Genomic DNA, 57473 nt, shown 5'->3' with positions numbered 1-57473 from the left:
CTTTTTGTAAGCGAATAGAGTAGTTAATTAAATTGTATGCTAACTTTTCAATGCGTGGATCTTTCATATGTAAAGCCTCCCTACTAATTATGTATCCTCTCCTATTGTAACCTACTTAGTGGAATTTGTTGAATCATTTATGTTAAAGTTAACGAATAAGTATGAAAATTCTAATGGAAAGATAGGGATTAGAACGAAACGGAAAATGATTGTATAATAGGGGAAAGTATGAAAAAGATAAAGGAAGTGATGAAATGCAAGTTCTTTTATATGTAAGTGCAGCTATTATCGCGGTTGCTTTCGCTGTATTAGTAGTGTATGTATGCAGAACGTTGTTATCGGTTCAGAAGACGTTAGAAAACGTTGCAAGCACGTTAGAAGGTTTAGAAAAGCAAATGCAAGGGATTAGCGTAGAGACGGAGCAATTATTACATAAAACAAATGCGTTAGCTGATGACATTCAACAGAAGTCACAATCATTAAATAAAGTAGTATCGGGTGTAGATGGAATTGGAACGACAATCCATTCTTTAAATACGAAACTTCGTAATGTATCAGAGTCTGTTACGGATGAAATTGAAAATAATGCAGATAAAGTAGCGCAAGTTGTACAGTGGAGTAGCGCAGCAATTGAAGTATACAATCATTATCGTGCGACAAGACAAGAGAAAAAGGTTGAAAAAGAAGAACGTAAATTAGAAAGACTCGAGAAAAAAGCTGAAAAGAAAGAAAAGCGCTCTAGACTTCGTATGAGAGGTGAATCGTAATGAATATGACAAAACTTGAAACAATTGAAGAGCTTGAAGTACTAGTAGAAAAAAACGAGCCTTATGTTCTTTTTAAACATAGTACGACATGCCCGATTAGTCATGGTGCCTATACAGAATTTCAAGCTTATTGTAGTGAAGAAAGAGCGGTACCAGCGTATTACTTATACGTACAAGATGCGAGAGATGTTTCGAATCGTGTTGCAGAACAGTACAGCATTAAACATGAATCTCCGCAAGTGTTATACATAAAAGATGGGATGGTAGTATGGAATACGTCTCATTGGAACATAAAAAAAGATGCTTTAGAAGAGAATATTAAGTAAAAAGAAGCAAGCAAAAGGTGCTTGCTTCTTTTTTTTGTTTTTGTTGAAATATATTTAATGGTAAACTGTTAATAGTTCAAACTAAATAACTAGATTGTTGAAAGTAGGTTTTAAGTAATGAAGAAAATGGCATTATCCTTCGCAGTCGTAAGTTTATTACTAGGAGCTTGTAGTAATGATACGATTAGTAAGAAGGATGAAGTTATACAGAAAGATACGAAAGAAAAAAGCATGATTCCGAGAACTGCTGTTTCTAAAGATTATTATAGAACTGTAATTCCTTTAAAAGAACAAAAGGTTATAAATACAGCTAATGTAAAAACAAATTCTAAATTAGATTTAGCAGAGTATGAAAATGGTTTAATGAATATTGCAAAAGAGCAATTTGATACAGAAAACCATGTGCTTCAATTAAATCAGTATATTCCTGAGAAGTTAGTTGATGAACTAGTCGCAAAAGTAGAAGCACCCGTTTTGACAAATATTATAGAACAAGACTATTTCGGGAAACAGAATTCAAATGAATTAAGTTTATCTGGCGTTGTAATTGGGTTAGCTATGTCTTCAAGTGTATCCAATGAAGAGGCAATGTCTAAGGGGACTGAAGTTGCTAAGCAACTTATTGAAGCTATTCATAAAAATGACAAGTATAATAAATCCCCAATTACGTTTGCTATCTTTAAGCAAGAAAGTACAAGTTCTTTAAAAAATGGCACGTATATTGCTAGTGCTACCGTTCAAAAGAATGATACGAACCTTGGAAATTGGAATGCAATTGAAGAAAAAGCGTATTCATATCCTTCCGATGAATTTACACAAGCACATGGAGAAGATAATGAAAAAATAAATAAATTTGCTGAGGCAATGAAAGGTTTTTCTCCTGGAGACTTTATCCCAGTAAATGCTAAAGTTTCTTATAAGAAAAATCAAATGGATACATTAAATATGGATATTGTTATTAAATATAACGGTAAAACAGAATTAATGGCTCTTACTCAACTCGCCGCTCAAAGTATGTTAGACCAATTACCGAAAGATGCAAAAGTACAATTGCAGATAAAGTCCGAGAATAAAATTGAGGCAATTGTTATAAAAGAGAAAAACAGCGATAAACCGTTTGTTTCCTTCTTATAAAAAAAGACAGTGTTTAAACTGTCTTTTTTTACTGTAAATGAAAGGGGACGATGGGACAAGGTGTCACGTAATACGCTCCATATTTCCGCTGTACTAATCTCAATTTACCCCTTGCATTGTCGATGTAACGCATTCTACAGGGGGATGGGATCTTCTATTGCCAATTGTAGAGTACTTCCAGATCCAGCGCATCAAATGCCTATCATTGTCGATTTTTGTTGGTAAGTCGATATATTCAAAAAATCGCTGATATAAATTTCAATTACTAGCTAGTGGACTGCTTAAAATAAGATTTCTACTTATGAAACATCTATATTTTTACAAAAAATGCCCTTTTTTTCATGAAAAATACGAAAATACGAGAAAAGAAGCGAATTTTTTCGAAACTTTTGCGGGAAAATATTGTATGACCCTGCGTTTTTATCGTATCATTAGTAAAAGGAAGAACTCGGGACGATTGGTGGCATCTGCAAATAGAGTTGATGTCTTTTTTTCATTCAAGTAACCGATACATAAAAATAGATAGCAAAAATAGAAGGAGTGTGCGATGAGATGAACGTAACAATATATGATGTAGCGCGCGAAGCGAACGTTTCAATGGCTACCGTGTCACGCGTTGTGAACGGTAACCCAAATGTAAAGCCTACAACAAGAAAGAAAGTATTAGAAGCAATTGATCGTTTAGGATACCGCCCAAATGCGGTAGCACGTGGATTAGCAAGTAAGAAGACAACTACAGTAGGTGTTATTATTCCTGATATCTCAAATACGTTTTATGCAGAACTTGCTCGTGGAATTGAAGATATCGCAACAATGTACAAATATAACATCATTTTAAGTAACTCTGACCAAAACAAAGAGAAAGAGTTCCATTTATTAAATACGATGCTTGGAAAACAAGTGGACGGAATTGTTTTCATGGGTGAAGATATTACAGACATTCACATTGAAGAATTTAAAAAGTCTCCAGTACCAATCGTATTAGCAGCGTCATTTGATGAGCAAAATGAAACGCCATCAGTAAACATTGATTATACACAAGCAGCTTACGACGCAATGAAGCACTTTATTGAACAAGGACATAAGCGTATCGGTTTCGTCTCTGGTCCTTTCATTGATAAAGCGGGAAGCGCGAAGAAATTACAAGGTTATAAAAAAGCTCTAGAAGAAGCAGGTATTTCATATGATGAAAATCTTGTAATCGATGGAGATTACACATATGACTCAGGTATCGAAGCATTCGAAAAGCTTTGGAGCCTTGATGAAAAGCCAACAGCGATCTTCGTATCTTCTGACGAAATGGCACTAGGTGTAATCCACGCAGCACAAGACACTGGATTAAATGTACCAACTGATGTAGAAGTACTTGGTTTCGATAATACACGCCTTGCATTAATGGTTCGTCCACAACTTTCAACAGTTGTACAACCGATGTATGATATCGGTGCAGTAGCAATGCGTCTATTAACAAAGTATATGAACAAAGAAAAAGTGGAAGATCACACTGTTATCTTACCTCACCGTATCCAATTTAGAGATTCAACGAAGTAAGTATAAAAAAAGCTCACAGCGATTGCTGTGAGCTTTTATTCGTATTCAGGATAGTATGCTTTTACTACAGTATCCACCGTTTCATTTTTCTTAACGTGTAAAAATCTTGCGTATAATTCTTTTCCAGTTTCAAATGGTGTATCGTCTAATTCAAATACATGCAACAGTTTTCGAAACGTCCATGTTATTTGCTCACCGTACATATTATCGTACGTATGCTCAGACTGTATAGCGATTTGTTCACCTAGTGCATGGGCCTCTTCAAAACTGTGTGCCTTAACAAGAATAATACTTTCTTCAAAAAGTGTATCGTGATTTTCTTCATAATGCTCATCCATTTTCGTAGGATCAGGCTCACCAGAATGAACAGATTCAAACAATAATTTTACAGCGTACATATTATGCTGCATGTTTCACTCTATAAATAATACTTGCGACAAGTGAAGCAGGTATTGTAAATACGTTACTTTGGTAATGGTAATGTATTTGGGATTCTTCATAAGACATGTTGTCATATAGTTCGTTTTGTGACATATTCATTTTCTTCTGTTTTTCTTTGAGTATTTTAATGTAGTTATACTGTATTGGGACGAGAATGATGAAATAGGCTAATACGATTAGTGAAATCCAAATCATTATGAACACTCCCTTATAAAGAATATTTATATATGGTAATTATATCAAATTATACGAATAATATCCATTTGTTTCTAGTGGTCAATTTCCTTTCCAAAATGCAAAAAGTTCTTCAGGACTTCGTAAATTATGTGCAAGACATGTTTGTGCAGTGTGTTTAAAGCTTTGTATGAATTGTTCTAACCTAGAAGGATCATATTGTTTCACATTGCCAGCAATAATAGTTTCATCTTTATCTAAGTTAAGTGATATTTTTAGCGAAGTTATATTTGTTTTTAGTTGTACAACTTCCATGTAAAAAAACTTTTTGTCTAAGTCAATTATAATATAATCATATCGCTCTACTTGTTTAAAGTATCCTACAATATCATCTTCCAATTGAAACCCTCCCAAGTACTATAGCTTATCTGGAAGACTTCTATATAGATTGTATGATTCCTTGTTATATGTCACATAAGTGTAAAAATAACTATTATAGGGCAATGTCATGTATAATAGAAAGAAAAGGCTTGTGAGGGGGGAGAAGAGATGATCGTTCTTTGGATAATTACGCTTTGTATGACTGCTATTTTTGCATATATGACGTTAAAACAAAATGGTTTAAAGCGATTTGTTCCAGGAAGTATTCTTGCAGGAATTGCCCTTATCACGTATGTAATTTCTATTTTTATTGAAAGTGTATCGGTGGATATGAGCACAAGTTTAATGTTTATGGGAATTACACTATTTGCAAGTAGTATTATGGTACTTATGGTTGCTGGTATTATTTTATTTATTCATATGAATTCGGAAACGTTATAGCATATAAAAAAGGCATGTCCCTCTCGGGACATGCCTTTTTATCCGTTCAATTATGCTCTATCTTTAGAAGAGTTTTGCTGTTTTAGCAAGTCGCGAATTTCGCCAAGAAGAACTTCTTCTTTTGTTGGTTCTGGAATTTCTTCCTCTTTTTCTTCTTCTTCTTCTTTTCTAGATGTTAGTTTGTTGAACACTTTAACGAACATAAAGATAGCCGCTGCAATAATTAAGAAATCAAAAATTGTTTGGATGAAGTTACCGTACATAATAGATGACTTACCGAATGTAAGTTTTAAATCTGTAAAGTCAACGCCACCTAATACCATACCAAGTAATGGTGTAATAACATCTTTTACTAAAGAACTAACGATTTTACCGAATGCAGCACCGATTACAACCCCGACAGCTAAATCAACGACATTCCCTTTGAACGCGAATTTCTTAAACTCGTTCCACATGTGTTAATCCCATCCTTTCCACGATTCATTATGAAATTTATAATTCCTATCAACATATTCTATAGAAATTTTCGAGAGAAATAAAGAGGGAATGGGAATGAAAGTAAATTCTGAAAAATGTATCCGTTTTAATTTTTGTTTACATTATTCAGCAGAGATTGCAAAAGCTGCTGCGTTTTTAATCCTTCTAATCCATCTACAACAGGCTTTGTATCTCCTTGCACACATTCAATGAAATGATGAACAGCATCTTCAAAACCACGTTGTTTTAACGTCGTATCCCATGATGGGGAACCAATTTGAGAAACTGCATTTTCTTGCTCAACTTCAAATGTGTTCATGTTTTTTACGCGAATGATTTTTCCTGTTGTGACAAGTTCAATTTGTTCTAAATTTGTACCGGCATGGCGATGCATTGCGGTAGAAAGTAACAGTCCACTTGGCGTTGTATATGTATGATGTCCGTAAAGAAGTTCATTCTTTTCATTGATTTGCATCATATTATGAACGACGTTAAGCTCATCGTTAGCTAACCAGCGAGCAGTATCTACAATATGTAAGTAATCATCTAACATCGTAAAGTCGTACGTATAGGGCCCGACTTTATTTGTACGATGCTTTTCAATTCGAATCCATGAAATATGATGAGCTTGCTCTTTTGCCGCAACATACATAGGAACGAAGCGGCGATTAAATCCGACCATTAACTTTCGGTTATATTTTTCGCTCAACTCGACTAGTTTTTCAGCCTGTTCCACTGTAGCAGCTAGCGGCTTATCTACGTAAACATCGATTCCTTTTTTCAGAAGTTCAGAAACGATTTCATAATGAGTAGCAGTTGAACTATGAACGAAGATTGCATCACATTCTGAAGCTAACGTTTCAATAGAATGGAAGTCTTGAATGCGGTATTGCTGACAAATTTGTTTTCTTTTCTCCGCGTTAGGTGTAAACGCCCCTACAAAATTCCAATCTGTTTCTTTTGTAAGTGTTGGAAGATAAGCTTTTTGTGCAATACTTCCAAGTCCAATCATTCCAATTTTAGGTTTTTTCATTTGTATTCCCACCCTATTAATAGTAATGTAACGGGTTAAATGTAGCATAGGGTGGGGGAGGAAGGCAAAATTTAAATAGTAGTCATTTCGCTATCAGTTAATAATTGATGTAATATTTTTTCTTGATTCCTTTTTGCTATTTTATTCCCTGTTTTTTCATATAAGGAAATTAAATGTTCATACGTACTTTCTTCGAAGGGATTGATAGATTGTAAATGTATACAAATATCAATTGCGTCATTATAACTTTCGTTTTTTATATAAAAATGAAACAGAGACAAGGCATGCTGAAAATATAAGTTTTGTAATCTTGTCCTTTCTCCTTCACTCCACCAATAATCTGTACCACTAAAATAATCTCCATTATATAAAGAGAGAAATGTAATGTATTCACCTAGCGTATCATTGCATATTTCTTTTGGTAAGACTGTAGCTGCTTGATCAAATATATCAACATCAATAAGAATGTTTTTTAATTCAAGTTTATAACCATCATTTACTCGTGTAATATTCATGTCCATTTCATAAGAATGGATGGTTCGGCGAATTTGGTATATAGCTGAATGCAAGTTTACTCTTGCTTGTTCTAAATCAATATTGGGCCATAGTAACTCAATTAAAGTATCTCTATTAATAGTTTTATTTCGATTATGAACCAAATATAGAAATAATTCTTTCGCTTTTTTTGTACGCCATTTTTCTACGGGAACTTTTTTATTTGTTTTGTGATTTACATAATGTAATTCACCAAGGCAATTGAGTATCGAAGTGTTTATTTTAGGAAGAGTTGATTTTGTATTTGTAGTATTTTGCATAAGGCGCTCAATTGTATTATGTAATCTTTCCCTCGTAATCGGCTTCATGATGTAATCTAATGCGTAAATTTCAAATGCCTCAACTGCATAACGTTCGTATCCAGTAATGAAGACTATTTTGATATTCTCATGCTTTAATTGAAGTTCTCTTGCTAACATAACCCCATTTTTTTCCGGCATTTCGATGTCAAGAAAAGCGACGTCAATTGTATGAACTTCACTATAAACATTAAGAGATTCATAGTCATGAAAGCAAACAATATCATGAAAAATTTGAAGTTCTCGCAACATCTTTTCGAGTCTTTGGAGTATTAATGGTTCATCATCAATAATAATTGCTCTCATTATTCGTTACCTCCTTCTTACACTTAACTCTCATATGCTAATTCAGAACGTGTTATGAATTAATTTTTATATAAAGTGAAACTTTAATCAGTGGGGGTTTTGTTCATCCTCCACTGATTATTAGCCTTCACCAATTGGGCTTTTACGGGCAGTTGATCCCCACCTAACTTCTTTACTTCCGCTGAATTTTGAGGTGGGGGTCTTACTACCTGTTAATGCGGGATAAAATCAATTTTTATTTTGTTAAATATTTTTAAATTAAAAATATTTACAGTAATTATGTATCAATTCTAGTATAAGTGACTTTTAATAATTTGTAATATATAGGGATTTGTAGAAATATATGTGGGTTTCGTTTTTTGTTCAGTTTTTGTTCAGAGCGGAGGTTTATACTGTGGGCGTCAAGGAATTAAATTCAACGAAAAAGGAGGAAATAGGGCGATATAATTTTATGTTAAATGGAAGGATGGAAGAATGAAGAAGAATGTTATACCTTTGCTAATACTTCTACTATTATTTCAAATCGTAAGCCCATGGATGGTTGCATTTGCTAATAATACAGTAGAAGCGATAGAACATAAGGTAACTACTAAGTCGACAGGGAATATGTGCTTAAGGGAACATGAGGGAGAGTTATCATTTCAATGGCCACGTAATAAAAAGAAAGTGGACCTTGTTATTGTGCAAGATGCAAGTGGAAGTTTTAAAGATACAATCGGAAGTGTTAAAAGTGCATTAAATAAAATTATTGATCAGTTAGATCCTCAAACTGATCGTGTAATGGTCACGAGTTATCAAGACTATCGAGGATTTAAAGATAGTAAAGGGAATACACTTTGGGGAGCAAATGGACCAGGAATTAAAACGATTTTGCAAGCACAATTAAGTAATAGTTTTTCAGCTGCGAAAAATGGTGTTAATAGAATTGAACCGAACAGTGGTACACCAACTGCAAGTGGCCTTCAGTTTGCTTTAAATGAATATGAAAAAGCAAAAGGGCAACCAGATTCAAATAGAGAAGTGATTTTTTTACTTATCACAGATGGTGTTGCTAACGTTAGGAAAGATGGTTATATTTACAAGCTAACCAATCAAATCACAGATAGAGTTGATCGATATTATACATCAAGTGAATACGGTCAGGATTATATGGGGGCTTTAAAAGAAGTAACTGGTGAAGCTCAAAAAGTGAAAAATGCAGGCTATAAACTGGTTACAGCCTTTTGGGAAGATAAAGATTCACTTGCAGCTCCTACACAATATTATGATAAATATGAAAGAGAAGTAGGACCATATGCGAGACAAGAATTAAAGAAAATGGCGACGAATCCGGAATGGTTTGTGTTAGCAAATAATATTGAAGAGTTTACGAAAAACTTAATTGAAACGGTCACAAAGGTTACAAAAAAAGAAAAAGACAAAATGATATTAAATGTTAATAATGATTTGAAAGTGGAAGATGTGAAAGTATTTGGACCAAAAGGCTCGAATGCAAAACCTGTTCTACAAGAGAATCAATTGGTTTTAGACTTAGAGGGCCAGCCAGAAGGAGCATATAAAGTCATTTATAAGGTGAAGGAGACGAAACCACAGTCAAAAGAGTTTAACGTAGCAAATGGTTATTTTATTTCATCAGATCAAAAAATTGATATTCCAGTAGCGAAGGCTTCTCCAAGTGAAAACGCTGAAAAGTGTATAACTGCTGTAACGAAAAAAGTTTCAGATTCAGATCAAAAAATGGTAGATGAAGCATTACTAAATTCATTACATGAAGAATTTGTATACGATGTAAATTACAATTTTGGATTCGATGTAGAGGCAAAACAAGAAATTACTATACAAGATGACTTAGAGGATATTCTAGAAATCTTAGATACGAATGTAGTGAATGAAAAAGGTGAAGTGGTCAATGTAACGCCAGTTATAGACAAAGAGAAAGCAATTGTAACGTATAAGTTGCCGAAACAAAATGATTCGTACGCATATTTAGCTGGTGGAAAATATCATTTGAAGGTTAAAGCGAGGATAAAGACTGGTACAAATATTGACGTAATCAAAAGCTACTTAGACAAAGGTGGAGTTCCAAATAGCGCAAAGCTTATTTTAGATAACAATCCATTAATTTCTAATAAGGTTGTTGTGAAGCCACCGATTGAAGAGCCAAAACTACACAAAACTGTATCGGATGATGATGAAAAGAACGTAGAGAAGGCTACTTTATCTAATGTAAAAGAAAAATTTAGTTGGAATGTGCGATATGAATTTGGAAGTGCACCAAGTGGATACGACTCTATCGTGTTGCAAGATGATTTAGAAGATATTTTAGCAATTGTAGATGTAAAAGTTGTAAATAAAAAAGGTGAAGTGGTCAATGTAAAACCTAAAATTGATGCTATTAAGAAACAAGTAGTGATTGAAGTACCGAAAAAAGAAGGAAGTTATGAGTATTTAACAGATGAAGTATATACGATGCACATTACATCTAAAATCGCTGATGGTGTAAAGCAATCGGAATTGGCACGATATATAGTAAATGGTGGAATTCCCAATACAGCAGAATTAGTTATAAATAATAAGTCAGTAAAATCTAATGAAGTGTATGTTATTCCTCCGAAAGAAAAACCGAAAGTAATAAAAACCGTCTCTACTCAAAATGAGAAAGAAGTGGAAAAGGCCGTATTGCAAGCGCAAAATGAAGAGTTTACGTGGAACGTGGAGTATCAATTTGGTAATGATACAACAAAATTGGAGAAAGTTACTCTTCAAGATGATTTAGAGGATATTTTAGAAGTTTTAGATGTGAAACTTATGAATGAAAAAGGTGAGGAAGTTAAAATAACACCTAAAATTGATGAACAAACAAAAAAAGTAACGATTGATTTAGAAAAGAAAGATGGTTCATATTCATATTTAGCCGGGTTAAAGTACACGATGCATATTAAGAGCAAAATAGTAGAAGGTACATCGGCAGAAGTGCTAGCTAAGTATATTGCAAAAGGCGGTATACCAAATATAGCAGAACTTGTTTTTGATAATAAGCCAACAAGTTCAAATGAAGTAGTTATTATTCCACCATCAATCGGGAAAATTGAAATTGAGAAAGTGGATGCGGAAGATGAAAATGTAAAGCTACAACATGCTGAGTTTCTCGTTTTCAATCAAGAAGGAAAAGAAATAGGTAAGCTAACGACAGATGAAAGTGGTAAGGCGACTTTAGGGGAATTAGCGTTTGGTAAATATACGATTAAAGAAGTAAAAGCACCGGATGGTTATATGTTGTTACGTGATCCAATTGAGGTAGAGGTAACGGCATCAACACCAACGCAAAAGATAAAAGTCGAAAATCGAAAAAGTGAATGGGAAATTCCGAATACCGGCGGAGTAGGGACAAATATATTTTATTTAATTGGTGCATTTTTAATGCTTGTAATACTGCTTGTATTTTTCCACAAACAAAATAGCAATAACTAGAATAGTAAAATAATAGAATCGAAAGAGGAGAATTGAAAAATGAAAAAGTTTTTAAGTATATTTTTAATTGCTATACTTATGTTTTCTTCATTACCAAGTATGTTAACAAAAGCAGAATCGAAAAATAAAGGCACATTAACAATTCATAAGTTTGAGCAAGACCCTTTTAATGGTCCACTTGTACAAGGAAATGGCACTACTAATGTGCAAATTCCTAAAAATGCGAAGCCTTTAGCAGGAGTTACTTTTGAGATTAAACAAGTTGCATCATTTGAAAAAATTTCAAATGACGGAAAAATTGCAAAAGAAGATGTAAAGCCAGTAGAAGGTGCACAACCAATTCGAGTTACAACGAAGGAAGAAGGAATTGCGTTTTTTGATAATTTACCAATAGGTCGTTATGAAGTAAAAGAAATTTCTGGACCACCTCATGTAAATATCAATCCAAAAACATACACAGTTGATATTCCAATGACGAGTGAAGATGGGAAAGTATTAACATATGATGTTCATATTTATCCGAAAAATGAAACAAAACGTGGCGCAGTAGAGTTAACAAAATTAGGTGTGAAAGACAAGGTACTTAAAGGCGCGGAATTCTCTTTATTTAAAGCAGATGGTACAGAATTAGAAAAAGGACTTGTAACAGATGCACATGGTAAAATTCGTATTGGTAATTTACCATATGGACATTATTACTTTAAAGAAACGAAAGCACCAGATGGATATGTGTTAGATCCGAAAAAGTATGAATTCTTCATTAAAGAATCTGGTGTAATTAGTGAAGATGGTACACTTACTTCTGGTGAAATTGTTAAAGTTGTAGTGAAGAATTATGAAGAACCAATAATTGATAAGAAGATTAATGGAGATTTAGAGAGTTTACCAATTAATACGAAAACAGATTACAACTATGACATTAAAACATTAATTCCGGAAGATATTAAGGATTATAAATCTTATATCGTAACAGATGTATTAGATAGCCGATTAGAAATTCAAGGGAAACCAGTTGTGAAAATTGATGGTGTAGTAGTAGATGAAAGTGTTGTAGAAGTAGCTGTAGAAGGGCAAAAGGTAACAGCTGCTGTAAAAGACTTCTCTAAATTAAACGGTAAAAAAGAACTCCACTTGCAAATTAAAGCGCAGATTAGAGATGGGGTAGAAACAGGTACAGAAATTCCAAATACAGCAAAAATTGAGTTTAAAAATAAAGATGATGTAACAAAAGAAAAAGAAACAAAACCTGTTATCGTTACACCGACAACAGGTAGCATTACATTAACGAAAGTCGATGGGAAAGATGGGAAGAAATTAGAAGGTGCGGAATTCGAACTGCGAGATAAAAAAGGGAATCCAGTCGAAATTGATGGTAAGAAAGTAGTAGGCACATCTGATAAAAATGGTGTAATTAAATGGAATAAAATACCGTATGGTGAGTATCAAATTGTGGAGACAAAAGCTCCAACTTATGAAAAAGAAGATGGGACAACAGGATCCTATCAACTATTAAGAGAGCCGATTCATATAACAATTGATGCGAATCATAAAGCAATTACACTTACTGTAGAGAATAATAAGAGTGGATGGATTTTACCTGCAACGGGTGGCATCGGAACAATGATCTTTACTGTAATTGGTCTTGTATTAATGCTAGCAGCGGCATTTGTGTTCTTTAGAAAAAAAGCAGGAAATAATTAAAAGATAGTGGATAGTAAGTAAATATAAAAAGAGGAGAGGAGGATTCCTCTCCTCTTTTTTCGCCATTAGTATTTTTTAGAGGAGGATATGATGAAACGAAATATTATATTTGGCATCATTTTTTTATTGGGACTTTGTGTTTTCTTGTATCCGACAGTAAGTAATTGGCTAGCGACGAGGGCACATTATTCGGCAGTTAGTTCGTATGATAAAAAAGTGAAAGAACTTCAGCAAAAAGAAATTGAACGAAGAGAGAAAGAAGCGAATGAACATAATAAAAATGTCCAGACGACTTCACAATCATTTTCCGATCCGTTTAATAAAAAAGGAAGCGAAGAAAGTGAACATTCGTACGCAGATATTTTAAATGTAGGCGAAAGCATGGGGTATATTGAAATTCCTAATATTGGTGTTAAGCTTCCCATTTATGCTGGTACATCTGAAAGTGTTTTAAGCCGTGGAGTGGGTCATATTAATGCTTCATCTTTACCGGTAGGGGGCCAAAGTACGCACGCTATTTTAACGGGACATCGTGGTTTACCTTCTGCTTTATTATTTACAGATTTAGATCAAGTGAAGCAAGGGGATACTTTTTATATCCATTCGTTAAATAAGGTGCTTGCTTATAAGGTTGATCAAATAAAGGTTGTACTGCCGAATGAGATTAATGATCTATTGGTTGTAAAAGATAAAGATTACGTTACGTTAGTTACATGTACACCGTATGGAGTGAATACACATAGATTGCTAGTTAGAGGAGAAAGAGTACCTTTCGAATTAAAAGATAAAAAAATTATAAATAAGTCTACATCACCTTTAATAGGAAAACAAATGATAGGCATATTAATCATTGTAGTTATTATATTAATCTTTATTTATAGAAGATGGAGAAAAAGTAGTAAGGAGGTTTTATGAGAAAATAATTGAATAAATGTAGGAGATAAGTAGTGAATTTGCACGGTAGAAACAGTTTACAATAATAAATCAATACTTATTTACTATAAAAGAGGTTTCCAATATGTCTAAAAGAAAAATGTTATACATTGTATTTTTATTTATTGTTTTTATCACTAGTTTTCGCCTTATATGGTTTAAAAATTCTTTTTATATTCATCAACCATTTGTTCAAAGTGGGAATTTAAATTTAGTAAATTTTAAATTTGATGAAAAGAATATTGTTATATTAAATGGGGAATGGAGTTTTTATCCAGATGTTTTGTTAAATCCAGACCGAATGAAAAATAAATCTATTGAAAAAAAAGGATGGATTGAGGTTCCTAGTAAATGGTCTGGAAAAGTTTCGAAAATTGATGGTTATAAAGAACGTGGTACGTATGCATTATCAATCCATGTGAGTAATCCTAAAGGAAAATATGCTTTGAAGGTTCGAGATATTAATAGTAGTTTTTCTCTTTATGTGAATGGAAAATTAATTGAAGCAAGAGGAAATGTATCTAAAGTAAAAAAAATGGATAGGTCTAGCTTGTTTCCGACGGTTATGATGATAGAACCTGATAAGGAAGGGGTGATTCAACTTCTTATAGCAGTTGAAAACAACTCTTACGAAGCTACTAACGGTGGGATTGTGAAAGGGATACGCTTTGGAACGCAAGAAGCTATTTTAGCTGATCATTTAAATATAATTTATTTGCAAATTGTGGTTGCTGTAGTTATGTTCTTACATAGTATTTATGCATGTATACTCTTTTTAATAAGACCAAAGAAATTGGAAAGTATATATTTTGCGATTGCTAGCTTTTTAGCTGGAATTTCAGTTTTAATTAGCGATGATAGGATTATTTTCAATTGGGTAGATATAAGTTTTGAAACATATATAAAAGTTGCTTATATTTCTTATGCAGGATTAGCGATGTTTTTTTTGCTGTTTATACGATCTCTTTTCGGTGTAAAATACAATATTAGAATAGCTTATATTGTAATAGCTTTCTGTGGAATATATTTAATTTTTATTTTCCTAGCTCCATACATAATTATTCGTAAGTGGTCTATTTTATTGTTTTTCGCATTAATTACTCCTTTTTTAACTATAGCTGGTATTATTTTTCAAACGATAAAAAGTGGGAAACAAAGTTCTTTGTTTCTATTTTTTGCTGTCATTAGTGTAACATCAAGTGTTTTATGGGCAAGCTTAAAAAATAATATTGTTTTTTTGCTTGAATATATTATAGTAACGTTCAAATTGGATTATGATCCTACAGATTTAATATTTAAATTTGATCCGAATTTTTATCCTGTAGATTTAATTATTGCGTTTATTACATTTTCTACTTTTTGGTTTATTCGTTTTTTTCATACAAGTGATGAGAATATTAAACTAATTAGAAAATTAAAAGAGGAACATTCGCGTAAAGATCGTTTTTTGGCAAATACAGCACACGAACTTAGAAATCCGTTACATGGGATGATTAATATTGCCCAAAGTGTTATAGATGAAGAAAAATCAATAAAAGAAAACAATAAACAACATTTGAAATTATTAATGACGATAGGAAGACGTATGTCATATTTATTAAATGATTTAATAGATGTTACAAGGATGGAACAAAAAGAGATAGCAATTCATAAGAGGCCAGTTGATTTGCAACCAATTATTACAATGATAATTGATATGCAAAAGTTTATCAGTGAAGAAAAGAAATTACAAATTATAGCTAATGTTCCTGAACGGTTCCCTTTTGTATTTGCTGATCAAAACCGTCTTATTCAAATTTTATTTAACTTACTTCATAATGCAGTGAAATTTACGGATGAAGGCGTTATTACAATTGATGTGGAAGAAAGAAATAATTATGCGGTTATTCATGTGACAGATACAGGTATCGGAATTGATAAAGAAACACAAAAGCGAATCTTTCTTCCTTATGAACAAGGTAACAGTTCTTATGACGAAAGTAGTGGATTTGGACTTGGATTAAGTATTTGTAAACAATTAGTAGAGATGCATGGTGGAAAACTCTCTGTTACATCTGTTTTGCATAAAGGTTCGAGGTTTACATTTACATTACCGCTGGCTGAAAATGAAGAGGTACCGATTGTTTCTAAGAAAACAATTGAAAAAGTATTGGAATTAAATCCACTTGAAAATACAAATGATAGAGTTAGTAATAGAATAAAAATTCTTGCTGTTGATGATGATCCTGTTAATTTAAAAGTATTGAAAAGTATATTGCCACAAGATGAATATGAACTTGAAACGGTTATGACAGGAAGAGAAGTTTTGGAACGTTTAAATATGGAATGGGATATAATATTAGTTGATGTTATGATGCCGAAAATGTCAGGTTACGAATTAACGAAAATGATTCGTGAGCAGTATTCTATTTCAGAAGTGCCTATTATATTGTTAACCGCTAGATCTCAGCCTGAAGATATTTATACAGGGTTTCTCTCTGGAGCGAATGATTATATTGTAAAACCTGTTGATGCTTTAGAATTAAAAGTAAGAATTGATGCGTTAACAGAGTTAAGGAAATCTATTCATGAACGAGTAAGAATAGAAGGTGCTTGGCTCCAAGCACAAATTCAACCACATTTTCTTTTTAATACGTTAAATACGATTGCTGCTTTAAGTGAAATTGATATTGTTAGAATGGAAAAATTAATTGTTGAGTTTGGAACATATTTAAGAGCTAGTTTTGGTGAAGAAGTTTTGGCGGAAAGCATTCCTATACAACAAGAGTTAGATTTACTTCAGTCATATCTTTATATTGAAAAAGAAAGATTTGGAAAGAGGATACAAAGTGTACTGGAAGTTGAAGATGAAATAGAATGTTTAGTACCACCGTTTTCTATTCAAACGTTAGTAGAGAATGCTGTGCGCCATGGTATATTGAAAAAAGCAGTAGGTGGGAGCATTCATATAAAAGTCGAGAGTGAGAATGGATTTATAAACATTTCAATTGCTGACGATGGGGTAGGAATGACTGAGGAAAAAGTAAAAGAAATATTAGTGAAAAAACCAAATCAAAAACAAGGAATTGGTTTATTGAATACAGACGCAAGATTAAAACAGTTATACGGAACTGGATTAGAAATAAAAAGTGAGCTTGGAAAAGGAACGGTTGTTTCGTTTCAGGTGCCTATTGTTATCAATAAATAGTAAAAAAATCCGGAGTAATAAATACTTCGGATTTTTTACTTATTCCCTTCTAACAAAATCTTCTCTATCTCTTTAAAGTGATGAGCACGAGCATGCTCTAGCGGAGTAACACCATCATTATCTGGAATGTTTACATCTGCACCGTGCTCAATAAGAAGGCGGATAACTTGTTGTTGTGTTTCATCTCCGTTGCTTAGTACGATGGCTTCCATTAAAGCTGTCCACCCGAGATTATTGACATGGTTTACATCGATATTTGTTCGCATGAGGAGTTCTTTTATAACATCAATATAACCATGTTCTGAGGCAGGGATAAGGGCTGTTCCGCCGTAACGATTCGTAAGTGTTGGATCTGCGCCGGCATCAATCGTTAGTTTTAAAATATCCAAGTAACCTTCTGCCCCGGCGTATAGAAAGGGATTGTTTTTCATATCATCTTGGATATTTACGTCAGCACCAGCGTCGATAAGCGCTTTTGCGGTTTTTACATCATTTTTGTATGTAGCAATCATAAGAGGGGTGCGACCTTTATTGTCTGTTATATTTATGTCAGCCCCTTTTTTGAGTAACGATATAACAGTATTCGTTTCTTGTTTCTCAGTAGCTGTTAGTAGCGCTGTCTCCATGTTTATCATCTCCTTTTTAACTTCTTGTTCTTGCGAGCAACCTTGTAAAAAAATTACGCAACATATCATGCTTACTGTTTTTTTGAACATGGAATTTCAACCTCCTCATTTCAACTGTAAAAGAAGAACATTAAATTTTTATAAACTGACGCTAAAATTACTATAAAATCGCTTGAGTATTTGAACATATATTTTTATGCTTATGAGTAATAAGGTTTGATAAAGTGAGGATGTAACATATGTCTATTAAAACAAGGTTTTTATTTTCTTATATCGCTGTCATTCTCGTTTCCATTACGCTTATATTAATCACGGGATTTTTAATCGTTTTTTCGATAACAGGTGATTTGGAAGCAGTGAAAAATTTCTATAAAAGCTCCTATATTCAAAAGCCGCTTACGTCAGAAGAAGAGAATGCGTATATTGAGTTAAAGACGGCAGCAAAGAAACATCAATCGCAACTATTAGATGAATCATTCGTTTCATCACTTGAAAAAGAAGGGGTGAAAATTGTTGTAAGAAAGGGAGAAACCATTTCTTATGCTACAAAAGTACTTGAAAGTGGGGCTTTAAAGGAAGCTCTTCCGAAATTTGAATCAGCAAATATTAATAGTCGTGGTACAACAGAATTAGGCGATACATTTTATCGATATGTAAAGTTTGATTTTTATTTTCCTCAGGAAGAAGAGGGGAGTATATTTGTATTAAAGAAGCAAAGTTCATTTGTAGATCTTACACAAAAGTTATTTCCGATTTTGTTCGTATCACTTTTACTGTTAGCTATTTTACTTATTGGATTATTAAGTTACCTCGTCTCAAGAAGTGTTATAAAACCAATCTTTGTATTGAAAGATGCGACTGAAAAAATTAAAGAAGGAAATTTAGATTTTCAAATACCAGTTACATCGCACGATGAAATTGGGCAATTGAATCAAGGATTTGAGGAAATGAGGAAGAAATTAAAAGAATCGATAGAGATGCAAACGCAGTATGAAGAAAATCGAAAAGAGCTCATTTCAAACATCTCTCACGATTTAAAAACACCGATTACATCTATTATTGGATATGTAGAAGGAATAAAAGACGGAGTAGCAAATACGCCAGAAAAAATGGATAAGTATTTGACAACTATCCATACGAAAGCAAGACATATGGATACACTCATTGATGAATTATTTTTATTCTCAAAGCTCGATTTGAATCGAGTTCCTTTTCAGTTTGAAACGGTTGAATTAAATATGTTTATGCAAGAATTAATAGAAGAGATGCAGATGGATTTAAGTAAAGAAGGTATAGAAGTTAACTTACAATTACATGCATCACCACTTTACGTAAAGGCTGATTGCGAAAAGATAAATAGAGTGATATCAAATTTAATTCATAATAGTGTGAAATACATGGATAAAGAAGAAAAGAAAATTACTGTAACAGTATCGAGTGATAACAATAAAGTGATTGTGAAAGTAATGGACAACGGATCAGGTATAGAATCTGATACACTTCCTTATATTTTTGAACGTTTCTATCGTGCAGAGCAATCGAGAAATTCTAGTACAGGTGGAAGTGGACTTGGCTTAGCGATAGCGAAGCAAATTATTGAAGAACATGGCGGGGAAATTTGGGCGGAAAGCGAGCTTGGGGAAGGCACAAGCATTTTCTTCTCATTGGAAAAAGTAGAGAAATGTGGTGAGTAAATTGAAAAGAATTTTACTAATAGAAGATGAAGTAAGCATTGCAGAATTACAGCGAGATTATTTAGAAATTAATGATTTTCAAGTTGATGTCGAACATTCAGGAGAAACAGGTTTACAAATGGCCCTGCAAGAAGACTACGATTTAATTATTTTAGATATTATGCTTCCGAAAATGAATGGATTTGAAATTTGTAAGCAAATTCGAGCTATAAAAGATATTCCGATTTTACTTGTTTCAGCAAAAAAAGAAGATATAGATAAAATTCGCGGGCTCGGTTTAGGAGCGGATGATTATATAACGAAACCGTTTAGCCCGAGTGAATTAGTCGCAAGGGTAAAAGCACATATTTCTCGTTATGAAAGATTATTAGGAAATGTAAGTAAGCAACGCGATACGCTATATATTCACGGAATCTCTATTGATCAAAGGGCGAGGAAAGTTTTTATAAACAATGAAGAAGTTGCGTTTACAACGAAGGAATTTGATTTATTAACATTCTTTGTCACAAACCCAAATCAAGTATTAAATAAAGAACAGCTATTTGAACGTATTTGGGGATTAGACTCCGCTGGTGACTTAGCAACTGTTGTTGTTCATATTAGAAAGCTACGTGAAAAAATTGAAAGAGATCCAGCTCACCCGCAATATATTGAAACGGTATGGGGAGCTGGTTATCGTTTTAACGTGTAGGGAACCTGTCAAAGCTTTGGCAGGTTTTTTTATGTGATCAAAAGGGAAGGATAGGTAATTTATGTTAAAATATAAAAAGAGATAAAACATAGGAGAGTGTGAGAGGGCGTGCTACATTTTGGGGGATATATTAAAAGATAATAAATCAAACAAGATTTTAAAGATTGGAACTAATATCATACTTGTTTTATTACTAATAGGCGCAATACAAATGTTTTATGATGAAGATTCTACGAATGATCATTTCGGTGGGTTGTTTATGATGGTCTTTTTTGCAATTAAAATAGTTTCTAGTTTTCTAATAAGTTTAAAAGAAGGAGATAAAAAGGCAGTATTTATTGATTTAGGTTTAGTGGTTTTGTGTGTTCTTCTTTTAATTGTTACTAGTTGAAATATTTCTTTTGAAAAAAGCTCATAGTCTCATAGAGGCTGTGAGCTTTTTTTAATAATAACGGTACTGGCGTAATGATTTATAAAATGTTTGAGTGGTAGAAGTAAACAGAGTAGTTTCTTCTAAAAAAGGATAATGGTTGCTCTCCTCAAATGTCACAAAAGTAGAATCGCATATATCCTCATGTATCTCGATGGAATATTGAATAGGACACTGCACATCATATCTTCCGCATATAATAAGTGTCTTTGTTTGGATGGAAGGTAAATACTCTCTTAAATCAAATGAAGGATATTCATTGGCGAAAGCATTCATCCGGCTAATGGACATTGTTTTGTTGATTGGTTTACAAAAATAAGAGTTGTAGTTTTCTGGTTTAAACAATGATAATTTTGTTCTCTCAGTAGATAGTTCTTTCCGTTCCTCATTTGTAAGGTGAGGGCTTTTTAAATTTTCGATGAGCTGTTGCATATAATGAAACTGAGGATGTTCCGGATGATAAATACAAAATGGTGTTTCAGTATAGTTACTTGCTGCGGCTCCAACGACGACTAGTGATTGTAAGGATTTTGGATATGTGATTGCGTATAGAAGTCCAAGCATACCACCTGTTGAGTGGCCAGCGAAATGCCATATTGGAAGTTGTAATGCTTCTCGTATCGCTTCTAAATCGTGAATTGTTTCAATCATACTTAATTCGTTTTCTACCTGGGCTTTTGCTGAGTTACCAGCATCTCGTAAATTAATGAGCAATACACGATGCGTAGCAGTGAAAACATCCGCAAAGTAATCACCAGTCTCATTAAATTGCGAATAGTGATGTGTAATGCAAAGCGGTTCGCCACTGCCTTTAGTAAAAAGCTCGAATGTGCCACGTTTCGTGTTGACCATTTGTTGTTTCCACATAATATCACGACCTTTTCCCATAAAGTCCGTTAGTACATAAAAATATATCAGCGCAACTCGAAATATATCAGCGATTATCAAAATATATCGGCGCAACTAGGAATATATCAGCGATTATTAAAATATATCGACTTACCGACAGAAACCGACAATAAATAAAAGGAGGCTATTCAAAAACGAGCCTCCTTTTCGTTTAGTACAAAGATTTTTTCATATTATTCCGAATAATTTCAAGGGATTTCGCTACAGTTAATGCGTTCTTTTCTTCAATTTCTGGTTTGCGGGGGATAGGTTTATACATGTTGTCTGGATCTTCCCATGTGAGGGGAAGTTCTGTTTCTGCTTGTCCTTTCCAAGCGTCAATCCATTCTGGAGGGAGATAACCTGAGATGTTTTGGATGTTGTTCATTTCGAGCCAAATGAGTGCCCAAGCTCTTGGGACGACGCGCCAGTGGTCATAGCCACCGCCGCCTACAGCAATCCAGCGACCTTCGCAATATTCGTTAGCGATTTCGCGAGCGAGCTTCGGTATTTCACGATAAATACTCATCGTTGCGCAAAGGTGTGTAAGTGGGTCGTAGTAATGTGCGTCAGCACCATTTTGCGTTAAAATAATATCCGGTTTAAAGTATGCGGCCACTTCTCTTACGACAGTTCGATAGGAATCTAAAAACGATTCGTCTTCTGTAAAAGCATCGAGTGGAACGTTAAAAGAATAACTATAGCCATTACCTTGTCCTCGTTCGTTTACAGCGCCAGTTCCAGGGAATAAATATCGACCAGTTTCATGTAGTGAAATGGTGCATACGTTAGGATCGTCATAAAAGGACCACTGTACACCATCACCGTGATGAGCATCTGTATCAATATATAAAACGCGTAAACCGTATTTCTTCTGAATATATTTCATTGCGATGGAACTGTCGTTATAAATACAAAAGCCAGATGCCTTGCCGCGGAAGCCGTGATGTAAGCCGCCACCTAAATTAAGCGCGTGCTTTACTTTTCCAGAAAGAACAGCGTCAACAGCTGTTAATGTACCGCCAACGAGTAATGCGCTTGCTTCGTGCATATTTGGAAACATCGGTGTATCTTCTGTTCCGAGTCCATATGTCATTGCAATTGATTTTTCTAACTTTCCTTCTCCAGCACGTTTTACCGCATTTATGTACTCCTCTGTATGAATGTAGGCAATCTCTTCATCTGTAGCCATCCGTGGTGAGATGATTTGAGAAGGAGAGATGAAACCACCCTTTTGTAATAAATCGTACGTAAGTGTGACGCGCAGTTGGTTAAAAGGATGATCAGGGCTAAATGAATAGCCCCGAAAGTCATCCGAATAAATAAACGCGCTACTCATGCTTGCATCCCCATGATGTTTGGCCATAATACGCGGTAGCCTTCTGCTTCAAGTGCATCAATCACTTTTAGCGGATTCATCGTTTGAATGCGGAAAACGAGTACTTTATCATTCTCATCTTTTGCTGGGTAGACGAGAACGCTCACGATATTTATTTGTAACTCACTAAAAATAGCAACGACTTTTCCGAGAATGCCAGGTTCATTTTTTACTTGAATTTCAATTTGTGAACTCGGTTGATGTGCTCCTGTTAATTTCACTAACGTGTGCAGTACAGTAGATTCAGAAATAATTCCAACTAACTTTCCTGCCTTTGTAACAGGAAGACAGCCAATTTTATTTTCAAAAAATAAAGTAGCAATTTCCTCAACAAAGTCGAGAGGATGGCAAGTCATAACAGGATGTTTCATAATCAGTTCGAGCGGTTGCTTCAGCATATCGAGTGAAACTTGTTCATCTAAAATAGACGGACTTGCATCTCTTACATCCCGATCAGAAATAATGCCTACAACATGATTATTTTGATCGACAATTGGAATGTGCCGAATGCCTTTCGTGCGTATCGTTCGGATTGCTGTTTCGATTGTATCGTTTGGATGTAGTGTCACCACATCTTGATTCATAATTTCTTCTACAATCATTCCAGTTGCCCCCTTTATTAATACATAAAACGATTGTGAAAACGTAGACGATCAAATGCTTGAATAGAATCCGTATCAACGCGTTTACCGATGCGGACCATTAAACAGTTAGCAGGATGTGAACAAATTTCAGGATCATCTGTAGCCATCCATTGTAACCCGCCAGCATTCATCATCTTTTCCATTACTTTTCGGTACTCCCAAACATTTAAGCCTGTTTGTTTCAAATCCCAGTGCCAATAATATTCAGTCGTCAATATAATGTAATCTTCCATATAATCGTCCATCATAGAAACCTCTAGTAAGTTCTTTCCGACAGAACTCCCGCGGAAGGCTGGGACCACTTCAATTGCCCCAAGCTCAATTAAGTTTTCCATTTTTCCTTCTGACCATCGTTCAAGTGGATCAGGATACAAGTATGTAACATATCCAACAATCGTTTGGTCATGTCTAGCAATAATGAGACGAGCTTCTGGCAATTTAGAAATTTCGACAATTGCTTTATATTGCTGCTCGGCAGGACGAAACGCAACTAAATCTGGATGAAATTCATACATTTCTAAGTTATGTGTAGAGACAGGCCCTTCAATAATTAAAGTGCCTTTCGCTGTTTTTAAGTTTCTAGCATTATATATTTTTTTATGGATCAATGTATTGCTCACCACCTTGAGGGTTTGTGAATCTATTCATATCGTACTTTATAATATATGCGATGTGAATCGAAATTTGTCATTAAAAATTTGTCTAAAAATCAACAAATATACTGAAAATTTTAAATAATGTTATTATAATAGATAATAGAATACATAGGAGGGGGATGTAAAGTATGAAAGTAGAAACGCTTCCTGTCATTAAAGGAGAAAATAATTTGCCGAATTATGATGAAGCATACGCGAATTTTAACTGGGAAGAGGTTAATAAAAACTTTACTTGGAATGAAACAGGCCGAGTGAATATGGCGTATGAGGCAATTGATAAGCATGCGAAATCCGATCGGAAGAATAAAGTAGCCCTTTATTATCAAGATGGATCTCGAAAAGAGAAGTATACATTTAAGGAAATGAAGGATTTTTCTAATAAAGCAGGAAATGTCCTAAAAAATTATGGCGATGTAGAAAAAGGCGATCGCGTTTTTATTTTTATGCCGCGTTCCCCAGAGTTATATTTCGCACTTCTTGGTGCAGTGAAGTTGGGAGCAATTGTTGGTCCGCTATTTGAAGCATTTATGGAAGGCGCAGTTCGCGATCGTTTAGAAGATAGCGAAGCAAAAGTGTTAATTACAACACCTGAATTGTTAGAGCGTGTACCATTAAATGATTTACCTGCTTTAAAAACAGTCTTCCTTGTTGGAGATCATGTAGAAGAAGGCGGTAAAACGGTAGCATTCAATCCTTTATTCGAACAAGCTTCAAAAGAATTACATATTGAATGGTTAGGCCGTGAAGACGGTTTGATTCTACATTACACGTCTGGTTCTACTGGTAAGCCAAAAGGTGTGCTTCATGCGCAAAACGCAATGGTTCAGCACTATCAAACGGCGAAGTGGGTATTAGATTTAAAAGAAGACGATGTATATTGGTGCACAGCTGACCCAGGCTGGGTAACGGGAACTGCTTACGGTATTTTCGCGCCGTGGTTAGTCGGAGCATCAAATGTTATTTTAGGCGGACGCTTTAGTCCAGAAGCGTGGTATGAAGCGCTGCAAGATTACGGTGTAACAGTTTGGTATAGCGCACCAACAGCATTTCGCATGTTAATGGGTGCTGGACAAGATGCAATTAAAAAATACGATTTATCACAAGTGCGCCACGTATTAAGCGTTGGTGAACCGTTAAATCCAGAAGTAATTCGCTGGGGTATGAACGCATTTGGACTTCGTATTCATGATACGTGGTGGATGACAGAAACAGGTGGACAAGTTATTTGTAATTACCCTTGCATGGAAATCCGTCCAGGTTCAATGGGTAAACCAATTCCAGGTGTGAAAGCAGCGATTGTTGATAATGAAGGAAATGAAGTGCCTCCATACACAATGGGTAACTTAGCAATTGGTAAAGGTTGGCCAGCTATGATGCGTGGAATTTGGAATAACAAGCAAAAGTATGAATCTTACTTTATGCCGGGCGATTGGTACGTATCAGGTGATTCTGCCTATATGGACGAGGATGGATACTTCTGGTTCCAAGGACGTATTGACGATGTAATTATGACGTCAGGTGAGCGCGTTGGTCCGTTTGAAGTAGAAAGCAAATTAATCGAGCATGCTGCTGTTGCAGAAGCTGGTGTAATTGGTATTCCTGATCCGGTGCGCGGCGAAATTATTAAAGCATTTATCGCGCTTCGTGCAGGGTACGAACCATCTGAAGAATTAAAAGAAGAAATTCGTCAATTTGTAAAGAAAGGTCTAGCAGCTCATGCAGCGCCAAGACAAATTGAATTTAGAGATAAATTACCGAAAACGAGAAGCGGTAAAATTATGCGCCGCGTATTAAAAGCGTGGGAGTTAAACTTACCAACAGGTGACTTATCAACGATGGAAGATTAAGAGAGAAAGGTCTGAACGAAACAACGTTCAGACCTTTCTTTTTGTAAATAATAAAGGGGGAATGTAGATGAAGATACCTGTTTTAGAAGGAAACATAGTATGCTTACGTTCTGTGGAACCGGAAAAGGATTACAGACAGTGGTATGAGGTAATGAAAGATCCAGATATGCACCATTGGACAGGGAATGTGACTCCAAAAGATAGTAATGAAATTAAGGACTTGTTACATACTTATAAAAATTTAAAAGATATTATAGCTTGGTCAATTATAACGAAACACACAAAGGAAATGGTAGGGACATATTGGATCTCTGTGCCAACGGTGGATGAAAATAAAAAGTTAATTGTGAGTGCAGAGGCTCAGCGGATTGCACGTAAGTTTTGGCGTACAGGTGTCAATCGAGAAGCAAGGAATTTAATATATAATTACTTATTTTTAACTTTAGATGTGGATGAGATCCGTGCGCAGGCTTGGGATAATAATATCAATTCATGCAGGTCTATGGAACAAATAGGCTTTAAATTAGAGAATCAAGTGAAACGCTTATTCCCTAAATACAATGAACTATTTTTGGAAAACCATTATGTACTATTTAGAGAGGACTGGTTTGGATAAAAGGTTATGGCTGAAAAAATAAAATAATATTTGAACGAAGTGCCTTCCTCGTCTGTATACATTTATGAAAGAATAGATGAGGGAGGCTTTTTTATGTCTAATAAATTACTTCTTACTTTTGCTTTAATTGGAGTTATAGTCGTATTTTCTTGTGGTTTGCTATTACCGATGCCAATCGGATTTAAAGTATCAATGATTACAGCTGGAGTTATGATGATTGTTATGTTTTCAATCATTATTCCATTTGATAGAAAACATATAGTAAGAAAAAATGGATATAAAATTGATTTTACGAAAACAAAAGTATATTTTCGCTGGAATGTATTTGATACGATTTCGGCTTGCCTGGCAGTGTATGCATGTATATGTGTGCAAGCATTAAATATTTTAGTTTCAACCGGCGAGACAATTCAAAACCCGTACGTTCAATTTTTTACGAATCAATCACAAGTATGGATTATTGTCGCAAGTGGCTATTTAATTTCCCGTATTTCATTAACGTTAAAAGGAATAAAGGAGATCAAAAATCATGGCGCAGATTGGGATTGAGGAGGAACTTATGCTTGCGTATCAAAGTGGAGATAAGCAGGCTGGGGAAAAACTATACGTTTTAATCAAACCCGCGCTATACACATTTTTATATCGATTTAACCGAGATGAACAATTGAGTATCGACCTTGTCCAAGATACGTTTTTGACGCTAGAGCGTAAGAAACATATGTATGAACCTGAAAAGGGAAAAATAAAAACGTATTTATTTCAAATTGGTTATCGTCTTATGATTAATAAATTAAATAGGAGAAAAAAGTGGCGTACGCTTTTGCCGTTTTTAGTGCCGATTCAGGAAAAAGAATTTTCTCACGAAGATCGGCTCACAGTAAGAGAAGCAATTTTGAAAGTTCCAGAAGAGCAAAGAGCGGTCCTAATCCTGTCTTATTATCATGACATGCAGCAAAAAGAAATTGCAGAGGTATTAGATATTCCAGTCGGAACGGTGAAGTCGAGACTTCATAACGGGATAAAGAAATTGAAACAATTGCTGGAGGTGGACGAAATTGAGCGAAAATCCCTTTAAGAGTGAATATAAATTAAAACAGCATTTAGATAGTGACCATATAGAAGTACCGGACTTTCCAAAAACGGTAAGTCGATTCGATCGATTAATCGGGTTTCTTGGTTCCCCGGCGAAAGATCCTGTGGAGGCTACGATTGGGAATGATTTATCAATTGTATTTCATGTATCGTTATTAGTTGGGGTTCCAATTCTTTCTCTTATTACGATACTCTTTATGACGCTGTAAAGGATTGGCAAGGAGGGAAACCTGACCTCTATTTGACACGCCTATATAAATGATGGTATAAAGAAAAGTATATGAATAATTGAGCGTGGAAAGGGAGAAGTAGTGATCATTTCCCTGTTTTAGAGAGCTGATGGTCGGTGAAAATCAGCACATAGATGATCGCGAATTACGCCCCTAGAGCATCTTTTTTCGATTGAATTGTATTCAAAAGGGAAGAGACGGTGCTAAGCCGTTATGTAAATAAGGTGGTAGGCTTTTTTGGTCTGCAACTAGGGTGGTAACGCGATAATCAAAATCGTCCCTTATTTGAAGGGGCGATTTTTTTATGTTTTTAACCTTCACGCCAGTAATGAACTTAAAGGAGAGTATGTAGGATATGGGTATTTTACAAGATCTTGAATTTCGCGGTCTAATTAATCAGCAAACAGACGCTGAGGGCCTTGAGCAATTATTAGAAAAAGAAAGCGTTAAATTATACTGTGGTTTCGACCCGACAGCGGATAGCTTACACATCGGTCATATGTTACCAGTATTAATGTTACGTCGCTTCCAATTAGCTGGTCACCAACCAATCGCACTTGTTGGCGGTGGTACTGGTATGATCGGTGATCCAAGTGGTAAAAAAGCAGAGCGTACATTAAATACGAAAGATACAGTTGCTTACTACACAGAAAGCATTAAAAACCAACTTTCAAACTTCTTAGAGTTCGAAAACGTGGAAAACCCAGCAACAATGGCTAACAACTATGACTGGCTTGGTAACTTAGATGTCATTTCATTCTTACGCGATATCGGTAAAAACTTCGGTTTAAACTATATGTTAGCAAAAGATACAGTAGCATCTCGTTTAGAGACTGGTATTTCATTTACTGAGTTTAGTTACATGATTTTACAATCATACGACTTCTTAAACTTATACCAACACCATAATTGCCGCCTACAAATCGGTGGTAGTGACCAATGGGGTAACATTACAGCTGGTCTTGAATTAATCCGTAAATCAGAAGAAGATGCGAAAGCATTCGGTTTAACAATTCCACTTGTTACTAAATCTGACGGTACGAAGTTTGGTAAAACAGAAGGCGGCGCAATTTGGTTAGACCCAGAGAAAACAACTCCTTACGAGTTCTACCAATTCTGGATTAACACAGATGACCGTGATGTTGTTAAATACTTAAAATACTTTACATTCTTATCTCATGAAGAAATTCTTGAGCTTGAAAAGCAAGTAGCTGAAGCACCAGAAAAACGTGCAGCACAAAAAGCATTAGGTGCAGAAATGACAAAACTTGTTCACGGCGAAGAAGCATTAGAGCAAGCGATTAAAATTTCAGCTGCATTATTCAGCGGTTCTGTAGCAGAACTGACTGCAAGCGAAATCGAGCAAGGATTCAAAGACGTACCATCTGTAGAACGCACTGCAGAAGATACAGTATTAATCGACTTACTTGTAGAAAGCAAAATCTCTCCATCAAAACGTCAAGCACGTGAAGATGTAACGAACGGCGCAATCTACGTAAACGGTGAGCGTACACAAGCATTAGACTACGTTGTAACAGAAAAAGACCGCATCGAAGGTAAATTCACAATCATTCGCCGCGGTAAAAAGAAATATTTCTTAATTCGTTACTAATCCGAAACGAATATAAACAAATAGTACCCCGAATTGTAGGCTGAAAAGTTTATGATTCGGGGTTTTTATGTATGGATTTAAAACGCCGCATCTTTTCTTTTGAATAGAATATAAAGAATTAATATGAGCATATAAAGTAAACTCACTAGCATAACGATAAATGCTGTTGGATAAAATTTTGCTGCATATATAAAGAAGTCGATTTGATAAATATCTTCGTAATTTGAAACGGTGCCTTTGAAGTAATTCGTAAACTTAGCGCTATATTTCCATTCATCAGGATCATCTATTAAATTACTTCCCTGATACCAATTAATAAGCGCGGAAGTAATAAACAACATACATGCACTGCCTAACTGAACCATTTGGTTTATTGTCAAAATGAATCAACCTCCTATTTTATGGTTATTATAGCGTGCATTCATATACTTGTAACCATTTTGTTGTAATCTCCTTTTCGAGTTCATACGGAAATCACATGTAAGCGGTATGATAAATGTATAACAACTAGAAAGGAGTGGTAAAACAAAATGTCACTAGAAGCGCTCATTATTTTTTCTTTGCTAAATGCGGGTCAGCTTGCAGAGAATTCGAAGGTGGATGTACATAAAGAGCAGAAAGATGCTTATGTATATGTTCAGAAAGAGGAAAATAAATAATTTAATTTTATATATAAACGAAAAAAGCCAATCCACAGGATTGGCTTTTTGTCATTAACGAGAGTAGAACTCTACGATTAATGCTTCGTTGATTTCAGCTGGTAACTCAGCACGCTCAGCGTGACGAGTGTAAGTAGCTTCTAATTTGTCAGCATCGAAAGTTAAGTATTCTGGTACGAAGTTGTTAACTTCGATCGCTTCTTTAACAACAACAAGGTTGCTAGATTTTTCGCGAACGCTGATAGTTTGACCAGGTTTTACACGGTAAGATGGGATATCTACGCGAGCGCCATCAACCATGATGTGACCGTGGTTTACTAATTGGCGAGCTGCACGACGAGTGCGAGCTAAGCCCATACGGTAAACTAAGTTGTCAAGACGAGCTTCAAGAAGGATCATGAAGTTTTCGCCGTGCTTACCAGGCATTTTACCTGCTTGGTCAAATGTGCGACGGAATTGACGCTCAGTCATGCCGTACATGTGACGAAGTTTTTGTTTCTCTTGTAATTGTAAACCGTATTCTGAAAGTTTCTTACGTTGGTTAGGACCGTGAGGACCTGGTGCGTAAGGGCGTTTTTCTAATTCTTTTCCTGTGCCGCTTAGAGAGATTCCAAGACGACGAGACAGTTTCCAAGCTGGACCTGTATAACGAGCCATAGTTGACTCCTCCTTTAAAATGTTTTTATTTACGTAAAATAAAAACAGACGTAATCGATATTTACGGGCATTTTGTTTTCATGTACCTTCGCTCCAGCAGCAGGGAGTTACGAGATACACCTCCGTAGAGGAACAAAATACAAACGATAAACTCACATTACAAGGCTGCCTTTTTATTTTACACAAACGCTATTATATCTTTTACCCAGAGTTTCGTCAAGCGAGTACGTTTTTGTTTTATGCATATAAATTTTGGAAATGAACAAGAAGGAATTTAAAACGATATAAAAGAAGAGATAGAAACACAAATAAAACGCTTACATAAAATGAAGTAAAACGTTCATCAAAGTTTTAATGATGAATATGCGGCAATAAAAACATAAAAGGGGATGTTTTTATGAAAAAGAAGCATATGGAGACAGCGTTAATTCATCACGGTTATACATCAGAGGAACATAAAGGAAGTTTAACACCGCCTTTATTTCAAACGTCTACATTTACATTTGAGACTGCGCAGCAAGGAGAGGCGAGTTTTGCGGGAGTGGATCCATCTTATATTTACTCAAGACTTGGAAATCCGACTGTGAAATTATTCGAAGAACGTATGGCGGTGTTAGAAGGAGGAGAAGAAGCGCTTGCTTTCGGATCCGGTATGGCAGCTATTTCCGCAACGTTAATTAGTTTTCTAAAAGCTGGAGATCATATTATTTGTTCAAATGGATTATACGGCTGCACATACGGTTTTTTAGAAGTGTTAGAAGAAAAATTTATGATTACGCATTCGTTTTGTGATATGGAGACAGAGGCTGATATGGAAAATAAAATTCGCCCGAATACAAAGCTTATTTTCGTTGAAACACCGATTAATCCGACAATGAAATTAATTGATTTAAAACAAGTGATTCGGGTTGCGAAGCGAAATGGGTTACTTGTTATTGTTGATAATACGTTTTGTTCACCTTATTTACAAAGACCGCTTGAACTTGGCTGTGACGCGGTTGTTCATAGTGCGACAAAATATATTGGTGGTCACGGTGATGTTGTGGCGGGTGTAACAATTTGTAAAACGAAAGCGTTAGCTGAAAAAATCCGCCCGATGCGAAAAGATATCGGCGGTATTATGGCACCGTTTGACGCATGGTTATTGTTACGCGGATTAAAGACACTAGCAGTAAGAATGGATCGTCATTGTGATAATGCAGAAAAAATTGTATCGTTCCTAAAAAATCATGATGCGGTAGAAGGTGTTTGGTATCCAGAAGGAGAGTTAGCATCTCGCCAAATGAAACGTGGGGGCGGTGTTATATCTTTTTCAATTAAAGGCGGGAAAGAAGAGACGCAGGCGTTTATTAATGACCTTCACTTTATTACAATTGCGGTAAGTTTAGGAGATACAGAAACGTTAATTCAGCACCCAGCAACGATGACGCACGCCGCGATTCCAGCTGCGTTAAGACAAGAAATGGGCATTTATGATAATTTAATACGTTTATCTGTTGGTTTAGAATCGTGGGAGGATATTGTTTCTGATTTAGAGCAAGCGTTAAAGAAAATATCTACTGTTAGTAATCAATAAAAAAAGAGCTAGCTATCGGTTTTGTACGTCATGTACTTAATCGATAACTAGCTCTTTTTTGTTACATATGTTTTAGGAGTGTTTCCACAAACTTTTCTAAATAGCGCTGATCTACTTCGTCGAAACGGTTTTTTTCAGGGCTATCAATATCAAGTACACCAATGACATTCCCATCCTTAATAATCGGTACGACGATTTCTGAATTTGAAGCACTGTCGCAAGCGATGTGTCCTGGGAATTGATGAACGTCTGCTACAAGCTGTGTTGTTTTCGTTTCAGCTGCAACGCCGCAAACGCCTCGTCCAAATGGAATGCGCACGCAAGCAGGCATTCCTTGGAATGGTCCAAGAACGAGCTGATTTCCTTCTGTTACGTAAAAGCCAACCCAATTAACACGATCCAAAAATTGGTTTAATAATGCGGACGCATTTGATAAGTTTGCGACTACGTTTGATTCGCCAGTTAATAATGCATCCAGTTGTTTTATTACTGTCTCATATTGCTGCACGCGAGATCCTGTATAACTTTCTTTAGTAAACATGGAAACAGCTCCTTTTTTATCGAGATGTGTAAAATATTAGCAAAATACGATGTATTTCACATGACTTTGTCGATAGAAAATTAAAGGAATTTGTCTTAAAAGTCAAGAAATTTACACTATAGCTGTTCAGTGAGAGGAAGTGAGCGCATGAAACAGACGAAACAAAAAGTAATTGATGCGGCAATATCGTTGTTTAACACGAAAGGTTATGATGGAACGTCGGTGCGAGACATTGCAAAGCGAGCGGATGTGAATGTAGCGAATATTTCATATTATTTTGCTGGAAAGCAAGGCCTATTAGAGCAGCTTATTACTAATTTTTTAGAAGGGTATATTCATGTGATTGAAACGTCCTTTGAACAGAGAGAATATTTGTCGGCTAAAGATGTGATGGTGCAAATGGTGCGCGGGATTTTACGATATCAATTTGATAATAGGGAGCTGACACGTTTCTTTTACCGAGAGCTTTCGCTTGATACGACATTAATTCGCGAAGTGATGACCGTTTATTTTTCTAAAGAAAGATATTATATAGAGCAAATGATTAGACAGGGACAAATGAAACAAGAGTTTAAGAAGGTATCTTTTACAATGTTTATGACGCAATTAAAAGGCATGATAAATATGCCGTTTTTATATCCGCAATATATATCAGAAGTGTTGCATTCTTTTCCATCTGAGACCTTTTTCTTAGAAATGTACACGAAAGAAATTGAACAATGGATGGAACAAACATTATGTATAACGAATATGTATTATGAATGGCCAAGAGCTGTTCATATGTGAGAAATCCCCACCTAACGAACTGAGGTGGGGATTTTTGTGCTTTCTTTTCTTTGCCATAAATTGTTGCATAATAGCGCGATAATTGTTAATGAGGCTCCAGCAACTTCAATTTTGTCGACTGTATAACCTCGAAAGATGGAACCGATAAGTGCAAGTACAGGAACTAAATTCATAAATAATATGCCATTAATGGATGAAATATAGCGATTTCCTGCGTTCCAGCAAAATACTGCGATAACGCCTGCAATAATAGACATATATAAGAGTTCAAAACGAACGTTCATAATTGTCGATAGTGAAGGTACAGTAATGACGTTTGTATAAGTTAAAAAAGTGACGATAGTGATGAGTGAAATTGAGCCAAATAAACAAGTTAACGTCGTATACCTAAGTGGTGACCAAGATTGAAAACTAGCACCACCGTTTGTATAAATGACCCAGCAAGTAACGCCGCATAACATAAGTATATTTGTTGAAAGGTGACTGGCAGCTCCAAATAATAAGTGAATATTTCCTTTTGAAATGACAAGCATAACACCGATAAGTGCAACGAACATACAAAGGAAAGTGTAGTTTTGTGGACGTTTGTTTTTTGTTATCCACTGCAATAATAAAGCGATGAGTGGCATAAGAGACTGAATCATCGCGGCATGGATGGCTCCAGACGGTCCGGCAAGTTGCTGTCCGTAGAAAACAAGAAAACCATATCCTGCGAAACCGACTGTTCCGTAAAAGAGTAACGAAAGTGTTTTCTTTTCTAAGCGGAGTGACTTTGTCCCTTCGGTCATTAATAACAGAATAAGAAAAATAATAGCTGCTGATCCATAGCGAATCGTTGTGAAGAAGAATGGATCGATAAACTGTAAGGCGTTTGCCATGACAGGAAACATAAATCCCCAAGCCGTTACGGCAAGTAAGCATAGGAGGGATCCGAGTAGCATTTGTTTTTTGTTCAAGAGTATCTTTCCCCTTTACATTTCGTTATAGTAAGTTGATGAAATAAGTATAAAGAGTAATTGTTTATAGAAGGAAATATCGATTTTTTATGACAGTTATAACTTTTTGTTAGAGGTGTGTACGATGGATTTGGAGGCAGTACGATCGTTTATTGAAGTGAAGAATACGCGAAGTTTATCAAAGGCGAGTAAGATTTTACATATTTCGCAGCCAGCGCTTAGTAAACAAATTCAAAGGTTAGAGGCCGATTTAGAAGTTACTTTACTGAAGCGTTCCGCGCAAGGAGTGGAATTAACAAGTGCTGGAGAGCTATTTATAACAAGAATGTTACCGATTTTGGAACACATACATGAAGTGAAAGCCGAGATGAAGAAATTTCAAGAGAAGCGAAACATTTCTATAGGCATATTGCCAAGTTTAGCAGCACATTATATATCAAAATGTAAAGATGTATTAGGTGACGGGTTCGAAGTAGAATGGAAAATTGAGCATACGAAAGTACTGATGGGACTCTTTAAAGAACGGAAGATTGAAGCGATGTTCATCGATTCAGTAGTAGAAGGTGCTACGTGTATAAAAGAAATACGAGAAGAAAAAATTGTGTGTGTCGTTTCAAATGATCATCTTTATAAAGAGAAAACAGTAATCCGAATGGAAGATTTGCAAAATGAAAAGTTAATCGTATACCCAGAAATCTGCGATGTAAGAAAAATGATTACGAATATGTTTCAAGGGATAGGTGCGAAACCGATTATTGCATTTGAAACTTCTTATGCAGAACCGATGCTTGCGATGGTCAGTGCTGGACTTGGCATTACGTTACTTCCAGAAATAGCAGTAGAGCAAGCGGTAAGGCAAGGAAATGTGCATGCGATTTCTATTGAACCGCCACTTTTGCGCAAAATTTATTTCGCATCTCATATGGAAGAAGGCCTTGTATTGCATTCATTTGCTGATGAGAGGTAATCCAAACGGAATATTGAGAAAGATTACAATTGCATTGAAAGAAACATGAAATTTTAAAAAAAACTAGGTCAAAAACAAACGATTACATGGTATGATTAGTACATTGTTAGTTGTTAAATATAGGGGAATTCCCTTTTTATACATAATGCCTTCCATTTCATAAACGGAACGGACAAAAAAAGAGATATAACTAGGAGGCTTTTTTGCATGGATTCTATCCTGACGATCGTTATCATTGTAGTAAGCTCTATTCTAGTGCTGCTCATGATAGAGCTTGTGATAAGAAATCGTTCATATAAAGATATTGAAGCACTTGAGCAGTGGAAACAAGAGATAAAAGATAAACCTGTGGCAGATGAACTAAAACGGGTGAAAGATTTAAATATGACGGGTCAAACAGAAGAACTGTTTGGTAAATGGCGTGAAGAATGGGATGAAATTGTATCAACAACCATTCCGAAAGCTGAAAAAGATTTAGCGCAAGCGCGAAAATTCGCCTCGCAATTCTCCTTCCGAAAAGCAAAGCATGCGATGAATGAATCCATAAGTGGTTTAGATGACGCTGATAATCGTATTACAGACATTTTAAATGAATTACAGCAATTGTTAGAAAGCCATGAAAAAAATAGCTCGGAAATCGAAGGGTTACGTGATACATATCGTAGTATGAAGAAGAGTGTTCTTGCTCATAGACATATGTATGGAGCAGCAGAGCAGAAAATCGAAGAGATGCTAGACGCTGAATCTGAGAAATTTAAAACCTTTGAAGAAGCAACAAACAATGGCGACTATTTAAAAGCGAGAGAAATTGTTATTAGTTTGGAAGAAGGTTTAGCAGATTTAGAAATCATTATTCACCAAATTCCAGATTTATTGGTAGAGTGTCAAGCGACGTTACCGGTTCAGTTGGAAGATTTATTACACGGACATAATGATATGGTAAGACAAGGTTATGTATTAGAGTATTTGGAAATTCCTAAAGAAGTTCGCGATATGAAGAAACAACTACAAATATGTTTAATGGATATACAGGAGCTTCACATAACAGAAGCGGCTGAAAAAGTAGAAAACTTAAAAACAAGTTTAGATAGCTTCTATGATCAACTAGAACAAGAAGTACATGCGAGACATTATGTGGAGCAAAAAACACTTTCTGTTTATGAAGACTTAGAAGAAATTCGCATTGAAACGATTGAAACAAAAGCAGAAACACAGCTCGTGAAACAAAGCTATCAGTTACAAGATAAGGACATTGAGTCTCAAAAAGTAATTGAAAAGCAAATGCACATTTTAATGAAACGTTTTGAAATGTTGCAATTACGGGTTGCGGAACAAGATATTGCCTTCTCTATTATTCGTGAGGAACTAGAAGAGATTTATGAGCAATGTGAAACATTAAAAGTACTTCATGCAGAATATAAAGAAATGCTGCAAACGATGCGCAAAGAAGAATTTGAAGCGCGTGAGAAGTTACAAGAAATGCGAAATACTATTTTCGAAACGAAACGCTTTATGCAAAAGTCGAATTTGCCAGGTCTTCCAGAGAGCATTATGGAAGATTTAAAAAGAGGACAAATGGCAATGCAAGCTGTATATGAGCAATTAGAAGTGAAGCCGTTAAATATGAATGCTGTAAATAGCAGTTTAGAAGAAGCTTACACAACTGTTAATGGTGTTGCTGAAATGACAGAAGAGTTAATTGGACAAGCGTATTTAGTTGAAAAATTAATTCAATACGGTAATCGTTACCGCAGTCATGATGAAAACCTTGCAGAGAGCTTAAATTATGCGGAGAAATTATTCCGTGAATATCAATACGATGCAGCTTTAGAACAAGCGGCTTCTGTACTAGAGCAACTTGAGCCTGGCGTTGTTCAAAAAATAGCTGAATATGTAGACAATGAACAAACCCTTTCATAAGGGTTTGTTTTTTTGTGTAATTTTGCAGGCGATGTTGCTATAATGAATAGCGGAATACAGTAAGGTTATTCGTTTTAAAATATAACGGAACCTTTGAGTAGTCTTAGCGTAATGACACGTATTTGTGATATGATTATATGATGTGACAGCGCTGAAAGGGGAAGAACGATGATCTATTTTGATAATAGTGCGACGACAAAGCCATATCCAGAAGCTCTTCAATCGTACGTAACGGTTGCGGGGAAATATTTTGGGAATCCTTCTTCTATTCATTCGCTTGGAGGAGAGGCAGAGCGTCTATTAACACAATCAAGAACAATTGCAGCGCAGCTTCTTCACGTTAAGCCTTCTGAAATTATTTTCACATCAGGTGGAACGGAAGGGAATAACCTTGCGATTAAAGGAATAGCGATGAGGAATCGTTCGCGCGGTAAACATATCATTACAACAAATATTGAACACGCGTCTGTGTTTGAAGCATATAAACAATTAGAAGATCTCGGTTTTGATGTAACATATTTACCGGTTAATGAGCATGGTGTTGTATCGGTAGAGGATGTAAAACGAGCGCTTCGTGAAGATACGATTCTTGTGTCAATTATTCACGTGAACAACGAGACTGGAGCAATTCAGCCTGTTGCTGAAATTGGAACGTTATTATCGAATTATCCGAAAATAAGATTCCATGTGGACCATGTACAAGGGATAGGAAAAGTACCGCTTAATTTATACGCTTCTCATATTGATCTTTGCTCAATATCTGGACATAAATTCCATAGTGTAAAAGGAACGGGTCTTCTTTATGTACGTGATGGCGTAAGGTTAGATCCAATTTTATCAGGTGGTCAACAAGAGCTGAAGTATCGCTCTGGTACAGAGAACTTACCTGGCATTGTAGCGATGGTGAAAGCACTTCGCATGACAATGGAGCAAGTGAAAGAAAAGGTAGCTCATTTGCAAAGTTTACAAGCAGAGCTTGTTCGTTTCTTTAAAGAGATGGAAGATGTAACGATTAATACGTCGCTTGCATATGCAGCACCGCACATTTTAAATGTATCATTTGTAGGTTTAAAACCAGAAGTGGTCGTTCATGCTTTAGAAGAGCACGGTGTATATGTATCAACGAAATCTGCTTGTTCTTCAAAAGCAAATGAAGTGAGCAGAGTGTTAGTGTCAATGGGAGTACCACATGCCGCTGCTGCAAGTGCTATTCGCATTAGTTTAGCACCAGAAAACACGATGGAAGAAGTAAAGCAATTTGAAGGTATTGTGAAAGAGACGATGCCAAAATTATATGAAGTGATGAGGTAAAGGAATATGATGACATATGAATATATTTTAGTTCGTTATGGAGAGATGACGACTAAAGGTAAGAACCGTTCTAAATTTGTAAGCACATTAAAAGATAACGTAAAGTTCAAACTGAAAAAATTCCCAAATATTAAAATCGATGCAACACATGATCGTATGTATATCCAATTAAATGGCGAAGATCATGAAGCGGTATCTGAAAGATTAAAAGATGTGTTTGGTATTCATAAGTTTAACTTAGCGATGAAAGTACCATCAGAATTAGAAGACATTAAAAAAGGTGCATTAGCAGCTTTCTTACAAGTAAAAGGCGATGTGAAAACATTTAAAATTACTGTACACCGTTCTTATAAGCATTTCCCAATGAGAACGATGGAATTATTACCTGAGATTGGTGGACACATTCTAGAAAATACAGAAGATATTACTGTAGATGTTCATAATCCAGATGTAAATGTACGTGTAGAAATTCGCAGTGGCTATAGCTACATTATGTGCGATGAGCGTATGGGAGCTGGCGGTTTACCAGTTGGCGTTGGCGGAAAAGTAATGGTACTTCTTTCTGGCGGTATTGATAGCCCAGTAGCAGCGTACTTAACGATGAAACGCGGCGTATCTGTGGAAGCAGTTCACTTCCATAGCCCACCTTTCACAAGTGAGCGCGCAAAACAAAAAGTAATCGATTTAGCACAAGAGTTAACGAAATACTGTAAACGTGTAACACTTCACCTTGTTCCATTTACAGAAGTGCAAAAAACGATTAATAAAGAAATCCCATCTAGTTACTCAATGACAGTTATGCGCCGTATGATGATGCGTATTACAGAGCGTATCGCAGAGGAGCGTAACGCTCTAGCAATCACGACTGGTGAAAGTCTTGGACAAGTAGCAAGTCAAACGTTAGATAGTATGCATACGATTAACGAAGTAACAAACTATCCAATTATTCGTCCGCTTATTACGATGGATAAATTAGAGATTATTAAAATCGCTGAAGAAATCGGCACATATGATATTTCAATTCGTCCGTACGAAGATTGCTGTACAGTATTCACACCAGCAAGCCCAGCGACGAAGCCGAAGCGTGAAAAAGCGAATCGTTTTGAAGCGAAATACGATTTCACACCATTAATCGATGAAGCTGTAGCGAACAAAGAAACTATGGTATTACAAACGGTAGAAGTAGTGGCGGAAGAAGAAAAATTCGAAGAACTTTTCTAAAACCATAAATTACCATATGTAAACCGTGTATGAAGTCATGTTATTTATCACACTCTATACTCACAAGGAGGTGATATAACATGGCACGTAGCACAAATAAATTAGCGGTTCCTGGTGCTGAATCAGCATTAGACCAAATGAAATACGAAATCGCTCAAGAGTTTGGTGTTCAACTTGGAGCTGATGCAACAGCTCGCGCTAACGGTTCTGTTGGTGGTGAAATCACTAAACGTCTAGTTTCACTAGCTGAGCAACAATTAGGCGGTTACCAAAAATAATCCCATATGATGGCTTAGAAAGAGCGGGTTCTCCCGCTCTTTCTTTTTTATGTTGTGGCGCCATTTGTCGGTAAATTGATATATTTAATTTTTTGTTAATATATTCTAAGTTGTGTTCGATATATTCGACAGAACTAAAAAATTTGTCAAAAGATGAGGGTTCAAAATTGACAGAAAATTCTTTATTATATAAGGGAGGCATAAAGAAAAAGGAGGATGTTTATGAAGAGAGAGGAATTGTTGGCACCACCGTCTTATAATTTAGTTTCTGAAATAGAGAAATATACAGGTGATAAAGAGAAGCTTGCTTTAATTTGGCAAGATGATAAAGGGAATCGCCGAGAAGTTACATACGCGGAGTTAATGAAAGGTGCAAATAAAATTGGAAACGCTTTTATAAAGAGTGGTCTGCAAAAAGGGGACAAGCTCCTCATTATGATGCCGCGTTTAATTGAAGCATACATGACGTATATCGCTGCGATTAAAGCAGGATTTGTCGTAATTCCGAGTTCGGAAATGTTACGCAAAAAGGATATCGAATACCGCATTGGACATGGGGAAGTAAAAGCAATCGTAAGTTATGAGCCTTACATTGGACAGTTTGATGATATAGAAGCGATGGAATCTCTTCAAAAATTCGTTCTGAGCGAGCAGTCAGTAGATGGATGGATGAATTTAAAAACAGCGTTAGAAACAGAAAGTGACATGTTAGAAATGGCGAAGACAGATAAAGAAGATATGGTCTTTTTATCTTACACGTCAGGAACGACGGGAAATCCAAAAGGTGTTGTTCATACACATGCGTGGGCATACGCTCATTTACGTACGAGCGCTCCAAATTGGCTCGGAATTGAAGAGAATGATGTTGTGTGGGCAACAGCTAGTCCAGGCTGGCAGAAGTGGATTTGGAGTCCGTTTTTAGCAACTCTAGGCTCGGGGGCAACAGGATTTGTATACCACGGTAAGTTTGAACCAAAAACGTATTTAAATTTATTAGACGATAATAAGGTGAATGTGCTTTGTTGTACGCCAACTGAGTATAGATTAATGGCAAAGGTAGAAAATTTAAGCGAGTACAATTTAGAAGCGTTACATAGCGCTGTATCCGCAGGTGAGCCGTTAAATAGAGAAGTCATTGAAACGTTCCAAAAGCACTTTCATATTACAGTAAGAGACGGCTATGGGCAAACGGAAAATACATTGCTTGTTGGTGTAATGAAAGGGATGGATATTAGACCAGGATCAATGGGGAAACCGACGCCGGGTAACCACGTTGATATTGTAAATGAGGAAGGTATTCCAGTGAAAGTAGGCGAAGTTGGTGATATTGCAGTTCACATTGAAACGCCGGCCCTCTTTAAACAATATTACAAAGACGATGAGCGTACAGCGATGCAATTCCGCGGTGATTATTATATTACAGGTGATAAAGCGAAAAAAGATGAAGACGGCTATTTCTGGTTTGAAGGGCGCGGTGATGATATTATTATTAGCTCTGGTTATACAATCGGGCCGTTTGAAGTAGAAGATGCGCTCGTAAAGCACCCTTACGTGAGAGAATGTGCGGTTGTCGCAAGTCCTGATGAAATTCGCGGAAGTGTCGTGAAGGCATTTATCGTATTAAGAGAGAATATAGAAAAGAACGAAGAAACATTAATTCCAATACTCCAACAACACGTCAAAGAACTTACTGCACCATATAAATACCCTCGCAAAATTGAATTTGTAGATGAACTACCAAAAACGATTTCTGGAAAAATCCGCCGTATTGAGCTTAGAAAACAAGAGATGGAGATTCCGTCAAAATAAATTTGAAAACAGTGAAGGAAATAGTTGAATGAAATGGCAAACAATGATAATATAAAAACGAACACAAGTTCGATTTTATAAATTGAAAAAAGAGGTGTCCGTATGATTTTAGGTATTAATCCGTACTTAGTTTTAGATGGTAGTGGGCAAGAAGCTGTACAGTTTTATAAAGAGGCGTTAGATGCAAAAGTGGAAGTCATGCAAACTTTTGGTGATATGCCTGAAAATCCAGAATACCCGGTTCCAGCTGAAGCGAAAGAACGCGTTTTACACGCTACTTTAAAAGTTGGTAATACGGATCTTATGATTTCTGATACATTCCCAGGTCAAGGGCATGCAATTGGATCTCAAGTAACAATCGCAATTCAAATTAGTAACGCAGAAAAAGCGAAAGAAGTATTCGATAAGTTACAAGAAGGTGGCGAAGTTATTATGCCCCTTCAAGAAACGTTCTGGAGCCCAGCATACGGACAAGTAAAAGATAAATTTAATATTGAATGGCAAGTTACAACGTCTACTACTGAACAAAAGTAATGTTTAGAAAAGCACCATGTTTTGAAATGGTGCTTTTTTTTATACAATAAAACAAAGGAGATGAAATATATGGGGGAAATTTGGTATGGCGGCAACATTTACACGATGAGGGAAGAAAATGAAAAAGTAGAAGCTATTTATGTTGAAAATGGCAGGATCATTGATAATGGAAGTAAAGAAGAGTTAGAAAACCGATATGCTGTGGCTAAATTGCGCGATTTAAAAGGCAAAACGATGATTCCAGGTCTCGTTGATAGCCATATGCATCTTATTGGTCACGGGGAGAGGTTACTTCGTTTAGATTTATCAAACTGCACATCTTATAGAGAAGTGCTGACTCTCGTTCGGAAGCGAGTAGAAGAAGCGCCGAAAGGTTCTTGGATTATCGGAGAGGGCTGGAACGAAAATAATTTTAAGGATACGAAAGATGTTCACACGCGTGATTTAGATGAAATTTCGAAAGAACATCCCATTTTATTAAAGAGAGTTTGTCGTCACGTTACATGGGTGAATTCATACATACTGCAAGAAGCGAATATAACAGAAAAGGCAGAAGATCCAAAAGGCGGGAAAGTTGGACGGGACTCATTCAATAAATTAACAGGACTTTTATATGAACAAGGCCAAGAGTTAATCAAACATGTCCAGCCTGAAATTGATGAAGCCTACTTACAAAGTGCTGTGCAAACAGCAATTAAAGACTGCTGGCAATATGGACTCGTTGGCGGGCATACGGAAGATTTAAATTATTACGGTGGATTTAGAAAAACGCATAATGCGTTTTCTCATGTTATAAAAGAAATGCCATTTAAAGCACATTTACTCGTTCACCATGAAGTAGCACATGAACGAAAAGAATATGAAAATGAGCATTATATTGAGTTTGGGGCAATGAAAATTTTTTCTGACGGTTCTTTTGGCGGAAGAACAGCTTTATTAAGTGAACCGTATGAAGATGCGAGAGAAACAAATGGAGTTGCCATTTTCTCACGTGAAGAACTTGCGGAATTAGTGAAGAAAGCACGAGACTTACATATGCCAGTTGCGATTCATACTATCGGTGACTTATCGCTTGAATATGTCATTGATGCGCTTGAATTGTATCCGCCAGCAAAAGGATTACGCGACCGTATTATTCATTGTCAGCTAGCTCGTGAAGAGTTGATTGAAAGAATGAAAAACTTGCAAGCCATTATTGATATACAACCAGTCTTTGTTTCATCAGATTTTCCATCAGTCATTGAAAAACTAGGCGAGCACCGTCTTCGTTATGCGTATGCTTGGAAGACGTTACTGGAAGCGGGATTACACTGTAACGGGGGATCTGATGCTCCGATCGAGCAAGTAAATCCGTTTCTAGGCATATATAGCGCTGTTACACGTAGAAGTTTTATTGACGGTTTATGTTATATGCCAGAAGAAAGATTAACGGTATATGAGGCTGTTTCTTTATTTACAACAGGAAGTGCCTATGCAATCGGAAAAGAAGCGAAGCGAGGGCAAATTACAAAAGGATATGAGGCAGACTTTACAATATTAGACCGCGATATTTTTGAAATAGAGGCAGAGGAAATAAAAGAAGTACAAGTAGAGATGACCGTAATAGATGGCAAAGTCGTTTATAGAAAAGGTGCGTAAAAATATATGAGCGATTATCGGAATATATCGACCGTAACCTGAATTATATCAGCGATTATTGAAATATATCGACCGTAACTCCAAATATATGAGCGATTATTAGAATATATCGACTTACCGACAAAAACTGACAAGAATATCGGCCGGATAGCGAGAGGTTGTTGCTCGCGCCAATCGGGGTAAATAAATAACCGTAGAATTATGGGCCACCATAATTCTACGGTTATTTTAATCTTATAAAAACGTTCTCTGTACTTTTTCCCAGAAAGAGTTGTTTTTTAATTTAACTGTTTTAATTTGTTTATCGCTTAAGCGTACAACAGCTTTTTCCACTTGTTTAATGCTAAGCGCTTCGTTATCCATGCCGATAACAGGATAATCGTTACCGTCTGGTCTTAGTTTTAAAGTTAATGTACGTTCGTGATTTAAAATGAACGGTGAACCAAGTGTACGATATGTGTTGTTATTTAAAGATGCCAATTCACTTACTTGGAAGCAAGGGATAAGCGGGTCAACAACTGCACCACGTAACGATTTATTGTAAGCTGTACTTCCTGTTGGGGTAGAAACAACTAAACCGTCACCTCTAAAAGTTTCGAAATATAAATCATCAACGTGAACATCTACAACGAACGTTTTAATAATGCTAGAACGTAATGAGAACTCATTTAAACAATGGAAAGATGTGCTACCATCTACATCTACCTCAATTGTTGGATATTTTCGCACTTCAATTTCATTTTTTGTAATTTCTTGAAGGGCTGTATCAACGTGATCAATATGGAAATCGCAGTAGAATGAAATTTCATCTTTCGTAGAAATCCCTGCGTATAAGCAATCTTCCCTAAAACCAGTTTTACGAACGGCTTGTAAGAAAGTTGCATCATCTCCAACACTGACGATAGCGTTTGCATTTTTTGGATGATCTAATATGGTGAATCCATTCTCTTCTAAAATACGATAGATTGGTTTCATTTTTTCAACGAGTTTTGCTTTGTCATCACCATAAAAGAAAAATAAATTGCGACGATCTGCCATTATGTATCCCTCCACTGCAGTTAAATTTTCTATGCTTCGTGCTACATATCATTAGAGTCCGTTCCCTGACGATATGTTCAAATAATATATTTCGATATAAATTGTCAAAATACCTTTTTATTTTTAGAAAAATTTTTATATTCAATCTTATGAAACGCTGTTTAATGATGAATAAAGTTGTCGATAATGGGTACGGAGTGAAAGGATGATACGTATGAAGTGGCTCGTAATTGGAATAATAATTCTTCTCCTTTTTATTTTGTTTATACTATTGTCGAAAATAAAGCTTAAAGTGACATTTTTATATTCAGAAATGGAAAAGCAATGTTTGCTTCAAGTGAAAATATGGATGATTCGATATACATTTGATGTGTTGGAAAGAATTGAGAAACAGCAGAAGAAAACAGGACAAAAAATCGAAAAAGCTGAAGAGGACGGCGGACTAGACAATAAAATTATGGCACAACTTGATAGTATGGGAGAACTGATAAAAAAGCTGCAAGAAGTTCATACTATCGTTAAAGATTTTCTCAAACGAGTGAAAATCAATGGTTGGAAATGGCATACGCAAATTGGAGCAGGCGACGCAGCTAGTACTGGAATTGTCACCGGATATGCATGGGGGACAAAAGGAATGGCTGCTGGAGTTGTAGGACAATATATGCATATTGTCGACGTACCAGAATTTGAAATTACTCCTGTTTTTCAAGGGAAAGGATTTGCATCAAGATGTGAGTTAACAGCATCTTTTCGTATATTCCGTACTATAAAAACAGCGGTGAAATTACTCGTGTTTATGAGAAGACAAAGATCTGGTACGACAGAAAAATCTGTTCAAGCATAGGGGGGATATAGAATGGACCATCCAATTCAAGGTTTAATGACAACTGCAATGCAGCATTTAAAACAAATGACTGATGTAAATACAATTGTCGGCGATCCAATTAAAGCTGCTGATGGAAGTGTAATTCTTACCGTTTCAAAAGTTAGCTTCGGATTTGCGGCTGGTGGAAGTGAATTTGGTACAATAGAACATTCAGGCCGCCATCCATTTGGCGGGGGAAGCGGTGGAGGAGTTTCTATTAATCCTGTTGCTTTTCTTGTTATAAATGGAGAAGGCGTAAAAGTGTTGCACTTAGATAAGCAAACACACGTCATCGATAAAATAATTGAATTAGCGCCACAAGCTGTTGATAAAGTGAAAGAAATGATGGATAAACGAAAAGAAGACGATCCTGAATTTCAAATTTAACGAATAAAGAAGCTGATCAATAGATTAGCTTCTTTAATTTTTTTGTAAATAAAGCGATTTTATTTGCATTATCGATAGGGACAAACTATCATTTACATTGTACATATTTTGTTTAAATAAGGGAGGATTTTCAAGTGGCAAACGTAACTTTTAAAGGTAACCCAATGACTTTAGTTGGAACAGAAGTTAAAGTTGGCGATCAAGCGCCAAACTTCCAAGTGTTAGCAAATGACTTATCTCCAGTAAGTTTAGAAACATACAAAGGTGAAGTGAAATTAATTAGTGTTGTACCTTCTATCGACACAGGTGTATGTGATGCACAAACACGTCGTTTTAACCAAGATGCAGCAGGTATTGAAAACGCGAAAGTATTAACGATTAGCGCTGACTTACCATTCGCTCAAAAACGTTGGTGTGCAGCAAACGGTTTAGAAAATGTTGTTACACTTTCTGACCACCGTGACCTTTCATTCGGTGAAGCTTACGGCTTAGTAATGAAAGAGCTTCGTTTACTTGCTCGTGCAGTATTCGTAGTAGATAGCAATGACAAAGTAGTTTACGTAGAATACGTAAGCGAAGGTACAAGCCATCCAAACTATGAAGCAGCATTAGAAGCAGCAAAAGCTGCAAAATAATGTGAACGAAGATGACCTCTTTGTAAGAGGTCGTCTTCTCTCATATATTGCTATATGGAATCGATATACGAGAGAAGACGTTACATCATACATCACTAAAAAGGGAGCTCTTAAAAAGAGGTCGCTTTTTCTTTTGGGAAAAAATCAGATTATGGTATGATATAAGTTATGTGTAAAAGAGAGAAGGAGGAATGTACGTGAGTCAGACAGTAGAAACTTTATTTTCTATTTTTGATTCTTCTGCGGTAGTTTTACGTAAAGAATTAGATGTAACATATTTAGAGGCGCTTGTAGAAACAGGGGATAACTTGTTTGAAGGAGCGATTTTACAAGAGGAATTATCAGAATCAGCAATTGAAAGGCTGAATCGTGAATATAGTACGTTTAATGAAGAAACATATAAAGGTGAAGAAATTCGTAAAGCATTTCAGTTAGCCATCTTAAAAGGAATGAAGGAAGGCGTACAAGCGAATCACGAAATGACGCCTGATGCAGTTGGTATGTTCATGAGTTACTTATTCCATAAATTTATGAAGGGTCAAAATGAAATTACTGTGTTAGACCCTGCAATTGGAACAGGTAACTTGATGACGACAGTTTTCAATAGTGCTCAAGAAAACGTTACGATGAGTGGATTTGGTGTAGAAGTGGACGAAGTGCTAATTAAACTTGCTTTAGTAAATGCGAATTTACAAAAGCATGCAATCGAATTCTTCCATCAAGATGGACTAGCACCGCTTTATATCGATCCAGTTGATGCAGTCGTTTCAGACTTACCGGTTGGTTACTATCCAAATGAAATCGGTGCAAGTGAATATAAGTTAAAAGCAGATGAAGGAATGTCATATGCCCACCACCTATTTATTGAACAAAGTGTGAAGCATACGAAAGAAGGCGGATACTTATTCTTCCTAGTACCGAACTTCATTTTTGAAAGTGATCAAGCACCGAAATTACATGCATTTATTAAAGAAACATGCTTTATTCAGGGGTTATTACAGCTACCTGTTTCCATGTTTAAAAACGAGAAAAATGCAAAAAGTATATTTGTTCTCCAAAAGAAAGGTCCTAGTGTAACGATGCCAAAACAGGCGTTATTAGTGGAGTTACCTAAATTCTCCAACATGAAGGCGATGGAGGACATTATGGACCAATTAAATACTTGGTTTGCAACGCATAAATAAGGCTAGGTATATGTAACAGGGTTAGTAATTCATGTAGTACAGTTTTATATGATATGTCATATTTTTAAATATATACAAGATTTAACTGAATTTTTTTGAAATCTGTAATATATTTTTTTTCTTGGTGTTACAATTTTTTCACTTGAAATATATGTCGTACGATGTTTAAATTAAAATCGTGAGTATAAAATTTACTAATGATGAAACGTTTTCATATTTAGTAAATTTGATCAGATAAAATCGAGCGGTTTGTGGAAACATCCACACAACTACCAAGAGAAAAAGGGGCGAAAGACTAGATGTCAAAAATCATCGCGATTAACGCAGGAAGCTCTTCCTTAAAATTCCAATTATTTGAAATGCCAAGTGAAACAGTATTAACAAAAGGTTTAGTAGAACGTATCGGTTTAGAAGATAGTATCTTCACTATTACTGTAGATGGCGAAAAACAAAAAGAAATTACAAACATTCCAGATCACGCAGTAGCAGTTAATATGCTTCTTAAAAAATTAACTGAAAACGGAATCGTTAAATCTCTAGATGAGATTGGCGGTATCGGTCACCGTGTTGTTCACGGCGGCGAAAAATTTGCTGACTCTGTTCTAATTACTGATGAAGTATTAGCTGATATCGAAGAATTAAGCGATTTAGCACCACTTCACAACCCAGCAAACGTTGTTGGTATTAAAGCATTCCAAGAAGTATTACCAAACGTACCAGCAGTAGCAGTATTCGATACAGCATTCCACCAAACAATGCCGGAATCTGCATTCCTATACAGCTTACCATATGAGTACTATGAAAAATTCGGTATCCGTAAATACGGTTTCCACGGAACTTCTCATAAATATGTAACTGAGCGTGCGGCTGAACTATTAGGTCGTCCACTTGAAAGCTTAAGCTTACTTTCTTGTCACTTAGGTAACGGTGCAAGTATCGCAGCAGTAGAAGGCGGTAAATCTATCGATACTTCTATGGGCTTCACTCCACTTGCTGGTGTAACAATGGGTACACGTTCTGGTAACATTGACCCTGCGTTAATTCCATACATCATGGAAAAAACAGGCCAAACAGTAGAAGAAGTAGTTAACGTATTAAACAAGAAGAGTGGTATGTTAGGTCTTACTGGTTACTCTAGTGACCTACGTGACATCATTGCGAAAGAAGAAGAAGGCGATCACCGTGCGAAAGTAGCACTTGATGTATTCGTAAGCCGTATCCACAAATACATCGGTTCTTACACTGCTCGTATGAAAGGTGTAGATGCAATCATCTTCACAGCTGGTGTAGGTGAAAACAGTGCGATTATTCGTGAACGCGTATTAGAAGGCCTTGAATACATGGGCGTATACTTCGATGCAAAACGCAATAACGTATTCGGTGAGGAAGCATTCATCAACTTCCCACATTCTCCAGTAAAAATTATTGTAATTCCAACTGACGAAGAAGTTATGATCGCTCGTGACGTACTACGTCTTGGAAACATCGGTTAATATATGAAAAGAAAGACGAAGTCCTATAGGATTTCGTCTTTTTTCTTTTGGATATAGTTTAAAATTCCATCTGGATATAGTGCTTTTTTCTCCTGAATGAATGCTGTAATGGGAATCCACTTCGCATACGATACTGTTTGTTCATCTTGTATATGCAGTACTTCCATTCCATATAGTGACGTGTCTAATAAGCGTAAAGAATATAACTGAATGATTTCATGAGCAATTTCTCCATCAAGATGAAAGATGTTTTCTAAGCAACCTAAATAAGCAGTGATCTCCACTTCTGTATGAAGCTCTTCTTGAAATTCACGAATAACAGTATGTGCTGATTTTTCACCAAGTTCAATTGAACCGCCAAGAGGCCGGTAATATGTTTCATCGTCTGTATGATATTCTTGTACGAGAAGCCGCTCGTGATGTAAAGCAAGACCGAAAGCTTTTGCACGTGGATACATATACAATCACTCCTTATTTATCCCGCTTTAACGGGCAGTAAGACCCTCACCTCAAAATTCAGCGGAAGCAAAGAAGTTAGGTGGGGGTCGGGCTGTCCGTAAAAGTCCGATTGGTGAGGGCTGATAATCAGTGGGGATGAACAAAACCCCCACTGATTAAAGTTTCACTTTATTTTGTATAAGGATGATTATAATGTATTGCGTAATAAAAGTGTCGTGTATTTAAGAATGTGGTCGAATTACGATGCCATTAAATAAGTCATTCCAAAATGCTTCATTGTACTGAAATACATCCATAATAGGACATTTTATAACGCAAATATTTTGCAATCCCCAATCTTCTTCCGTAACAGTTGGTACATCTTCAGGAATGAGTAATAGGACAGAGAATGTATGTGTAACGATTTGAGATAAAATGTGTTCCAAGGAACGTGCTTCTTCGTATGTTCCTCCAGTTCGAATAAATAATATGGATTGTGCTGTGTCAATTGTTGTTAGAAAACGATTAATTCGGTGCTCATAATTTAACTTAATTTCTGTATAAGAAGGCCAAGAAGTTGGTGTGTTTACATCTGTTTTAAAGTCGTGGCAGGAGTCGATTTCATATAGATTGTCCCGTAGTCTTAATTTCGCATCATCATCCCAAAATGAGATGAAGGATAAATTTTCTAACTGTAAAAAACGGTCAAATCGATTTTGTAATAATATATTCACCTTTTCTAATGATGGGCTTAGCATAAAATCAATAACGCCAAAAAATGGTGATAATTTGAATTGATATAACGCCCAAGCAGGCCAGCAGTTTTGTCCTAAACTGAATACTGCATGATATTCTTTTTTTATATCGGATAGATTCATGTGATTTATCTCATCCTTTTTGTTAATATTTTATGTCACTAAAAGTGGTATGTGAATAAAGATAGACAAGCATATTTGCAAAGAATAAGCAGAAATATGTTACAATAGAAAAAAATCGAACGAGGTGGTTGTTACGATGCGATCGAAGCGAGAACAAGCCATTTTAGACAATATAAAAGAATGGGAATCGCAATTAGTTGAGCAAGAAGCGACTGATTTTCAAAAACTGTTTGATAAATGGGTACATAATACAATTGCGAAACTACCTGAGAAAAAACGAAAAGATTTCTTTACGAAAGCAGATGGATGGCTTTTTCATTTGCATGCATTGATTCAAAGTTCACAATCACAGTTAGAGGCGCGTAATCGTATTTTAGGAACATCGAGATTATTTGATGAATCGATTGAGCAACTAGAGGATTTAAAAGCATTATCTATCGATCAATTAACATACATAGCAGAGCAGCAAACAGCACGCCATCGCCTATATTCATTCGTACAAGGCGGAGCAACGGGTGCTGGAGGTTTATTATTATTAACAGCTGATTTTCCGGTTATGATTGCGTTAAATGTGAAGGCTGTCCAACTTATTGCAACGTCATTTGGGCATGATGTGAACAAGCCTTATGAAATGATGCTTGCGTTAAAGGTATTTCATGCGTCATTACTACCAGGAAGACTTCAGCAATACGCATGGTACAATTTACTGCAAGAGCTAGAACAAGAAGATTCCTTCTTCTACGAAGGAGATGAAGCGGTGTTACAACCAGCTTCGACTGAAATTATTTTAAAACAAATTTTGAAAACATTTTCGATTTATGCTCTTCGTCGTAAATTATTCCAAGGTATTCCGGTAATTGGAATGGCAATCGGGTCTACAGTGAATTATCGTTTAACAAGAAACGTTACTGAATTTGCAAATAGATTTTATCAAGTGCGCCACATAGTCGAGAAGGAAAAAAGAGCATAAAAAAAGCGAGAGGCCGAAGCCTTTCGCTTTTTTAATTTGTTGCATGCTTTTTGGACATTGGAATAGATACTGGCTGCTTTTCTTCTGCTTTTTCTGTTTTTGGATAATAAATTAAATCCAATGTTTTTGCCTGTACGGCAATCGAAAGAATAGTAAAAGCAATTTCTGTCCAATTTAAATAATATAATGAAAGCGCAAGAACAATCGCGTCAAAGACGAAGAAAATTTGCCCAATTGTAAAACGTGTTTTTTTACTTAATACAATTGTTAAAATATCGTCTCCACCGGTTGCACCGCCAAATCGCAATATAAAACCGAGTCCAATACCAGCTAACGCACCGCCAACTACTGCAGCTATAAATAAATTGTTTGATAAATCGACCGTAAATGGAGAATAATTTTCCATAAGAGAATAAAATACTCCGAATGAAATTGAACCTAAGAATGAATAGCCAACCATTTTTCTACCTAACAATGAAGCGCATAGTAGAATAATTGGGATATCCATTATTACAGTTGAAATAGATGGTGAAATATCATAAAAATTTTGGATGAATAGTGCGATACCTACAAAGCCACCTTCTGTTAAGTGGTTTTGGAAGTGAATGTGATATAGCGCTGCTGCTAAAATAAATGAACCGATTAAAACCATAAAAACTTCTTTAATAATTTGTCGACTTTGGATGTTCCTCATCGTTATTCCTTCTTTCCGTAGTTAGTAGTCCTTTTTTGTGTTGTAAACTAACTACGAGCTCACATGTAGCTTCAGTTAGTTTACGAAAAAACTAACTACGCTATATGTCGCTGAAGAAATAACGAATAATCCTCTCGTCCATCAATTCTCCCTACTTTCGTTTTAGTTTAAGTCTTAAAACGACTAAACAAAACGTGGAGTAGGATTCTTCATTTAGCAATCCTGCTCTTCTTTGTTTTGTTTAGCTAGTAACAATTAAGCCCTAAACAAAACGCTATGTGTAAGAAGAGTCTTTTTTTTGCCAAATTATCCTTCGGGCAATCATAATTTCCCCACTCTCGTATTTTTTTCGCTAGACTAAAGTATCTGAGCTGGAAAATACGCTACGTGTATGATTCGTCAATACGATGCCACATGCTCCTTCGAGCGATCATGATATCAAAATCCCTTCCTTCAAGATTTATATTATTATATCATACTTTCAAAAAATGTATGCGGATGGAAACCGACAATAAACGGAGGAAATCTACAAAAATTGTTATGTTTAAATATTTTTGTAGAAAAGCCTAAGTTATTTTGGAGAATTGGACCGTTTTTTTTAGTTTGTCCAATAAGTAAGAAAAGAAGAGTTTCTATTCAGTTGTATTTTTATCTTTAAAAAACGCATCCCAGCTAATCACACTTAAAAAAGTTAAAGCGATAATAACGAAAGCGCGCATAAGTGTAAGGCCTCCTTTTGTACATAGTATATGAATCATTTACTTTATAATGTGTCATTTTTTTACAAGTTTTAACTATTATGAGAGTATATTAATATAGATAGATGAAGAGGAGAGTGAGAATATGCTAAAAGACATGTTTAAAAGAAAAGAGTTAATATGCGTTTCATGTCAGAAAAAGATTCAATATGAAGAAGAGCTTGTTGCTTTTGTAAAGTTGCCGAAAGAAAGAAGTATATTAGTTGGTCCATTTGATGTGTGTTTGGCAAAAACAGCACAAGAAATATATTGTAAATCGTGTTACGACAAAAAAGCATGACCCAAAGTAATTGAGGGGCATGCTTTTTTTATTGGTGTGCTTTCCCCTCAGATACATTTTGAGTGAGTCGATACCAAAGCCAAAGGTCATTAATGATGGAAGCGAGATCGGCAATTTCTGAATTCAGTTTGCAAGAAATTTCGAAGTCTTCTTCGTTATTTAAATGATGCTGTTTTGCATTAATATAATGTTCGAGTTCTTTTATACGATCAGGAATCTTTCCGCGAACTTGTTCCCATTTTAATAAAATCGCATGTTGCATTTTTTCGGGGATATCTTCCCAGTCTTCTTGTAAATGCGGAATTTCAATTCCGAGATGTTCATCGTATAAGAAATACTTTTCCATAAGTTCACCCCCGTTTTCCTGCTTATATTGTACAAAAAAACAGAAAGAAGTTCGACGAAATTGTTTGAAAAAATTTGAAAATGACTCTTGATACATTTTGTAAAAGGTGTTAAAGTGTGAATTATTATAAAAGAAAATGAATATTTATTCTTTAGGGGGATGCAAAATGGAGAAGAAAAAAGTTGTATTAGCATATTCTGGAGGCCTTGATACTTCCGTTGCAATTAAATGGTTACAAGAGAAGAATTATGATATTATTGCGCTTTGTTTAGACTTAGGGGAAGGTAAAGACTTAGCATTTGTAAAAGAAAAAGCACTTTCAGTAGGTGCAATTAAATCATATATGATTGATGTTCAAGAAGAATTTGCAAACGAATATGCATTGATGGCGATGCAAGCACACACGTTATATGAAGGGAAATATCCTCTCGTTTCGGCGTTATCTCGTCCACTTATCGCAAAGAAATTAGTAGAAATTGCGGAACAAGAAGGAGCGACTGCAGTGGCACACGGATGTACAGGGAAAGGGAATGATCAAGTTCGTTTTGAAGTTTCTATTCAAGCGTTAAATCCTTACTTAGAAGTGATTGCACCTGTACGTGAATGGAAATGGTCACGTGAAGAAGAAATTGCCTATGCAAAAGAAAACAATGTACCAATTCCGATTAATTTAGACAGCCCATTTTCAATCGATCAAAACTTATGGGGACGCAGTAATGAATGTGGCATTTTAGAAGATCCATGGGCAGCACCGCCAGAAGATGCATATGAGATGACATTAGCATTAGAAGATACACCGAATAAACCAGAGTTTGTAGAAATCGGCTTTGAAGCAGGCGTACCGACGACTTTAAATGGTACTGCATACCCACTTTCAGAACTTATTAAAACGTTAAATGCACTTGCTGGAAAACATGGCGTTGGACGTATCGATCACGTAGAAAATCGTCTTGTCGGTATTAAATCGCGTGAAGTATACGAATGCCCAGCAGCAATGACATTAATTACGGCGCATAAAGAACTTGAAGATTTAACACTCGTAAAAGAAGTAGCACATTTTAAACCGATGATTGAGCAAAAAATAACAGAGCTTATTTATAACGGTTTATGGTTCTCGCCTTTAAAACAAGCGCTTCATGCTTTCTTACAAGAAACGCAAAAGAATGTAACAGGCATGGTGCGTGTGAAATTATTTAAAGGTCATGCAATTGTAGAAGGACGTAAATCTGAGTACTCTTTATACGATGAAAAATTAGCAACGTATACTGCTCAGGATGAATTTAATCATGATGCAGCAGTTGGATTCATTTCATTATTCGGTTTACCGACGAAAGTATACAGCCAAGTGAATCAAAAGAAGGTGGAAGCGTGAGCAAACTTTGGGGCGGACGTTTTACAGAAGAAGCGGAAGCGTGGGTTGAAGAGTTCGGGGCATCCATCTCCTTCGATCAACAATTAGTAAATCAAGATATAAACGGGAGTATTGCGCACGTAACGATGCTAGCAAAGCAAGGCATCGTTACGAAAGAAGAAGCAGAGAAAATAAAGATAGGTCTTCAATATTTATTAGAAGAAGCGAAACAAAATAAATTGCATTTTTCCGTTGAAGCGGAAGACATTCATTTAAATATCGAAAAGATGTTAATTGAAAAAATCGGTGAAGTAGGCGGGAAACTTCATACTGGCCGAAGTCGTAACGATCAAGTAGCGACAGATATGCACTTATATTTAAATGAAAAAGTAGAGCATATTATAAAAGCTACAAAACAATTGCAAACTGTTCTTGTTCATCAAGCAGAAAATAATATTGAAACGATTATGCCTGGTTATACGCACTTGCAGCGTGCCCAGCCAATTTCATTTGCGCATCATATTCTCGCTTATTTTTGGATGTTAGAGCGCGATGTGAATCGTTATGAAGATTCGTTAAAGCGTATTAACATTTCACCATTAGGAGCAGGAGCGTTAGCTGGGACAACATTCCCGATTGACCGAGAATATAGTGCGGGGCTTCTTGGATTTAATGGAATCTATGAAAATAGTTTAGATGCAGTAAGCGATCGCGATTTCATATTGGAGTTCCTCAGTAACTCATCTATGCTTATGATGCACTTATCACGCTTTTGCGAAGAACTTATTTTATGGAGTAGCCAAGAGTTTCAATTTATTGAAATGAGCGATCAATACGCAACGGGAAGCAGCATTATGCCGCAAAAGAAAAATCCAGATATGGCGGAACTTATTCGTGGTAAAACAGGCAGAGTGTACGGTAATTTATTTAGCTTACTTACAGTAATGAAAGGATTGCCGCTCGCTTACAATAAAGACTTGCAAGAAGATAAAGAAGGAATGTTTGATACAGTAAAAACAGTAGAAGGATGCCTTCATATTATGGCAGGCATGTTAGAGACAATGACTGTAAACAAAGAAAAAATGGGGCAAGCTGTAACGCAAGATTTCTCTAACGCAACAGAAATTGCTGACTACTTAGCAAACAAAGGACTACCATTCCGTCAAGCTCATGAAATTGTTGGAAAGCTAGTGCTGCACTGTACACAAAAAGGAATTTATTTAGTAGATGTACCACTTGAAACGTATAAAGAAATGAGCTCGTTATTTGAAGAAGATTTGTATGAAGTGCTGTCACCATATGCAGCTGTAAAGCGTCGTAACAGTGCTGGTGGAACAGGATTTGAACAGATTGAAAAGGCTTTGGAGAAGGCGAAGGGATTAACGAAAGAAGTTATCAAGAATTGAGTTAAAAAGTACGCCAGTCTGTTAAAGTCTGGCGTACTTTCTTTTTTACTAGTATTTAAGTTATGATATAGTAAAAAAGAATAATTTAGGGGAAGTCTATGAAAAAAATAATATTTATCGTTTTACTGTTAATTAGCTTAAGTGCAAATGTTAAAGTGTTTCTCCTAGACAAATATATCTTTGTTGGTGAACAAGTAAAGCGAGAGGAAGCGATTCTTGCAACGATGTGGCACTTGCAAGAAAAAGGATATAAAGAAAGTGATATTTCGTACATAAAACCGGCCTTTTATAGTAAAATCGGTTCTTACGGTATGAA

At 35.8% G+C, this 57473-nt stretch carries 60 protein-coding genes and 1 other annotated feature (2 of these 61 only partly in view); of the genes, 39 read left to right on the top strand and 21 right to left on the bottom strand.

Features of this window, described 5'->3' with window-relative positions:
• Positions 1-67 carry the 5' end (the start) of an aminopeptidase gene (locus ACTFR9_RS15860; RefSeq protein ID WP_000654722.1) on the bottom strand. 1049 nt of this gene lie to the left of the window's left edge, so 67 of the gene's 1116 nt are visible here — the first part of the coding sequence; the start codon lies at positions 65-67; its stop codon lies off the left edge, out of view.
• Positions 68-254: 187 nt separating this feature from the next.
• Here ACTFR9_RS15860 and ACTFR9_RS15855 point away from each other — a divergent pair, with 187 nt between their 5' ends.
• The 4 genes from ACTFR9_RS15855 (at position 255) to ccpA (ending at position 3778) form a co-directional block, all read left to right on the top strand.
• On the top strand, positions 255-767 hold the full coding sequence (locus ACTFR9_RS15855; protein WP_001197726.1) for a DUF948 domain-containing protein: 513 nt from the start codon (positions 255-257) through the stop codon (positions 765-767).
• Positions 767-1093, top strand: coding sequence for a bacillithiol system redox-active protein YtxJ (ytxJ, locus tag ACTFR9_RS15850; RefSeq protein ID WP_001057466.1), 327 nt, complete (start codon positions 767-769; stop codon positions 1091-1093). Before ACTFR9_RS15855 ends, ytxJ begins: the two co-directional genes overlap by 1 nt.
• 117 nt (positions 1094-1210) lie before the next feature.
• Entirely contained in the window at positions 1211-2227 is a 1017-nt protein-coding gene (locus ACTFR9_RS15845; protein WP_000738019.1) for a CamS family sex pheromone protein, read from the top strand.
• Between the two features lie 552 nt (positions 2228-2779).
• Positions 2780-3778: a catabolite control protein A gene (ccpA, locus tag ACTFR9_RS15840; RefSeq protein WP_001103296.1), complete on the top strand. Its 999-nt coding sequence runs from the start codon at positions 2780-2782 to the stop codon at positions 3776-3778.
• Positions 3779-3813: 35 nt separating this feature from the next.
• Here ccpA and ACTFR9_RS15835 read toward each other — a convergent pair whose 3' ends face one another.
• From ACTFR9_RS15835 to dhp61, 3 genes are all read right to left on the bottom strand, one after another.
• Positions 3814-4176, bottom strand: coding sequence for a DUF4288 domain-containing protein (locus tag ACTFR9_RS15835; RefSeq protein ID WP_033671966.1), 363 nt, complete (start codon positions 4174-4176; stop codon positions 3814-3816).
• A gap of 1 nt (position 4177) precedes the next feature.
• Positions 4178-4414, bottom strand: a complete 237-nt coding sequence (locus tag ACTFR9_RS15830; RefSeq protein WP_000637881.1) for a DUF3949 domain-containing protein — start codon at positions 4412-4414, stop codon at positions 4178-4180.
• An 81-nt stretch (positions 4415-4495) separates the two neighbouring features.
• Complete coding sequence (dhp61, locus tag ACTFR9_RS15825) at positions 4496-4792, bottom strand: protein Dhp61 (protein WP_000389135.1); 297 nt, start codon at positions 4790-4792, stop codon at positions 4496-4498.
• Between the two features lie 150 nt (positions 4793-4942).
• On the opposite strand from dhp61, the gene ACTFR9_RS15820 reads away from it, so the two are divergent.
• Positions 4943-5215, top strand: coding sequence for a DUF3917 domain-containing protein (locus tag ACTFR9_RS15820; protein ID WP_000636593.1), 273 nt, complete (start codon positions 4943-4945; stop codon positions 5213-5215).
• A gap of 50 nt (positions 5216-5265) precedes the next feature.
• On the opposite strand, the gene mscL is transcribed toward ACTFR9_RS15820, so the two are convergent.
• The 3 genes from mscL to ACTFR9_RS15805 form a co-directional block, all read right to left on the bottom strand.
• Positions 5266-5670 (bottom strand): large-conductance mechanosensitive channel protein MscL, encoded by a 405-nt coding sequence (gene mscL, locus ACTFR9_RS15815; RefSeq protein ID WP_000267019.1) that lies wholly within the window; start codon positions 5668-5670, stop codon positions 5266-5268.
• Positions 5671-5798: 128 nt separating this feature from the next.
• Entirely contained in the window at positions 5799-6725 is a 927-nt protein-coding gene (locus ACTFR9_RS15810) for a Gfo/Idh/MocA family protein (protein ID WP_000743065.1), read from the bottom strand.
• Positions 6726-6796: 71 nt separating this feature from the next.
• Positions 6797-7885: a response regulator gene (locus tag ACTFR9_RS15805; protein ID WP_098671930.1), complete on the bottom strand. Its 1089-nt coding sequence runs from the start codon at positions 7883-7885 to the stop codon at positions 6797-6799.
• A gap of 474 nt (positions 7886-8359) precedes the next feature.
• Between ACTFR9_RS15805 and ACTFR9_RS15800 the strand changes: the two genes are divergently transcribed.
• The 4 genes from ACTFR9_RS15800 to ACTFR9_RS15785 all read left to right on the top strand — a co-directional run bounded on the left by ACTFR9_RS15800 (position 8360) and on the right by ACTFR9_RS15785 (position 17177).
• Positions 8360-11356 carry an isopeptide-forming domain-containing fimbrial protein gene (locus ACTFR9_RS15800; protein WP_229136265.1) on the top strand — a complete coding sequence of 999 codons (2997 nt, stop codon included), beginning with the start codon at positions 8360-8362 and terminating at the stop codon, positions 11354-11356.
• A gap of 39 nt (positions 11357-11395) precedes the next feature.
• Complete coding sequence (locus tag ACTFR9_RS15795; protein ID WP_229136264.1) at positions 11396-13057, top strand: SpaH/EbpB family LPXTG-anchored major pilin; 1662 nt, start codon at positions 11396-11398, stop codon at positions 13055-13057.
• Between the two features lie 90 nt (positions 13058-13147).
• A complete protein-coding gene (locus ACTFR9_RS15790; protein ID WP_074540379.1) occupies positions 13148-13972 on the top strand; it encodes a class C sortase in 825 nt (274 codons plus the stop codon).
• A gap of 103 nt (positions 13973-14075) precedes the next feature.
• Positions 14076-17177: a hybrid sensor histidine kinase/response regulator gene (locus ACTFR9_RS15785; RefSeq protein WP_076873265.1), complete on the top strand. Its 3102-nt coding sequence runs from the start codon at positions 14076-14078 to the stop codon at positions 17175-17177.
• A gap of 35 nt (positions 17178-17212) precedes the next feature.
• Here the strand turns inward: ACTFR9_RS15785 and ACTFR9_RS15780 are convergent, their stop codons facing one another.
• Positions 17213-17893, bottom strand: coding sequence for an ankyrin repeat domain-containing protein (locus ACTFR9_RS15780; protein WP_229136263.1), 681 nt, complete (start codon positions 17891-17893; stop codon positions 17213-17215).
• 149 nt (positions 17894-18042) lie between these two features.
• Here ACTFR9_RS15780 and ACTFR9_RS15775 point away from each other — a divergent pair, with 149 nt between their 5' ends.
• The 3 genes from ACTFR9_RS15775 (at position 18043) to ACTFR9_RS15765 (ending at position 20579) form a co-directional block, all read left to right on the top strand.
• Positions 18043-19497 (top strand): sensor histidine kinase, encoded by a 1455-nt coding sequence (locus tag ACTFR9_RS15775; RefSeq protein ID WP_229136262.1) that lies wholly within the window; start codon positions 18043-18045, stop codon positions 19495-19497.
• A 1-nt stretch (position 19498) separates the two neighbouring features.
• Positions 19499-20188, top strand: a complete 690-nt coding sequence (locus ACTFR9_RS15770) for a response regulator transcription factor (protein ID WP_001993852.1) — start codon at positions 19499-19501, stop codon at positions 20186-20188.
• Between the two features lie 118 nt (positions 20189-20306).
• Complete coding sequence (locus ACTFR9_RS15765) at positions 20307-20579, top strand: hypothetical protein (RefSeq protein WP_000502330.1); 273 nt, start codon at positions 20307-20309, stop codon at positions 20577-20579.
• 51 nt (positions 20580-20630) lie between these two features.
• Here the strand turns inward: ACTFR9_RS15765 and ACTFR9_RS15760 are convergent, their stop codons facing one another.
• The 4 genes from ACTFR9_RS15760 to acuA all read right to left on the bottom strand — a co-directional run bounded on the left by ACTFR9_RS15760 (position 20631) and on the right by acuA (position 24136).
• The gene (locus tag ACTFR9_RS15760; RefSeq protein ID WP_001998432.1) at positions 20631-21506 is read right to left on the bottom strand and encodes an alpha/beta fold hydrolase; all 876 of its coding nucleotides are present in this window, start codon (positions 21504-21506) and stop codon (positions 20631-20633) included.
• A 172-nt stretch (positions 21507-21678) separates the two neighbouring features.
• Entirely contained in the window at positions 21679-22845 is a 1167-nt protein-coding gene (acuC, locus tag ACTFR9_RS15755) for an acetoin utilization protein AcuC (protein WP_000092806.1), read from the bottom strand.
• Complete coding sequence (locus ACTFR9_RS15750; protein WP_000634568.1) at positions 22842-23486, bottom strand: acetoin utilization AcuB family protein; 645 nt, start codon at positions 23484-23486, stop codon at positions 22842-22844. Before ACTFR9_RS15750 ends, acuC begins: the two co-directional genes overlap by 4 nt.
• Before the next feature lie 17 nt (positions 23487-23503).
• Positions 23504-24136 carry an acetoin utilization protein acetyltransferase AcuA gene (gene acuA, locus ACTFR9_RS15745; RefSeq protein ID WP_000581400.1) on the bottom strand — a complete coding sequence of 211 codons (633 nt, stop codon included), beginning with the start codon at positions 24134-24136 and terminating at the stop codon, positions 23504-23506.
• A 176-nt stretch (positions 24137-24312) separates the two neighbouring features.
• On the opposite strand from acuA, the gene acsA reads away from it, so the two are divergent.
• The 6 genes from acsA (at position 24313) to tyrS (ending at position 29581) form a co-directional block, all read left to right on the top strand.
• Complete coding sequence (acsA, locus tag ACTFR9_RS15740) at positions 24313-26031, top strand: acetate--CoA ligase (RefSeq protein ID WP_000862042.1); 1719 nt, start codon at positions 24313-24315, stop codon at positions 26029-26031.
• Positions 26032-26098: 67 nt separating this feature from the next.
• Positions 26099-26647: a GNAT family N-acetyltransferase gene (locus tag ACTFR9_RS15735; protein WP_000701361.1), complete on the top strand. Its 549-nt coding sequence runs from the start codon at positions 26099-26101 to the stop codon at positions 26645-26647.
• A gap of 93 nt (positions 26648-26740) precedes the next feature.
• Entirely contained in the window at positions 26741-27196 is a 456-nt protein-coding gene (locus tag ACTFR9_RS15730; RefSeq protein ID WP_000066454.1) for a hypothetical protein, read from the top strand.
• On the top strand, positions 27177-27722 hold the full coding sequence (locus ACTFR9_RS15725) for an RNA polymerase sigma factor (protein WP_000057192.1): 546 nt from the start codon (positions 27177-27179) through the stop codon (positions 27720-27722). The genes ACTFR9_RS15730 and ACTFR9_RS15725 overlap by 20 nt, the downstream gene beginning before the upstream one ends.
• Positions 27703-27948, top strand: a complete 246-nt coding sequence (locus ACTFR9_RS15720; protein ID WP_001293775.1) for a hypothetical protein — start codon at positions 27703-27705, stop codon at positions 27946-27948. Before ACTFR9_RS15725 ends, ACTFR9_RS15720 begins: the two co-directional genes overlap by 20 nt.
• A gap of 77 nt (positions 27949-28025) precedes the next feature.
• Positions 28026-28254, top strand: a binding site (T-box leader).
• A 70-nt stretch (positions 28255-28324) separates the two neighbouring features.
• On the top strand, positions 28325-29581 hold the full coding sequence (tyrS, locus tag ACTFR9_RS15715) for a tyrosine--tRNA ligase (RefSeq protein ID WP_000512096.1): 1257 nt from the start codon (positions 28325-28327) through the stop codon (positions 29579-29581).
• A 77-nt stretch (positions 29582-29658) separates the two neighbouring features.
• Here the strand turns inward: tyrS and ACTFR9_RS15710 are convergent, their stop codons facing one another.
• Entirely contained in the window at positions 29659-29961 is a 303-nt protein-coding gene (locus ACTFR9_RS15710) for a YjdJ family protein (RefSeq protein ID WP_000154634.1), read from the bottom strand.
• Between the two features lie 150 nt (positions 29962-30111).
• Here ACTFR9_RS15710 and ACTFR9_RS15705 point away from each other — a divergent pair, with 150 nt between their 5' ends.
• Positions 30112-30240: a hypothetical protein gene (locus tag ACTFR9_RS15705; RefSeq protein ID WP_000050944.1), complete on the top strand. Its 129-nt coding sequence runs from the start codon at positions 30112-30114 to the stop codon at positions 30238-30240.
• 54 nt (positions 30241-30294) lie between these two features.
• Here the strand turns inward: ACTFR9_RS15705 and rpsD are convergent, their stop codons facing one another.
• A complete protein-coding gene (gene rpsD, locus ACTFR9_RS15700) occupies positions 30295-30897 on the bottom strand; it encodes a 30S ribosomal protein S4 (protein WP_000135319.1) in 603 nt (200 codons plus the stop codon).
• A 397-nt stretch (positions 30898-31294) separates the two neighbouring features.
• Between rpsD and megL the strand changes: the two genes are divergently transcribed.
• On the top strand, positions 31295-32473 hold the full coding sequence (megL, locus tag ACTFR9_RS15695) for a methionine gamma-lyase (protein ID WP_229136261.1): 1179 nt from the start codon (positions 31295-31297) through the stop codon (positions 32471-32473).
• A 61-nt stretch (positions 32474-32534) separates the two neighbouring features.
• On the opposite strand, the gene ACTFR9_RS15690 is transcribed toward megL, so the two are convergent.
• On the bottom strand, positions 32535-33014 hold the full coding sequence (locus tag ACTFR9_RS15690) for a GAF domain-containing protein (protein WP_000494346.1): 480 nt from the start codon (positions 33012-33014) through the stop codon (positions 32535-32537).
• 147 nt (positions 33015-33161) lie between these two features.
• On the opposite strand from ACTFR9_RS15690, the gene refZ reads away from it, so the two are divergent.
• Positions 33162-33800, top strand: coding sequence for a forespore capture DNA-binding protein RefZ (gene refZ / locus ACTFR9_RS15685; protein ID WP_000814931.1), 639 nt, complete (start codon positions 33162-33164; stop codon positions 33798-33800).
• A gap of 11 nt (positions 33801-33811) precedes the next feature.
• Here the strand turns inward: refZ and ACTFR9_RS15680 are convergent, their stop codons facing one another.
• Positions 33812-34756 (bottom strand): DMT family transporter, encoded by a 945-nt coding sequence (locus ACTFR9_RS15680; protein ID WP_229136260.1) that lies wholly within the window; start codon positions 34754-34756, stop codon positions 33812-33814.
• Positions 34757-34880: 124 nt separating this feature from the next.
• Between ACTFR9_RS15680 and ACTFR9_RS15675 the strand changes: the two genes are divergently transcribed.
• From ACTFR9_RS15675 to ACTFR9_RS15640, 8 genes are all read left to right on the top strand, one after another.
• Complete coding sequence (locus tag ACTFR9_RS15675) at positions 34881-35723, top strand: LysR family transcriptional regulator (RefSeq protein WP_000362561.1); 843 nt, start codon at positions 34881-34883, stop codon at positions 35721-35723.
• Between the two features lie 207 nt (positions 35724-35930).
• Complete coding sequence (gene ezrA / locus ACTFR9_RS15670; RefSeq protein WP_000377297.1) at positions 35931-37643, top strand: septation ring formation regulator EzrA; 1713 nt, start codon at positions 35931-35933, stop codon at positions 37641-37643.
• A gap of 168 nt (positions 37644-37811) precedes the next feature.
• Positions 37812-38954, top strand: a complete 1143-nt coding sequence (locus ACTFR9_RS15665; protein WP_000638965.1) for a cysteine desulfurase family protein — start codon at positions 37812-37814, stop codon at positions 38952-38954.
• A gap of 6 nt (positions 38955-38960) precedes the next feature.
• Complete coding sequence (thiI, locus tag ACTFR9_RS15660; protein WP_000989282.1) at positions 38961-40175, top strand: tRNA uracil 4-sulfurtransferase ThiI; 1215 nt, start codon at positions 38961-38963, stop codon at positions 40173-40175.
• 80 nt (positions 40176-40255) lie between these two features.
• Entirely contained in the window at positions 40256-40453 is a 198-nt protein-coding gene (locus ACTFR9_RS15655) for an alpha/beta-type small acid-soluble spore protein (protein WP_000124489.1), read from the top strand.
• A gap of 222 nt (positions 40454-40675) precedes the next feature.
• Positions 40676-42262 carry an acyl-CoA synthetase MbcS gene (gene mbcS / locus ACTFR9_RS15650; protein ID WP_000817751.1) on the top strand — a complete coding sequence of 529 codons (1587 nt, stop codon included), beginning with the start codon at positions 40676-40678 and terminating at the stop codon, positions 42260-42262.
• Positions 42263-42364: 102 nt separating this feature from the next.
• On the top strand, positions 42365-42796 hold the full coding sequence (locus tag ACTFR9_RS15645; protein ID WP_000600363.1) for a VOC family protein: 432 nt from the start codon (positions 42365-42367) through the stop codon (positions 42794-42796).
• 69 nt (positions 42797-42865) lie between these two features.
• A complete protein-coding gene (locus ACTFR9_RS15640) occupies positions 42866-44434 on the top strand; it encodes an amidohydrolase (RefSeq protein ID WP_229136259.1) in 1569 nt (522 codons plus the stop codon).
• Positions 44435-44668: 234 nt separating this feature from the next.
• Here ACTFR9_RS15640 and ACTFR9_RS15635 read toward each other — a convergent pair whose 3' ends face one another.
• Positions 44669-45472, bottom strand: coding sequence for an NAD kinase (locus ACTFR9_RS15635; protein ID WP_000785168.1), 804 nt, complete (start codon positions 45470-45472; stop codon positions 44669-44671).
• A gap of 205 nt (positions 45473-45677) precedes the next feature.
• On the opposite strand from ACTFR9_RS15635, the gene ACTFR9_RS15630 reads away from it, so the two are divergent.
• The 5 genes from ACTFR9_RS15630 to ackA all read left to right on the top strand — a co-directional run bounded on the left by ACTFR9_RS15630 (position 45678) and on the right by ackA (position 50036).
• Positions 45678-46316 carry a DUF2953 domain-containing protein gene (locus tag ACTFR9_RS15630; protein ID WP_000620650.1) on the top strand — a complete coding sequence of 213 codons (639 nt, stop codon included), beginning with the start codon at positions 45678-45680 and terminating at the stop codon, positions 46314-46316.
• Positions 46317-46328: 12 nt separating this feature from the next.
• Positions 46329-46724 (top strand): GerW family sporulation protein, encoded by a 396-nt coding sequence (gene ytfJ / locus ACTFR9_RS15625; RefSeq protein WP_440048998.1) that lies wholly within the window; start codon positions 46329-46331, stop codon positions 46722-46724.
• A 134-nt stretch (positions 46725-46858) separates the two neighbouring features.
• A complete protein-coding gene (gene tpx, locus ACTFR9_RS15620; RefSeq protein ID WP_000024528.1) occupies positions 46859-47359 on the top strand; it encodes a thiol peroxidase in 501 nt (166 codons plus the stop codon).
• A gap of 197 nt (positions 47360-47556) precedes the next feature.
• Entirely contained in the window at positions 47557-48543 is a 987-nt protein-coding gene (locus ACTFR9_RS15615; protein WP_000084357.1) for a class I SAM-dependent methyltransferase, read from the top strand.
• 299 nt (positions 48544-48842) lie between these two features.
• Positions 48843-50036: an acetate kinase gene (ackA, locus tag ACTFR9_RS15610; protein ID WP_000034576.1), complete on the top strand. Its 1194-nt coding sequence runs from the start codon at positions 48843-48845 to the stop codon at positions 50034-50036.
• Positions 50037-50059: 23 nt separating this feature from the next.
• Here ackA and ACTFR9_RS15605 read toward each other — a convergent pair whose 3' ends face one another.
• Positions 50060-50494: an NUDIX hydrolase gene (locus tag ACTFR9_RS15605; RefSeq protein WP_000283486.1), complete on the bottom strand. Its 435-nt coding sequence runs from the start codon at positions 50492-50494 to the stop codon at positions 50060-50062.
• A gap of 222 nt (positions 50495-50716) precedes the next feature.
• Positions 50717-51352, bottom strand: coding sequence for a DUF1796 family putative cysteine peptidase (locus tag ACTFR9_RS15600; protein ID WP_001053723.1), 636 nt, complete (start codon positions 51350-51352; stop codon positions 50717-50719).
• A gap of 136 nt (positions 51353-51488) precedes the next feature.
• Here ACTFR9_RS15600 and ACTFR9_RS15595 point away from each other — a divergent pair, with 136 nt between their 5' ends.
• Complete coding sequence (locus ACTFR9_RS15595) at positions 51489-52322, top strand: EcsC family protein (protein ID WP_001256869.1); 834 nt, start codon at positions 51489-51491, stop codon at positions 52320-52322.
• 31 nt (positions 52323-52353) lie between these two features.
• Here ACTFR9_RS15595 and ACTFR9_RS15590 read toward each other — a convergent pair whose 3' ends face one another.
• Positions 52354-53016 carry a YitT family protein gene (locus ACTFR9_RS15590; protein ID WP_229136258.1) on the bottom strand — a complete coding sequence of 221 codons (663 nt, stop codon included), beginning with the start codon at positions 53014-53016 and terminating at the stop codon, positions 52354-52356.
• An 843-nt stretch (positions 53017-53859) separates the two neighbouring features.
• On the opposite strand from ACTFR9_RS15590, the gene ACTFR9_RS15585 reads away from it, so the two are divergent.
• Positions 53860-54054 carry a hypothetical protein gene (locus ACTFR9_RS15585; RefSeq protein WP_000910278.1) on the top strand — a complete coding sequence of 65 codons (195 nt, stop codon included), beginning with the start codon at positions 53860-53862 and terminating at the stop codon, positions 54052-54054.
• 28 nt (positions 54055-54082) lie between these two features.
• Here the strand turns inward: ACTFR9_RS15585 and ACTFR9_RS15580 are convergent, their stop codons facing one another.
• Positions 54083-54400: a hypothetical protein gene (locus ACTFR9_RS15580; RefSeq protein ID WP_000417212.1), complete on the bottom strand. Its 318-nt coding sequence runs from the start codon at positions 54398-54400 to the stop codon at positions 54083-54085.
• Positions 54401-54566: 166 nt separating this feature from the next.
• Here ACTFR9_RS15580 and ACTFR9_RS15575 point away from each other — a divergent pair, with 166 nt between their 5' ends.
• The 3 genes from ACTFR9_RS15575 to ACTFR9_RS15565 all read left to right on the top strand — a co-directional run.
• Entirely contained in the window at positions 54567-55772 is a 1206-nt protein-coding gene (locus tag ACTFR9_RS15575; protein WP_000412327.1) for an argininosuccinate synthase, read from the top strand.
• Positions 55769-57157, top strand: a complete 1389-nt coding sequence (argH, locus tag ACTFR9_RS15570) for an argininosuccinate lyase (protein WP_061132056.1) — start codon at positions 55769-55771, stop codon at positions 57155-57157. Before ACTFR9_RS15575 ends, argH begins: the two co-directional genes overlap by 4 nt.
• Before the next feature lie 98 nt (positions 57158-57255).
• Positions 57256-57473, top strand: partial view of a DUF3139 domain-containing protein gene (locus ACTFR9_RS15565; protein ID WP_061132057.1) — the 5' portion only. It continues 136 nt past the right edge of the window; only the first 218 of its 354 coding nucleotides appear in the window; the start codon lies at positions 57256-57258; its stop codon lies off the right edge, out of view.

This window comes from Bacillus cereus group sp. MYBK222-1 (assembly GCF_051916425.1).
Classification (GTDB): Bacteria; Bacillota; Bacilli; order Bacillales; family Bacillaceae_G; genus Bacillus_A; species Bacillus_A paranthracis.
This window is presented reverse-complemented; position numbering and strand designations above follow the sequence as displayed.

What these genes read in the sequence shown, in the direction of transcription:
- ACTFR9_RS15590 (WP_229136258.1), bottom strand. Translation starts at nt 53,016, where the DNA reads ATGAGGAACATCCAAAGTCGACAAATTATTAAAGAAGTTTTTATGGTT.
- ACTFR9_RS15760 (WP_001998432.1), bottom strand. Translation starts at nt 21,506, where the DNA reads ATGGGAAAAGGTCGTGATATTATGTGGAAACAACAAATGGTCAACACG.
- acuC (WP_000092806.1), bottom strand. Translation starts at nt 22,845, where the DNA reads ATGAGTAGCGCGTTTATTTATTCGGATGACTTTCGGGGCTATTCATTT.
- mbcS (WP_000817751.1), top strand. Translation starts at nt 40,676, where the DNA reads ATGAAGAGAGAGGAATTGTTGGCACCACCGTCTTATAATTTAGTTTCT.
- ackA (WP_000034576.1), top strand. Translation starts at nt 48,843, where the DNA reads ATGTCAAAAATCATCGCGATTAACGCAGGAAGCTCTTCCTTAAAATTC.
- ACTFR9_RS15630 (WP_000620650.1), top strand. Translation starts at nt 45,678, where the DNA reads ATGATACGTATGAAGTGGCTCGTAATTGGAATAATAATTCTTCTCCTT.
- ACTFR9_RS15820 (WP_000636593.1), top strand. Translation starts at nt 4,943, where the DNA reads ATGATCGTTCTTTGGATAATTACGCTTTGTATGACTGCTATTTTTGCA.
- ACTFR9_RS15640 (WP_229136259.1), top strand. Translation starts at nt 42,866, where the DNA reads ATGGGGGAAATTTGGTATGGCGGCAACATTTACACGATGAGGGAAGAA.
- ytxJ (WP_001057466.1), top strand. Translation starts at nt 767, where the DNA reads ATGAATATGACAAAACTTGAAACAATTGAAGAGCTTGAAGTACTAGTA.
- ACTFR9_RS15725 (WP_000057192.1), top strand. Translation starts at nt 27,177, where the DNA reads ATGGCGCAGATTGGGATTGAGGAGGAACTTATGCTTGCGTATCAAAGT.
- ytfJ (WP_440048998.1), top strand. Translation starts at nt 46,329, where the DNA reads ATGGACCATCCAATTCAAGGTTTAATGACAACTGCAATGCAGCATTTA.
- ACTFR9_RS15690 (WP_000494346.1), bottom strand. Translation starts at nt 33,014, where the DNA reads ATGTTTACTAAAGAAAGTTATACAGGATCTCGCGTGCAGCAATATGAG.
- ACTFR9_RS15800 (WP_229136265.1), top strand. Translation starts at nt 8,360, where the DNA reads ATGAAGAAGAATGTTATACCTTTGCTAATACTTCTACTATTATTTCAA.
- ACTFR9_RS15750 (WP_000634568.1), bottom strand. Translation starts at nt 23,486, where the DNA reads ATGATTGTAGAAGAAATTATGAATCAAGATGTGGTGACACTACATCCA.
- ACTFR9_RS15805 (WP_098671930.1), bottom strand. Translation starts at nt 7,885, where the DNA reads ATGAGAGCAATTATTATTGATGATGAACCATTAATACTCCAAAGACTC.
- ACTFR9_RS15835 (WP_033671966.1), bottom strand. Translation starts at nt 4,176, where the DNA reads ATGTACGCTGTAAAATTATTGTTTGAATCTGTTCATTCTGGTGAGCCT.
- ACTFR9_RS15665 (WP_000638965.1), top strand. Translation starts at nt 37,812, where the DNA reads ATGATCTATTTTGATAATAGTGCGACGACAAAGCCATATCCAGAAGCT.
- ACTFR9_RS15575 (WP_000412327.1), top strand. Translation starts at nt 54,567, where the DNA reads ATGGAGAAGAAAAAAGTTGTATTAGCATATTCTGGAGGCCTTGATACT.
- ccpA (WP_001103296.1), top strand. Translation starts at nt 2,780, where the DNA reads ATGAACGTAACAATATATGATGTAGCGCGCGAAGCGAACGTTTCAATG.
- ACTFR9_RS15785 (WP_076873265.1), top strand. Translation starts at nt 14,076, where the DNA reads ATGTCTAAAAGAAAAATGTTATACATTGTATTTTTATTTATTGTTTTT.
- rpsD (WP_000135319.1), bottom strand. Translation starts at nt 30,897, where the DNA reads ATGGCTCGTTATACAGGTCCAGCTTGGAAACTGTCTCGTCGTCTTGGA.
- ACTFR9_RS15730 (WP_000066454.1), top strand. Translation starts at nt 26,741, where the DNA reads ATGTCTAATAAATTACTTCTTACTTTTGCTTTAATTGGAGTTATAGTC.
- ACTFR9_RS15775 (WP_229136262.1), top strand. Translation starts at nt 18,043, where the DNA reads ATGTCTATTAAAACAAGGTTTTTATTTTCTTATATCGCTGTCATTCTC.
- ACTFR9_RS15645 (WP_000600363.1), top strand. Translation starts at nt 42,365, where the DNA reads ATGATTTTAGGTATTAATCCGTACTTAGTTTTAGATGGTAGTGGGCAA.
- ezrA (WP_000377297.1), top strand. Translation starts at nt 35,931, where the DNA reads ATGGATTCTATCCTGACGATCGTTATCATTGTAGTAAGCTCTATTCTA.
- ACTFR9_RS15585 (WP_000910278.1), top strand. Translation starts at nt 53,860, where the DNA reads ATGCTAAAAGACATGTTTAAAAGAAAAGAGTTAATATGCGTTTCATGT.
- thiI (WP_000989282.1), top strand. Translation starts at nt 38,961, where the DNA reads ATGATGACATATGAATATATTTTAGTTCGTTATGGAGAGATGACGACT.
- ACTFR9_RS15780 (WP_229136263.1), bottom strand. Translation starts at nt 17,893, where the DNA reads ATGTTCAAAAAAACAGTAAGCATGATATGTTGCGTAATTTTTTTACAA.
- ACTFR9_RS15855 (WP_001197726.1), top strand. Translation starts at nt 255, where the DNA reads ATGCAAGTTCTTTTATATGTAAGTGCAGCTATTATCGCGGTTGCTTTC.
- acsA (WP_000862042.1), top strand. Translation starts at nt 24,313, where the DNA reads ATGAAAGTAGAAACGCTTCCTGTCATTAAAGGAGAAAATAATTTGCCG.
- ACTFR9_RS15675 (WP_000362561.1), top strand. Translation starts at nt 34,881, where the DNA reads ATGGATTTGGAGGCAGTACGATCGTTTATTGAAGTGAAGAATACGCGA.
- ACTFR9_RS15790 (WP_074540379.1), top strand. Translation starts at nt 13,148, where the DNA reads ATGAAACGAAATATTATATTTGGCATCATTTTTTTATTGGGACTTTGT.
- ACTFR9_RS15580 (WP_000417212.1), bottom strand. Translation starts at nt 54,400, where the DNA reads ATGGAAAAGTATTTCTTATACGATGAACATCTCGGAATTGAAATTCCG.
- ACTFR9_RS15655 (WP_000124489.1), top strand. Translation starts at nt 40,256, where the DNA reads ATGGCACGTAGCACAAATAAATTAGCGGTTCCTGGTGCTGAATCAGCA.
- ACTFR9_RS15635 (WP_000785168.1), bottom strand. Translation starts at nt 45,472, where the DNA reads ATGGCAGATCGTCGCAATTTATTTTTCTTTTATGGTGATGACAAAGCA.
- ACTFR9_RS15795 (WP_229136264.1), top strand. Translation starts at nt 11,396, where the DNA reads ATGAAAAAGTTTTTAAGTATATTTTTAATTGCTATACTTATGTTTTCT.
- ACTFR9_RS15595 (WP_001256869.1), top strand. Translation starts at nt 51,489, where the DNA reads ATGCGATCGAAGCGAGAACAAGCCATTTTAGACAATATAAAAGAATGG.
- ACTFR9_RS15705 (WP_000050944.1), top strand. Translation starts at nt 30,112, where the DNA reads ATGTCACTAGAAGCGCTCATTATTTTTTCTTTGCTAAATGCGGGTCAG.
- ACTFR9_RS15605 (WP_000283486.1), bottom strand. Translation starts at nt 50,494, where the DNA reads ATGTATCCACGTGCAAAAGCTTTCGGTCTTGCTTTACATCACGAGCGG.
- refZ (WP_000814931.1), top strand. Translation starts at nt 33,162, where the DNA reads ATGAAACAGACGAAACAAAAAGTAATTGATGCGGCAATATCGTTGTTT.
- ACTFR9_RS15810 (WP_000743065.1), bottom strand. Translation starts at nt 6,725, where the DNA reads ATGAAAAAACCTAAAATTGGAATGATTGGACTTGGAAGTATTGCACAA.
- ACTFR9_RS15600 (WP_001053723.1), bottom strand. Translation starts at nt 51,352, where the DNA reads ATGAATCTATCCGATATAAAAAAAGAATATCATGCAGTATTCAGTTTA.
- ACTFR9_RS15735 (WP_000701361.1), top strand. Translation starts at nt 26,099, where the DNA reads ATGAAGATACCTGTTTTAGAAGGAAACATAGTATGCTTACGTTCTGTG.
- megL (WP_229136261.1), top strand. Translation starts at nt 31,295, where the DNA reads ATGAAAAAGAAGCATATGGAGACAGCGTTAATTCATCACGGTTATACA.
- tyrS (WP_000512096.1), top strand. Translation starts at nt 28,325, where the DNA reads ATGGGTATTTTACAAGATCTTGAATTTCGCGGTCTAATTAATCAGCAA.
- mscL (WP_000267019.1), bottom strand. Translation starts at nt 5,670, where the DNA reads ATGTGGAACGAGTTTAAGAAATTCGCGTTCAAAGGGAATGTCGTTGAT.
- ACTFR9_RS15845 (WP_000738019.1), top strand. Translation starts at nt 1,211, where the DNA reads ATGAAGAAAATGGCATTATCCTTCGCAGTCGTAAGTTTATTACTAGGA.
- ACTFR9_RS15830 (WP_000637881.1), bottom strand. Translation starts at nt 4,414, where the DNA reads ATGATTTGGATTTCACTAATCGTATTAGCCTATTTCATCATTCTCGTC.